56 protein-coding genes, 1 other RNA gene and 1 pseudogene (2 of these 58 running past the window's edge) are annotated in these 55,047 nt (G+C 68.2%); 29 read left to right on the top strand and 29 right to left on the bottom strand.

Going from position 1 to position 55,047, the window contains the following annotated elements:
• The 5 genes and pseudogenes from JCM7685_RS05555 to JCM7685_RS20205 all read left to right on the top strand — a co-directional run.
• Positions 1-144: the 3' end of an ABC transporter substrate-binding protein gene (locus tag JCM7685_RS05555; RefSeq protein WP_074965898.1), read on the top strand. The gene continues 900 nt to the left of window position 1, outside the view; the window shows 144 of its 1,044 coding nt (coding positions 901-1,044); the start codon falls outside the window, past its left edge; its stop codon occupies positions 142-144.
• Between the two features lie 173 nt (positions 145-317).
• Positions 318-672: a transfer-messenger RNA gene (gene ssrA / locus JCM7685_RS05550) on the top strand.
• Positions 673-737: 65 nt separating this feature from the next.
• Positions 738-2,009 (top strand): glutamate-5-semialdehyde dehydrogenase, encoded by a 1,272-nt coding sequence (locus JCM7685_RS05545; protein WP_074965897.1) that lies wholly within the window; start codon positions 738-740, stop codon positions 2,007-2,009.
• On the top strand, positions 2,009-2,953 hold the full coding sequence (locus JCM7685_RS05540) for a hypothetical protein (protein ID WP_074965896.1): 945 nt from the start codon (positions 2,009-2,011) through the stop codon (positions 2,951-2,953). The genes JCM7685_RS05545 and JCM7685_RS05540 overlap by 1 nt, the downstream gene beginning before the upstream one ends.
• Positions 2,954-2,996: 43 nt before the next feature.
• Positions 2,997-3,156: pseudogene (locus JCM7685_RS20205) on the top strand (IS481 family transposase); the annotation flags it as partial.
• A gap of 75 nt (positions 3,157-3,231) precedes the next feature.
• Here the strand turns inward: JCM7685_RS20205 and JCM7685_RS05535 are convergent.
• Positions 3,232-3,888 carry a histidine phosphotransferase family protein gene (locus JCM7685_RS05535; RefSeq protein ID WP_074965895.1) on the bottom strand — a complete coding sequence of 219 codons (657 nt, stop codon included), beginning with the start codon at positions 3,886-3,888 and terminating at the stop codon, positions 3,232-3,234.
• 40 nt (positions 3,889-3,928) lie between these two features.
• Here JCM7685_RS05535 and JCM7685_RS05530 point away from each other — a divergent pair, with 40 nt between their 5' ends.
• The 3 genes from JCM7685_RS05530 (at position 3,929) to JCM7685_RS05520 (ending at position 5,874) form a co-directional block, all read left to right on the top strand.
• A complete protein-coding gene (locus tag JCM7685_RS05530) occupies positions 3,929-4,108 on the top strand; it encodes a DUF3553 domain-containing protein (protein WP_074965894.1) in 180 nt (59 codons plus the stop codon).
• A 156-nt stretch (positions 4,109-4,264) separates the two neighbouring features.
• Entirely contained in the window at positions 4,265-5,044 is a 780-nt protein-coding gene (locus JCM7685_RS05525; RefSeq protein ID WP_074965893.1) for a GNAT family N-acetyltransferase, read from the top strand.
• Positions 5,041-5,874: a lysophospholipid acyltransferase family protein gene (locus JCM7685_RS05520; protein ID WP_074965892.1), complete on the top strand. Its 834-nt coding sequence runs from the start codon at positions 5,041-5,043 to the stop codon at positions 5,872-5,874. Before JCM7685_RS05525 ends, JCM7685_RS05520 begins: the two co-directional genes overlap by 4 nt.
• Before the next feature lie 116 nt (positions 5,875-5,990).
• Here JCM7685_RS05520 and JCM7685_RS05515 read toward each other — a convergent pair whose 3' ends face one another.
• The 4 genes from JCM7685_RS05515 to ubiE form a co-directional block, all read right to left on the bottom strand.
• Positions 5,991-7,769, bottom strand: a complete 1,779-nt coding sequence (locus JCM7685_RS05515) for an SLC13 family permease (RefSeq protein ID WP_074965891.1) — start codon at positions 7,767-7,769, stop codon at positions 5,991-5,993.
• A gap of 100 nt (positions 7,770-7,869) precedes the next feature.
• Positions 7,870-8,688 (bottom strand): TIGR00282 family metallophosphoesterase, encoded by an 819-nt coding sequence (locus JCM7685_RS05510; RefSeq protein ID WP_074965890.1) that lies wholly within the window; start codon positions 8,686-8,688, stop codon positions 7,870-7,872.
• Between the two features lie 53 nt (positions 8,689-8,741).
• The gene (gene ubiB / locus JCM7685_RS05505; protein ID WP_074965889.1) at positions 8,742-10,277 is read right to left on the bottom strand and encodes a 2-polyprenylphenol 6-hydroxylase; all 1,536 of its coding nucleotides are present in this window, start codon (positions 10,275-10,277) and stop codon (positions 8,742-8,744) included.
• Between the two features lie 2 nt (positions 10,278-10,279).
• Positions 10,280-11,044, bottom strand: a complete 765-nt coding sequence (ubiE, locus tag JCM7685_RS05500) for a bifunctional demethylmenaquinone methyltransferase/2-methoxy-6-polyprenyl-1,4-benzoquinol methylase UbiE (RefSeq protein ID WP_074965888.1) — start codon at positions 11,042-11,044, stop codon at positions 10,280-10,282.
• Between the two features lie 96 nt (positions 11,045-11,140).
• Between ubiE and mutM the strand changes: the two genes are divergently transcribed.
• The 6 genes from mutM (at position 11,141) to recF (ending at position 17,468) form a co-directional block, all read left to right on the top strand.
• Positions 11,141-11,983, top strand: a complete 843-nt coding sequence (gene mutM, locus JCM7685_RS05495) for a bifunctional DNA-formamidopyrimidine glycosylase/DNA-(apurinic or apyrimidinic site) lyase (protein ID WP_074965887.1) — start codon at positions 11,141-11,143, stop codon at positions 11,981-11,983.
• A 114-nt stretch (positions 11,984-12,097) separates the two neighbouring features.
• Positions 12,098-12,874, top strand: a complete 777-nt coding sequence (locus tag JCM7685_RS05490; protein WP_074965886.1) for an enoyl-CoA hydratase — start codon at positions 12,098-12,100, stop codon at positions 12,872-12,874.
• Positions 12,875-13,021: 147 nt separating this feature from the next.
• Positions 13,022-13,291: a 30S ribosomal protein S20 gene (rpsT, locus tag JCM7685_RS05485; protein WP_074965885.1), complete on the top strand. Its 270-nt coding sequence runs from the start codon at positions 13,022-13,024 to the stop codon at positions 13,289-13,291.
• A 534-nt stretch (positions 13,292-13,825) separates the two neighbouring features.
• Positions 13,826-15,172 (top strand): chromosomal replication initiator protein DnaA, encoded by a 1,347-nt coding sequence (gene dnaA, locus JCM7685_RS05480; protein WP_074965884.1) that lies wholly within the window; start codon positions 13,826-13,828, stop codon positions 15,170-15,172.
• A 101-nt stretch (positions 15,173-15,273) separates the two neighbouring features.
• On the top strand, positions 15,274-16,392 hold the full coding sequence (gene dnaN, locus JCM7685_RS05475) for a DNA polymerase III subunit beta (protein ID WP_074965883.1): 1,119 nt from the start codon (positions 15,274-15,276) through the stop codon (positions 16,390-16,392).
• On the top strand, positions 16,389-17,468 hold the full coding sequence (gene recF, locus JCM7685_RS05470; RefSeq protein WP_074965882.1) for a DNA replication/repair protein RecF: 1,080 nt from the start codon (positions 16,389-16,391) through the stop codon (positions 17,466-17,468). Before dnaN ends, recF begins: the two co-directional genes overlap by 4 nt.
• Positions 17,469-17,521: 53 nt before the next feature.
• On the opposite strand, the gene ade is transcribed toward recF, so the two are convergent.
• Positions 17,522-19,303, bottom strand: coding sequence for an adenine deaminase (gene ade, locus JCM7685_RS05465; protein ID WP_074965881.1), 1,782 nt, complete (start codon positions 19,301-19,303; stop codon positions 17,522-17,524).
• An 84-nt stretch (positions 19,304-19,387) separates the two neighbouring features.
• On the opposite strand from ade, the gene recO reads away from it, so the two are divergent.
• Complete coding sequence (recO, locus tag JCM7685_RS05460; protein WP_074965880.1) at positions 19,388-20,116, top strand: DNA repair protein RecO; 729 nt, start codon at positions 19,388-19,390, stop codon at positions 20,114-20,116.
• Here the strand turns inward: recO and JCM7685_RS05455 are convergent.
• From JCM7685_RS05455 to JCM7685_RS05445, 3 genes are all read right to left on the bottom strand, one after another.
• Positions 20,085-20,468, bottom strand: coding sequence for an META domain-containing protein (locus JCM7685_RS05455; RefSeq protein ID WP_074965879.1), 384 nt, complete (start codon positions 20,466-20,468; stop codon positions 20,085-20,087). The genes recO and JCM7685_RS05455 overlap by 32 nt on opposite strands.
• A gap of 48 nt (positions 20,469-20,516) precedes the next feature.
• Positions 20,517-20,939, bottom strand: coding sequence for an META domain-containing protein (locus JCM7685_RS05450; protein ID WP_074965878.1), 423 nt, complete (start codon positions 20,937-20,939; stop codon positions 20,517-20,519).
• Between the two features lie 77 nt (positions 20,940-21,016).
• A complete protein-coding gene (locus JCM7685_RS05445; protein ID WP_074965877.1) occupies positions 21,017-22,672 on the bottom strand; it encodes an acyl-CoA dehydrogenase family protein in 1,656 nt (551 codons plus the stop codon).
• Between the two features lie 211 nt (positions 22,673-22,883).
• Here JCM7685_RS05445 and JCM7685_RS05440 point away from each other — a divergent pair, with 211 nt between their 5' ends.
• From JCM7685_RS05440 to JCM7685_RS05420, 5 genes are read left to right on the top strand one after another with little or no spacing between them, the layout of a single operon-like run.
• Positions 22,884-23,657 (top strand): sulfite exporter TauE/SafE family protein, encoded by a 774-nt coding sequence (locus tag JCM7685_RS05440; protein ID WP_074965876.1) that lies wholly within the window; start codon positions 22,884-22,886, stop codon positions 23,655-23,657.
• A 27-nt stretch (positions 23,658-23,684) separates the two neighbouring features.
• Complete coding sequence (dapE, locus tag JCM7685_RS05435; protein WP_074965875.1) at positions 23,685-24,821, top strand: succinyl-diaminopimelate desuccinylase; 1,137 nt, start codon at positions 23,685-23,687, stop codon at positions 24,819-24,821.
• Positions 24,818-25,234, top strand: coding sequence for a GNAT family N-acetyltransferase (locus JCM7685_RS05430; RefSeq protein WP_074965874.1), 417 nt, complete (start codon positions 24,818-24,820; stop codon positions 25,232-25,234). Before dapE ends, JCM7685_RS05430 begins: the two co-directional genes overlap by 4 nt.
• Complete coding sequence (locus tag JCM7685_RS05425; RefSeq protein ID WP_074965873.1) at positions 25,234-25,749, top strand: hypothetical protein; 516 nt, start codon at positions 25,234-25,236, stop codon at positions 25,747-25,749. The genes JCM7685_RS05430 and JCM7685_RS05425 overlap by 1 nt, the downstream gene beginning before the upstream one ends.
• Positions 25,750-25,798: 49 nt before the next feature.
• Complete coding sequence (locus tag JCM7685_RS05420; RefSeq protein ID WP_074965872.1) at positions 25,799-27,178, top strand: glutamate--cysteine ligase; 1,380 nt, start codon at positions 25,799-25,801, stop codon at positions 27,176-27,178.
• A gap of 41 nt (positions 27,179-27,219) precedes the next feature.
• On the opposite strand, the gene JCM7685_RS05415 is transcribed toward JCM7685_RS05420, so the two are convergent.
• From JCM7685_RS05415 to JCM7685_RS05390, 6 genes are all read right to left on the bottom strand, one after another.
• Positions 27,220-27,639 carry a DUF2852 domain-containing protein gene (locus tag JCM7685_RS05415; protein ID WP_074965871.1) on the bottom strand — a complete coding sequence of 140 codons (420 nt, stop codon included), beginning with the start codon at positions 27,637-27,639 and terminating at the stop codon, positions 27,220-27,222.
• Positions 27,640-27,738: 99 nt separating this feature from the next.
• Positions 27,739-28,347: a TetR/AcrR family transcriptional regulator gene (locus JCM7685_RS05410; RefSeq protein WP_074965870.1), complete on the bottom strand. Its 609-nt coding sequence runs from the start codon at positions 28,345-28,347 to the stop codon at positions 27,739-27,741.
• A gap of 9 nt (positions 28,348-28,356) precedes the next feature.
• A complete protein-coding gene (locus JCM7685_RS05405; RefSeq protein WP_074965869.1) occupies positions 28,357-28,647 on the bottom strand; it encodes an HPr family phosphocarrier protein in 291 nt (96 codons plus the stop codon).
• A complete protein-coding gene (locus tag JCM7685_RS05400) occupies positions 28,644-29,069 on the bottom strand; it encodes a PTS sugar transporter subunit IIA (RefSeq protein WP_074965868.1) in 426 nt (141 codons plus the stop codon). The genes JCM7685_RS05405 and JCM7685_RS05400 overlap by 4 nt, the downstream gene beginning before the upstream one ends.
• Before the next feature lie 16 nt (positions 29,070-29,085).
• Positions 29,086-30,066 (bottom strand): RNase adapter RapZ, encoded by a 981-nt coding sequence (gene rapZ / locus JCM7685_RS05395; protein WP_074965867.1) that lies wholly within the window; start codon positions 30,064-30,066, stop codon positions 29,086-29,088.
• A 6-nt stretch (positions 30,067-30,072) separates the two neighbouring features.
• Positions 30,073-30,501, bottom strand: a complete 429-nt coding sequence (locus JCM7685_RS05390; RefSeq protein WP_074965866.1) for an HPr kinase/phosphorylase — start codon at positions 30,499-30,501, stop codon at positions 30,073-30,075.
• Positions 30,502-30,750: 249 nt separating this feature from the next.
• Here JCM7685_RS05390 and JCM7685_RS05385 point away from each other — a divergent pair, with 249 nt between their 5' ends.
• The gene (locus tag JCM7685_RS05385) at positions 30,751-32,349 is read left to right on the top strand and encodes a phosphoenolpyruvate carboxykinase (RefSeq protein WP_074965865.1); all 1,599 of its coding nucleotides are present in this window, start codon (positions 30,751-30,753) and stop codon (positions 32,347-32,349) included.
• A 90-nt stretch (positions 32,350-32,439) separates the two neighbouring features.
• On the opposite strand, the gene JCM7685_RS05380 is transcribed toward JCM7685_RS05385, so the two are convergent.
• The 10 genes from JCM7685_RS05380 to purC all read right to left on the bottom strand — a co-directional run bounded on the left by JCM7685_RS05380 (position 32,440) and on the right by purC (position 43,443).
• The gene (locus tag JCM7685_RS05380; protein WP_231964689.1) at positions 32,440-33,012 is read right to left on the bottom strand and encodes a DUF2585 domain-containing protein; all 573 of its coding nucleotides are present in this window, start codon (positions 33,010-33,012) and stop codon (positions 32,440-32,442) included.
• A gap of 10 nt (positions 33,013-33,022) precedes the next feature.
• The gene (gene rnr, locus JCM7685_RS05375; protein WP_074965864.1) at positions 33,023-35,284 is read right to left on the bottom strand and encodes a ribonuclease R; all 2,262 of its coding nucleotides are present in this window, start codon (positions 35,282-35,284) and stop codon (positions 33,023-33,025) included.
• A gap of 103 nt (positions 35,285-35,387) precedes the next feature.
• The gene (locus JCM7685_RS05370; protein WP_074965863.1) at positions 35,388-35,612 is read right to left on the bottom strand and encodes a formate dehydrogenase subunit delta; all 225 of its coding nucleotides are present in this window, start codon (positions 35,610-35,612) and stop codon (positions 35,388-35,390) included.
• 2 nt (positions 35,613-35,614) lie between these two features.
• On the bottom strand, positions 35,615-36,418 hold the full coding sequence (gene fdhD, locus JCM7685_RS05365; RefSeq protein ID WP_100526033.1) for a formate dehydrogenase accessory sulfurtransferase FdhD: 804 nt from the start codon (positions 36,416-36,418) through the stop codon (positions 35,615-35,617).
• Between the two features lie 4 nt (positions 36,419-36,422).
• Positions 36,423-39,302: a formate dehydrogenase subunit alpha gene (fdhF, locus tag JCM7685_RS05360; protein ID WP_074965861.1), complete on the bottom strand. Its 2,880-nt coding sequence runs from the start codon at positions 39,300-39,302 to the stop codon at positions 36,423-36,425.
• Entirely contained in the window at positions 39,299-40,843 is a 1,545-nt protein-coding gene (locus JCM7685_RS05355; RefSeq protein WP_074965860.1) for an NADH-ubiquinone oxidoreductase-F iron-sulfur binding region domain-containing protein, read from the bottom strand. The genes fdhF and JCM7685_RS05355 overlap by 4 nt, the downstream gene beginning before the upstream one ends.
• Entirely contained in the window at positions 40,840-41,319 is a 480-nt protein-coding gene (locus tag JCM7685_RS05350; RefSeq protein WP_074965859.1) for a formate dehydrogenase subunit gamma, read from the bottom strand. The genes JCM7685_RS05355 and JCM7685_RS05350 overlap by 4 nt, the downstream gene beginning before the upstream one ends.
• Before the next feature lie 92 nt (positions 41,320-41,411).
• Positions 41,412-42,317 (bottom strand): LysR family transcriptional regulator, encoded by a 906-nt coding sequence (locus JCM7685_RS05345; RefSeq protein WP_074965994.1) that lies wholly within the window; start codon positions 42,315-42,317, stop codon positions 41,412-41,414.
• Between the two features lie 88 nt (positions 42,318-42,405).
• A complete protein-coding gene (purS, locus tag JCM7685_RS05340; protein ID WP_074965993.1) occupies positions 42,406-42,654 on the bottom strand; it encodes a phosphoribosylformylglycinamidine synthase subunit PurS in 249 nt (82 codons plus the stop codon).
• 24 nt (positions 42,655-42,678) lie between these two features.
• The gene (purC, locus tag JCM7685_RS05335) at positions 42,679-43,443 is read right to left on the bottom strand and encodes a phosphoribosylaminoimidazolesuccinocarboxamide synthase (protein WP_074965858.1); all 765 of its coding nucleotides are present in this window, start codon (positions 43,441-43,443) and stop codon (positions 42,679-42,681) included.
• Positions 43,444-43,576: 133 nt separating this feature from the next.
• Here purC and JCM7685_RS05330 point away from each other — a divergent pair, with 133 nt between their 5' ends.
• On the top strand, positions 43,577-43,891 hold the full coding sequence (locus tag JCM7685_RS05330) for a DUF1476 domain-containing protein (protein ID WP_074965857.1): 315 nt from the start codon (positions 43,577-43,579) through the stop codon (positions 43,889-43,891).
• A gap of 119 nt (positions 43,892-44,010) precedes the next feature.
• Here the strand turns inward: JCM7685_RS05330 and fdhA are convergent, their stop codons facing one another.
• From fdhA to JCM7685_RS05315, 3 genes are all read right to left on the bottom strand, one after another.
• Complete coding sequence (gene fdhA, locus JCM7685_RS05325; protein ID WP_074965856.1) at positions 44,011-45,192, bottom strand: formaldehyde dehydrogenase, glutathione-independent; 1,182 nt, start codon at positions 45,190-45,192, stop codon at positions 44,011-44,013.
• Positions 45,193-45,398: 206 nt separating this feature from the next.
• Positions 45,399-45,902 (bottom strand): PaaI family thioesterase, encoded by a 504-nt coding sequence (locus JCM7685_RS05320; protein ID WP_074965855.1) that lies wholly within the window; start codon positions 45,900-45,902, stop codon positions 45,399-45,401.
• Between the two features lies 1 nt (position 45,903).
• Positions 45,904-46,347, bottom strand: a complete 444-nt coding sequence (locus tag JCM7685_RS05315; RefSeq protein ID WP_170848877.1) for a PaaI family thioesterase — start codon at positions 46,345-46,347, stop codon at positions 45,904-45,906.
• Between the two features lie 138 nt (positions 46,348-46,485).
• Here JCM7685_RS05315 and JCM7685_RS05310 point away from each other — a divergent pair, with 138 nt between their 5' ends.
• From JCM7685_RS05310 to JCM7685_RS05280, 7 genes are all read left to right on the top strand, one after another.
• The gene (locus JCM7685_RS05310) at positions 46,486-46,902 is read left to right on the top strand and encodes a MerR family transcriptional regulator (protein ID WP_074965854.1); all 417 of its coding nucleotides are present in this window, start codon (positions 46,486-46,488) and stop codon (positions 46,900-46,902) included.
• A 102-nt stretch (positions 46,903-47,004) separates the two neighbouring features.
• Complete coding sequence (locus tag JCM7685_RS05305; RefSeq protein ID WP_074965853.1) at positions 47,005-47,394, top strand: MerR family transcriptional regulator; 390 nt, start codon at positions 47,005-47,007, stop codon at positions 47,392-47,394.
• Between the two features lie 25 nt (positions 47,395-47,419).
• Entirely contained in the window at positions 47,420-49,198 is a 1,779-nt protein-coding gene (locus JCM7685_RS05300) for an acyl-CoA dehydrogenase C-terminal domain-containing protein (RefSeq protein WP_074965852.1), read from the top strand.
• Positions 49,199-49,471: 273 nt separating this feature from the next.
• The gene (locus JCM7685_RS05295) at positions 49,472-50,113 is read left to right on the top strand and encodes a glutathione S-transferase family protein (RefSeq protein ID WP_074965851.1); all 642 of its coding nucleotides are present in this window, start codon (positions 49,472-49,474) and stop codon (positions 50,111-50,113) included.
• Positions 50,110-51,321: an acetyl-CoA C-acetyltransferase gene (locus tag JCM7685_RS05290; RefSeq protein ID WP_074965850.1), complete on the top strand. Its 1,212-nt coding sequence runs from the start codon at positions 50,110-50,112 to the stop codon at positions 51,319-51,321. Before JCM7685_RS05295 ends, JCM7685_RS05290 begins: the two co-directional genes overlap by 4 nt.
• Positions 51,321-51,791, top strand: coding sequence for a cupin domain-containing protein (locus JCM7685_RS05285; protein ID WP_074965849.1), 471 nt, complete (start codon positions 51,321-51,323; stop codon positions 51,789-51,791). The genes JCM7685_RS05290 and JCM7685_RS05285 overlap by 1 nt, the downstream gene beginning before the upstream one ends.
• Positions 51,788-53,965, top strand: coding sequence for a 3-hydroxyacyl-CoA dehydrogenase NAD-binding domain-containing protein (locus tag JCM7685_RS05280; protein WP_074965848.1), 2,178 nt, complete (start codon positions 51,788-51,790; stop codon positions 53,963-53,965). The genes JCM7685_RS05285 and JCM7685_RS05280 overlap by 4 nt, the downstream gene beginning before the upstream one ends.
• 133 nt (positions 53,966-54,098) lie before the next feature.
• Here JCM7685_RS05280 and JCM7685_RS05275 read toward each other — a convergent pair whose 3' ends face one another.
• Positions 54,099-55,047: the 3' portion of an adenosine kinase gene (locus JCM7685_RS05275; protein WP_074965847.1), read on the bottom strand. It continues 59 nt past the right edge of the window; only the last 949 of its 1,008 coding nucleotides appear in the window; its start codon lies beyond the right edge, outside the window — the gene reads right to left on this strand; it ends in the stop codon at positions 54,099-54,101.

The following is a 55,047-nucleotide window of genomic DNA, read 5'->3' as shown; positions in this document are numbered from 1 at the left end:
GCCATGAAGACGATCGAAAACGAGCCGGCGGTGAAGGAAGGCCTGTCGCCGATCAACGCCCCGATCCTGGCCCAGACGCCGAACGATCCGGCGCAGCGCGAAAAGCAGCTGGCCGAGTTCGAGAAGATCAAGGCCGGTTTCTGATCCCCTGGCGATGCGCACGCCCGCCAGCAAGGCGCATCGCCGATGGCACTGCCGCAGGGGTATTTGGAAAACGGAAAGAACAGGCCCTGCCGCGCCCTGGCTTTTCCGTTTCTGAAATACCCCAAGGGGTGAATTGGCCCGCGGAGCGGGACAAGAGGGGAACGGCGTTCCCCTCTCTTGCGTGTGGGCGAGGCGGCGCCTATATTCCGACTGTCCGGGTTCGCCCGGACTATGGACATAAACGCGCAGGTAATAAGCGGATCGGACCCGGGGGCGGTACCCGGCGGCTCCACCATCAGTCCCTCGTTGGGGGCGCATGGGGCCGAAACAGGATCGACGAACGTCTAAAGCTGTTTGCTTTGTCTCGGTGAGCTACCACCGTCATCGGTGCAAAATGTACAGTTGCCAACGACAACCGTGCTCCGGTCGCTCTGGCTGCGTAAGCAGCTCGGGTAACCGAAACTTAAGCCCTTGCGCCTAGCAGCGTAAGGCGGGGCCCGCAGGAGCCTGGCAACAGAATCCTGCACCTTCCCTTTCTTCTGGAAATTCCGGCCCTGCCGCCTTATCTCGGGCGGATGCAAGGGAACGCCGCCATGAAAGACCTGTCCTCTTCCGACGCCGACGCGCTGATCGCGGACCTGGGCCGCAAGGCGCGCGACGCCGCCGCCGTGCTGACCGAGACCTCGGCCGAGCGCAAGCATGCCGCCCTGACCGGCGCCGCCGAGGCGATCCTTCGGTCCGAGGACGCGATCCTCGACGCCAATGTCCTCGACATGCACCACGCCGAGGAAAAGGGGCTGAGCGCCGCGATGCTGGACCGGCTGAAGCTGGACGGCGCCCGCCTGCGCGCCATGGCCGAGGGGCTGCGCTCGGTTGCGGCGCAACCCGATCCCGTGGGCCGCGTGCTGGCCGAATGGGACCGGCCGAACGGGTTGCATATCCAGCGCGTGGCGACGCCGCTGGGGGTCATCGGCGTGATCTACGAAAGCCGGCCGAACGTCACCGCCGATGCCGCCGCCTTGGCGCTGAAGGCCGGCAATGCGGTGATCCTGCGCGGCGGCTCGGAAAGCCTGGAGAGTTCCACCGCCATCCACGAGGCGCTGGTCGCCGGGTTGAAACAGGCCGGCCTGCCCGAGACCGCGATCCAGATGGTGCCGACTCGCGACCGCGCGGCCGTCGCCGCGATGCTGCGAGCGCAGGAATACATCGACGTGATCGTGCCGCGCGGCGGCAAGGGCCTGGTCGGGCTGGTTCAGCAAGAGGCGCGCGTGCCGGTCTTTGCCCATCTGGAAGGCATCTGCCACGTGTATGCCGACCGCGACGCCGATCTGGACAAGGCGCGGCGCGTGGTGCTGAACGCCAAGACCCGGCGCACCGGCGTCTGCGGCGCCGCCGAATGCCTGCTGATCGACTGGCAGTTCTACACCAAGCACGGCCCCGTGCTGGTCCAGGACCTGCTGGACGCCGGCGTCGAGGTCCGCGCCGAGGGCGAGTTGGCGAAGATTCCCGGCACCCTGCGCGCCGAGCCGTTGGATTTCGGGCAGGAGTTCCTGGACAAGATCATCGCCGTGAAGCTGGTCGACGGCGTCGAGGAAGCGATCGCGCATATCCGCCGCTACGGCTCGGGCCATACCGAATCGATCCTGACCCAGAACGACGCCACCGCCGAGCGCTTCTTCAAGGCGCTGGACAGCGCCATCCTGATGCGCAACGCCTCGACCCAGTTCGCCGACGGCGGCGAGTTCGGCATGGGCGGCGAGATCGGCATCGCCACCGGCAAGATGCATGCCCGCGGCCCGGTCGGCGCCGAGCAGCTGACCAGCTTCAAATACCTGGTCACCGGCGACGGAACGATCCGCCCCTGATGCGGGCAGAATGCCTGCACCAGGACCAGCGCCACCGCATCATGCTGTTTCGCGGCACGGGCGACGGCCAGCGCGCGGTGGTCAGTTTCGAACATGGCCGCGACCAGCACATGAGCGGGTTCGAGCCCGCGTCCTGCCCGCGCTTCGCCCGGCGGCTGGGCGTGGACGCGCTGATGGTGCAGACGGCGCGGCGCGACTGGTTCGTCTCGGACCGCAGCGCGGCGCTGGCCGAGGCCCTGGCCCGCGCCACCGCCGGCTATGCCGAGGTCATCGCCATCGGTTTTTCCATGGGCGGCTATGCGGCGCTGCTGTATTCGGCCGCCTGCCATGCGCGGCGGGTGATGGCGGTGTCGCCGCAATATTGCATCGATCCGCAGGTGGCGCCCTTCGATCCCGGCCGGCACGCGAAATTCGCCCGCATCGGCCGGCCGATGCCGCTGCCGCAATCGCAGGGAGACATCGGCGTCGATGGGCTGCTGCTCTACGACCCGGCCATCGCGGCCGACCGCGCCCATGCGGCGCTGATCCGGGTGGGCTTTCCCCGCCTCACCGCCGTCGCCCTGCCCCATGGCGGCCATCCGGCGACGGGCGTGATAGCCGGCGCCGGCGGCGTGGGGCAACTGGCCGAGATGGTGATCGTGAACCGCATCGACCCCGCCCGGGTCCGGCAGGCGCATCGCGCGGCCCGGCGCGACAGCGCGCTTTACCGGCTGCACCTGGCTAAGGCCGCCCTGGCCCGCCATCCCGACCGCGCAAAGCGCGAATTGCGGGCGCTGGCCGCGGGCGCCGCCCCGCGCCAGGCGTTCGAGGCGGCGCTGCTGCTGCTGGAACAGCGCGACGACCAGGCCGAGGCGCTGCTTTCCAGGGTTCTGGAGGCCGAGCCCCAGATCCCGCCCGGCCTGCTGCGGCGGCTGGACCGGGCCCTGCGGGACGGCGGGATCTAGCTGCTTGATCCCCCGGTTTGCTGGTTCGATCCTTTCTGCGGACTGGACGGCTGGTCAGGTCGAGCGGATGAACCGCGCCGTCAAGGACGCTTTCAAACGGTTCCATTGCGACAGCGGCGATCCGCTGCGATCCCACCCCGCGGACGTCACGGCCGCCTGCAACCCGCCGACTGAAGATGCTCGGCGGGCTCACGCCCTGCGAATAGATCTGCAAGGTCTGGACCTGCGCCGGATCGATTGCTCCCAGACCAGATCCGACAGAGGCCGGGACTGAACTGCTAGAAGGCGATCTCGCCGCCGGTCTCGTCCAGTTCCCAGGACAGCGCCCGGCCGGCGGCGCGGGCAAAGCCCGAGAGCAGCAGGAAATGCACCTCCGAGGAATTCGGCTCGGGCCGCTCGCGTCCCGGGGCCAGGTCCAGCCAGGACCACAGCGCCGGGTCGGGCTTGGTGCGGCTGGCCTCGGCGACCAGACGCCAGCCCGCGGCACCGCGGCAGACCAGCACCCGACCGCCCCAGGGCAGCGCCGTTTCCAGACACATCAGCGCCAGCAGGATCATCCGCGCCTCGGTCCGCGGCAGGTCGCCCTCGGCTTCCAGCCGCAGCTTGATGCGGCCGCCCTTCTCGACATCGGCGAACAGCGCCGCAAGCTCGGCCGGGCTCAGCCGCTGGTCGGGCGCGGCATGGCCGAAGGCCAAGCGGAACCAGCGCAGCCGCGCCCGCGCCGCCTCGACGCTTTCGGCGATCAACTGCATCTCGGGACTGCGGGCGATGCCGGGAAACTCGCCCGACAGCTCCAGCAGTTCCAGCCCGTTGCCGATGGCGCCCAGGGGCGAGACGATGTCGTGGCACAGCCGCGAACTGACCAGCGCCGCAAGCCGCTCGGGCTCGGGACCGGTCGGAAGACGGGGGTCGCGGTAGATTGTCAGATCGTCCATGGGGGTCTAGCCTGCAAATTGCCGCAAGGAAGGGCATGAGATGAATGAAATCCTGGAGCCGGGCATGATCGTGCGCCACCCCGGCGCCCCGGAATGGGGCGTCGGGCAGGTCCAGTCGCGGATCGGCGATCGCATCACCGTCAACTTCACCCATGCGGGAAAACAGGTGGTCGATGGCAGACATGTCAGTCTTGAACTGGTCACGAACGATCCTTTCTGATGCCGATGCAGATTAATTCAACTTTTAGGCGAGTCAATCTTGCTTAACGCAACGTCGCATGCCGCGGCGGGCCGGGCGCGCGTTGCGGTTGCAATATGGGACTGCCGCGCCTAGACACGGGGCCAGATCGCAACAGGCAGGGTGCCAGGCCGGACGATGACGCCCGAGACTTCCTTCTTCGAGACCCGCCTCGCCACCGACGACGCCGATCTTCTCGCCGCGCAGCGCCTGCGCTACCGGGTCTTCGTCGAGGAGCTGGGCGGCGACGGGCCGCTGGTCGATCATGCCGAACGGCTGGAGCGGGACGAGTTCGACCCGGTGCTCGATCATCTGGTGCTGGTGGACAACCGCCGCTCGCGCGCGGCGCTGGATCATGTCGTCGGCGTCTATCGCCTGCTGCCGGGGGACCGGGCCGAGGCGTTCGGCCGCTTCTATTGCGACAGCGAATACGACCTGACGCCGCTGCGCCATTCCGGCCGGTCGCTGCTGGAACTGGGCCGGTCCTGCGTCGATCCGGCGTTCCGGGGCGGCTCGGGCATGTTCCTGCTGTGGAACGCGCTGGCCGAATATGTGCTGGCGCGCGACATCGAGATCCTGTTCGGGGTGGCCTCGTTCCACGGGCTCGACGCGCAGGCGCTGGCGCAGCCGCTGAGCTGGCTGCATCACCACCACCTGGCGCCGCCGGCGATCCGGCCCCGTGCCCGGCCCGACGGCTACCAGCGGATGGACCTGATCCCCGAGGCGCAGCTGGACCGCCGTGCCGCCATGGCGGGGATGCCGGCGCTGATCAAGGCCTATCTGCGGCTGGGCGGGCAGGTTGGCGAAGGCGCCTGGCTGGACCGGCCCTTCAACACCACCGACGTCTTCCTGATGGTCGACACCAAGGCCATGTCGGAAAAGCACCGCAAGTTCTACGAGACCCGGCAGGGGCAATGAGCGAATCCTCCCCGGGCACCTGGCACGGCGAGGCCACGCCGCCCGCCATCCCCCGCCCCTCGGCCCTGGGCTGGCTGCTGGTGGCGACGCGGGGCCTGGGCATCGTCTCGGTGCTGCTGATCGGCGTGATCCTGATCCTGCCGATGCGTGGGGTCGAGCGGCTCTTTGCCGGGCCGCGCCGACCGGTTACCGGGCCGCATGTCCAGTTGGTCTGCCGGCTCTGCCTGTGGATCCTGGGCCTGCGCTGGCGCTGCGAGGGCACGCCGCTGCGCGGCCCCGGCGCGGTGGTCGCGAACCATTCGAGCTGGCTCGACATCTTCGTGCTGAACGCGGCGATGCCCGTCTTCTTCGTTTCCAAGGCCGAGGTGGCCGGCTGGCCCGGCATCAACATCCTGACCCGTGTGACCGACACGCATTTCGTCGCCCGCGATCCGCGCCTGGCGCGCCGGCAGGCCGATGAATTCGCCGCCCGCACCCGCGCCGGCCACCGGCTGCTGTTCTTTCCCGAAGGCACCAGCAGCGACGGGCGCCGCGTGCTGCCCTTCAAGCCGACGCTGTTCCAGGGCTTCCTCGACCCCGCCCTGCCCCTGGGCCTCGCGATCCAGCCGATGAGCGCGCATTACCACGCCCCCCCGGGTCGCGACCCGCGCTTCTATGGCTGGTGGGGCAGCATGGCGCTGGGTCCGCATCTGCTGGCGGTCCTGGCAGAGCCGCGCCAAGGTTCGGTCACGGTGCGGCTGCTGCCGCCGATCCCGGTGGCGGAGGAGACCCGCAAGACGCTTTCCGCCAAGGCGGAGGCAGCGGTGCTTCACGGCTTTTCCCGGAACTGAAGCGGAACCTCCAACGGCTCCGTCGGGCGGGTATTTGAAAAACGGAAAGCGGCATCAGGCTCTTTCCGTTTTCTAAATACCCAAGCAAGCGTGACGCGGCGATGACCGGACCCCTTTCAAAGCGGCCAGAACAGCGGGATGGTCAGGCAGGCGACGATGCCGCAGATGATGTCCAGCGGAATGCCGACCTTGACGAAATCGCTGAACTTGTAGCCGCCGGGGCCGTAGACCATCAGGTGGGTCTGGTAGCCGATGGGCGTGGCGAAGGCGACCGTGGCCGAGAACATCACCGCCACGACATAGGCGCGCGGATCGTGGCCCAGCGATTTCGCCAGCGCGATGGCCACCGGCGTCAGCAGCACGGCCACGGCGTTGTTCGACAGTACCTCGGTCATCACCAAGCCCAGGAAATAGACCGCGATCAGCGTGGCGAAGGGCGGCAGGCCCCGCAGCCAGGGCGCGACGAAATCCACCACCAGGGTCACGGTGCCGGTGTATTCCAGCGCCTCGCCCACCGCGAGCATGGCGAAGATCATCGCCATCAGCCGGGCATCGACGAATTCGAACGCCTCCTCGGCATCGACGCAGCGGGTGATCAGCACCACCGCCGCCGCGATGAAGGAAAGGGCCATGATCGGGGCCACCTCCAGCGCCGCCAGCGACACCACCGACAGCAGGCACAGGATGGCGATGGGCGCCTTCTTGCGGCGGAACGGCCGCGCCGAGGGGCGCGAGACATCGACCAGCTCCATGTCGGCGGCCAGCCGGGCGATATCCTCGGGCGCGCCTTCCAGCAGCAGGGTATCGCCCACCTGCACCACCAGGTCGTCCAACTGGCGGCCGATGTTCTGGCTGCGGCGATGCGCGGCCAGGACGTAGACGCCGTAGCGCCGGCGCAGGCGCATGTCGCTGAGCCGCCGCCCGATCAGCCGCGCGCCGGGCGATATCAACACCTCGACCGTCTCGGTCGCGACCGAACTGAGCTTGTCGACCATCTGGAAATTCTTGTTTTCCTGCATCTCCAGCAGTTCGGCCATCTCCGAGCGCAGCACCACCCGGTCGCCGGGCTCCAGCACCGCCTCGGCCAGGTTGCGGCGCAGCGAGGCGTCGCCGCGCAGCACGTCGATCACCCGGACCGCATCGCGCTTGAACAGCGGCACCTCGTTCACGTTCTGGCCGACGAGGCTGGAATCCTCGGGCACCGCGACCTCGGTGAAATATTTCATCTCGCGCCGGGCGCCGAAGAAGCCGGCCAGCGTGGTGCGGTCGGGCAGCAGCCGCCAGCCGACGGTGGCGAAATAGGCGATGCCGGCGATGGTGACGGCGATGCCCACCGGCGCGATCTCGAAGATGGTGAAGGGCTTCATGCCCTGTTCGCGCGCCACGCCGTCCACCAGCAGGTTGGTCGAGGTCCCGATCAGCGTGATCATGCCCGACAGGATGGTCATGTAGCTGAGCGGGATCAGCAGCTTCGAGGGCGCCACATTGGCCTTGAGGCCGAGCTGGATCAGGATCGGGATCATCACCGCGACCACCGGCGTGTTGTTCATCACCGTCGAGGCGACGATGATGAAGGCGAAGGTCATGCAGATGGTCAGGATCGGCCGATCGGCCGCGCGCCTGGTCACCACGGCGGTGACCATTTCCAGCGCGCCGGTGCGCAAGAGCCCGCCCATGATGATGAACATGAAGGCGATGGTCCAGGGCGCGGCGTTCGACAGCACCCCGGCCGCGTCCTTGATCGGCAGCAGGCCCATCACCATCATCACCGCGGCGGTGCCGATGGCGACGACCTCGGGCGGGTTCTTCTCGCGGATGAACTCGATGAACATGATCGTGATGATGACCAGCATCGCGATGGCCGCGTTGGTCCCGGTCAGTTGGAAACCCAGCATGCAAATCCTGTCCAGAGGCGGCGCAAAACACGCCGCATTCGATGGGGTATTAGAATTAAATCCTCGGGCCTCGCAAGCGAAAGCGCGAGGTCCGCCGGCATCAGGCGGAAACCGGCGAGGGATCCAGCCTGCCGCCCGCGCGCACCGCCTGCACGGCGGTGGCCTTGCCGGTGCGGTCGTCGGTGGTGACCAGCACGCCCGCCAGCGTCGCCTCGCCCTCGGCCGGGGTGAAGCGTTCCGAGGCCATGCCGGTCAGGAAGCGGCGCAGCGGCTCAGTCTTTTCCATGCCGATGACGCTGTCGTAGTCGCCGCACATGCCGGCATCGGACTGATAGGCGGTGCCGCGGTTCAGGATCATGGTGTCGGCGGTCGGCACATGGGTATGGGTGCCGACGACCAGGCTGGCGCGGCCGTCGCAGAAATGGCCGACCGCCATCTTCTCGCTGGTGGCCTCGGCATGGATGTCCACCACCGCCGCCTGCACCAGCCCGCCCAGCGGATGCGCCCTCAGCACCGTGTCGATGGCCGAGAACGGGTCGTCGAAGGGCCGCTTCATGAACACCTGGCCCAGCACCTGCGCCACCAGCACCTTGCGGCCGCGCGTCGCCTCGAACACGCGCGCGCCGCGGCCGGGCGCGACCTTGGAATAGTTCAGCGGCCGGATGATGCGCGGCTCGGTCTCGATGAAGGACAGCATGTCCTTCTGGTCGAAGGCATGGTCGCCCAGTGTCACGCAATCTGCACCCGAATCGAGTATGAGCTTGGCGTGCCCCCCCGTCAGGCCCATGCCGCCGCTGGCGTTCTCGCCGTTCACGATGGTGAAATCGACCCCCAGTCGCGCCTTCAGCGGCCCGAGACCTTCCGAAATGGCGCGCCGACCCGCGCGCCCCATCACATCGCCAAGATAGAGGATTCGCATGCGCCAGCGTTAGGGCAAAGCCGGGGCGCGCTCAAGCCCCCGGCTGCGACCGTTCAGCCCAGCCAGGCCCCCAGCGCCGCGCCGGCAAGGGCCAGCACGCCGCCCAGCACCATGCCCATCGCCAGCCCCCGGCCCCGGCGGGGCGGCGGCGGCAGGGGTTTCTCGCGCAGCAGTTCGGGCATGCGGCGTTCCAGGAATTCCGGCAGCAGCGGCGCGAAACGCCCCAGCACCTGCACCGCCCGGCCCAGGTCGCGCGCCGCGGCGCGGGGTCCCAGGTTGGCGCGGATGTAGCTTTCGACCACCGGGCGCGCCACCTGCCACATGTTGATCTGCGGGTCCAGCGAGCGCGCCACGCCCTCGACCACCACCATGGTGCGCTGCAAGAGGATCAGCTCGGTCCGCGTCGCCATGCCGAAGCGTTCGGTGACCTCGAAGAGATAGGCCAGCAGGTTCGCCATCGAGATCTGGCTGGCGTCGGCGCCGAAGATCGGCTCGCCCACGGCCCGCAGCGCGCGGGCGAATTCCTTGATGTCGCGGTCGCGGGGGACGTAGCCCGCCTCGAAATGCACCCGCGCCACCCGCTCGTAGTCGCGGCGGATGAAGCCCATCAGGATCTCGGCATAGACCCGGCGGGTGTATTCGTCGATCTCGCCCATGATGCCGAAATCGTAGATGACGATGTCGCCGTCCCGCGTCACCTTCAGGTTGCCCTGGTGCATGTCGGCGTGGAAATAGCCGTCGCGCAGCGCGTGGCGCAGGAACAGCTGCAGCACCCGCGCGCCGATGGCCGGCAGGTCGTGGCCGGCGGCGCGCAGGGCGGCGACGTCGCCCATGGCGATGCCCTCGGCCCAGTCGGTGGTCAGCACCCGGCGCGCGCTGAGATGCCAATGCGGCTTCGGCACCTGCATGCCGGCGTCGCCCGCGGTGTTCTCGGCGAATTCCGAGGCCGAGGCCGCTTCCAGCCGCAGGTCCAGTTCCCCGGTCACCACCGATTCGAAATGCGCCACCACGTCGCGCGGCCGCAGCCGGCGGGTGGCGGGGGACAGCCGCTCGATCATGCCGGCGGCGAAGTGGAAGGCGTCGATGTCGCGGCGGAAGGCGCTCTCGATGCCGGGGCGCAGGACCTTGACCGCGATCTCGGCCCCGTTGTCGATGCGGCGGGCGCGATGGACCTGGGCGATCGAGGCGGCGGCCACGGGATCGCCGAATTCGCTGAACAGCGCGTCCACCGGCCGGCCCAGGTCGGCCTCGATCACGCGGCGGGCCTGGTCCTGCGGAAAGGGCGGCAACCGGTCCTGCAGCATGGACAGCTGGTCGGCCAGGTCCGGCCCCACCACGTCGGGCCGGGTCGAGAGGATCTGGCCGAACTTGATATAGGCCGGACCCAGCGCGGTGATGGCGCGGGTGACCGGCGGCAGCGCCGGGTCGCCCTTGTAGCCCAGCCAGGCAAAGGGCCAGCCCAGGATGCGGGCCGCGACGCGGATGCGGGCCGGCGCCTCGGCCGCGTCCAGGGCCACCTTCATGGCGCCGGTGCGCTCGAAGGTGGCGCCGGTGCGGACCAGCCGCCAGATGTTGTGCGGACCGCGCATCGTTACAGCTTCCAGCCGGAATGCAGCGCGGCGATGCCCATGGACAGGTTGCGCCATTGCACCCGGCCGAAGCCGGCGGCGCGGATCATTTCGGCGAATGTCTCCTGGTCGGGGAAGTTGCGGATCGATTCGACCAGGTATTGATAGCTGTCGCGGTCATTGGCGACGATCTGGCCCATGACCGGGATGACGTTGAAGCTGTAGCGGTCGTAGAGCCATTGCAGCATCGGCACCGGCATCTGGCTGAATTCCAGCACCATCAGCCGGCCGCCGGGCTTGAGCACGCGCCGCGCCTCGGCCAGGGCCTGGGGGATGCGGGTGACGTTGCGGATGCCGAAGCTGATCGTGTAGCGGTCGAAGCTATCGTCGGCGAAGGGCAGCGCCATGGCATCGCCGGTGACCCAAGCCAGGCGGTCGGCCAGCTTGCCGGCCTCGCCGCGCTTGCGGCCCTCGACGAGCATCGACTCGGTCATGTCGCAGACGGTGACGCGGGCGCCCCGGGCGCGTTCCAGGAAGCGGAAGGCGATGTCGCCGGTGCCGCCGGCCACGTCCAACAGGTGCTGGCCGTCGCGCGGCGCCAGCCAGTCCATCATCGCCGTCTTCCAGACCCGGTGGATGCCGACGCTCATCAGGTCGTTCATCACGTCGTAGCGCGAAGCGACGCGGGAGAACACGCCGTGGACCAGCCCGGCCTTGTCCTTCTCGGCCACGGTGCGAAAGCCGAAATGGGTCTCGCCGTTGCTGTTGCCGCGCTGATCCTGGGTCATGTCGCTTGTCCATCCGTCGTTTCGCGCCCAGATAGACCGGATGCGCGGCGCGCGCCAGTTTCGGCGCGGGCGCACCATGCGACGAACGGGAAGAAAATGCCAGAACTGCCAGAAGTCGAAACCGTCCGCCGTGGCCTTCAGCCGCATCTGGAAGGGCGGGTGATCGCCCGGGCCGAGGCCCGCCGCCCGGACCTGCGCTGGCCGCTGCCGCCCGACCTGGTGCAGGTGCTGACCGGAGCGCGGGTCGTCGCCCTGCACCGGCGCTCGAAATACATCCTGGCCGAGCTGGAGGACCGGGGCAGCCTGCTGCTGCATCTGGGCATGTCCGGGCGGATGCTGATCGAGGCGGAGCCGCAGGGCGATTTCCACCGCGACGCGGCGATCCTGCCGCGCCACGACCATGTCGTGTTCTGGAACGATCTGGGCACGCGCATCACCTTCAACGACGCCCGGCGATTCGGCATGGTGGACCTGGTGGCGCCGGGGGCCACGCATCCGCTGCTGGCACATCTGGGGCCCGAGCCGCTGGGCGAAGGTTTCACCGCCGAGGTGCTGGCGCGGGCCCTGGCCGGGCGGCGCAGCCCGGTCAAGGCAGCGCTGCTGGACCAGCGAATCGTCGCGGGCCTGGGCAATATCTATGTCTCGGAGGCGCTGTTCCGGGCCGGCATCGACCCGCGCCGGCCGGCCGGACAGGTGACGGCGGCCGAGATCGCGGGGCTGGTCGGCCGGATCCGCGCCGTGCTGGAGGAGGCCATCGCGGCGGGCGGCTCGTCCCTGCGCGACCACCGCCAGGCGACGGGCGAGCTGGGCTATTTCCAGCATTCGTTCCGGGTCTATGACCGCGAGGGGGCGCCCTGCCCCAACGGCTGCGGCGGCGTGGTGGCGCGGATCGTGCAATCGGGACGGTCGAGCTATTTCTGCCCGCTCTGCCAGAGGTAGAAGCGCCGGCGGCCTCCGGCGGGGATATTTGGACACAAAAGAAGCGCGCTGGCCTTGGGCTCGCGCATTTGTTACGAGTCGCGGTCAGCTTGGTTGCGAAAAGGCGAAAAGACGATGGCTTTCCAGACCCTGACCGTCGAGATCGACGACTATGTGGCCCTGATCCGGCTGAACCGTCCCGAGGCGCTGAACGCGCTGAATTCGCAATTGATGGGCGAGCTGGCGGATGCGGTCACCGAGGCCGACCGCAACGAAAAGGTGCGCTGCATCGTGCTGACCGGCAGCGAAAAGGCCTTTGCCGCCGGCGCCGACATCAAGGAAATGTCGGAAAAGAGCTTCGTCGACGTCTATACCGGCAATATCTTCGGCGAGGAGATCGACCGCATCACCGCCGTGCGCAAGCCGATCATCGCCGCCGTCGCGGGCTATGCGCTGGGGGGCGGCTGCGAGCTGGCCATGGCCTGCGACTTCATCCTCTGCGCCGACAATGCCAAGTTCGGCCAGCCCGAGATCAACCTGGGCGTCATCGCCGGCATCGGCGGCACCCAGCGCCTGACCCGGTTCGTCGGCAAGTCGAAGTCGATGGAGATGCACCTGACCGGCCGCTTCATGGATGCCGCCGAGGCCGAGCGCGCCGGCCTGGTCAGCCGGGTGGTGCCGGCCGCGAAGCTGATCCCCGAGGCCCTCGCCGCCGCGAAGAAGATCGCCGAGAAGAGCCAGATCGCCGTCGCCGCCGCCAAGGAGGCCGTCAACCGCGCCTATGAGACCACGCTGCGCGAAGGCGTGCTGTTCGAGCGTCGCAGCTTCCAGGCGCTCTTTGCCACCGAGGACCAGAAGGAGGGCATGGCCGCCTTCCTGGAAAAGCGCGAGCCGCAGTTCCGCGACCGCTGATTCCGGCTTGGCTTTCGGCCCGGGGCGCTGTATAGGCCCGGGCTTACATGCGCGTGGGCCCGCTTAAGGCAAGAATCATGACCGTTCCCCGGGAACGGCGCCGTGGGGCTTTTGCGTAATCGAGATACGAGAAAAGAGACAGGACCCATGGCCAATACGCCCCAATCCAAGAAACGCGCCCGCCAGATCGAGCGGGTCACCGCCGTCAACAAGGCTCGCCGCTCGCGCATCCGCACCTATCTGCGCAAGGTCGAAGAGGCGCTGGCCTCGGGCGATGCCGCCGCCGCCCGCGCGGCGCTGCAGGCCGCCCAGCCGGAGCTGATGCGCGGCGTCACCAAGGGCGTGGTCCACAAGAACACCGCCGCCCGCAAGATCTCGCGCCTGTCGTCGCGGGTGAAGGCGCTGGCCACGGCCTGAGCACCCGCCGGCCGCCGGCCCAGGGGCTGCGGCATTTGCGCAACTATCGGCTGCACCATTTGGGGCGCGTTCCACCGGAGCGCGCCCGATTTCGTGGGCAGCGTTCAGTTTTTCAGCGATTTTTCAATACTTTGATCTGACGGTGCGGAATGCCGCCGGGTCGCGAGATTCGAAAAGGCAAAGTGACTGTCAAGCGCGAAGATCGGTTGCTGGCCGGCGGCTGTTCTTGCTAGCTTGTTCCCTGCGATTCACTGTCGCGCCTGGGGGACATGCTCAAGCGGTCAGCACGACTGCCAAACCGCAAGAGCGGCAGCAGGGTCAATCAATGATCCGCTACCGAGGATGCACCGGCCGGCTGCCACCGGCCCGCGTGTCATGTCTGGACGTTTCGGCCGCAGGACGGCCCGCGCACCGCCCCCTGGGCGGCGCCGGGTCGCCTGTTGCCGAATTTCGTTCGTCGGGCCGATGTCGAATTGCCCCCTTGCCGGAAGCACCCGGCGGGGATCGGGGACAAGAGACGGACTTGGGCGAGACATGGACAAACTTTGGGGGCAGGCGCGTGAAGAACTTCAGAAAATCGTCGGAGCCGACAGTTTCTCGACCTGGATCGAGCCGCTGCGCCTGACCGGCGTCTCGGACGGCACCGCCACCATCGCCTGCCCCACCCGCTTCCTGTCGGACTGGGTTTCGCGCCATTACAGCGACGACATCCTCAAGGTGCTGGATCGCATGGGCGGCCCGGTGCAGCGGCTGAGCTTCGAGACCCGCAGCCCGACCGCCCGCCAGACCGCCGCGCCCGCCGCCAGGCGCCCCGCCCCTCCGCGTCCCGCCGGCGAGGAGGAGCTGGCCGCGCCGCTGGACAGCCGCTTCACCTTCGAGAATTTCGTCGTCGGCAAGCCGAACGAGCTGGCCCATGCCGCCGCCCGCCGGGTGGCCGAGGGCGGGCCGGTGACCTTCAACCCGCTGTTCCTCTATGGCGGCGTCGGCTTGGGCAAAACCCACCTGATGCATGCCATCGCCCGCGAAATCCAGGCCCGCCAGCCCGAGGCGCGGGTGCTGTATCTGTCGGCCGAGCAGTTCATGTACCGCTTCGTCCAGGCGCTGCGCGACCGCACCGTGATGGATTTCAAGGAACTGTTCCGCACCGTCTCGGTGCTGATGGTCGACGACGTGCAGTTCATCGCCGGCAAGGACAGCACGCAGGAGGAATTCTTCCACACCTTCAACACCCTGGTCGATCAGGGCAAGCAGATCGTCATCTCGGCCGACCGCGCGCCGGGCGAGATCAAGGACATGGAAGAGCGCATCAAGTCCCGCCTGCAATGCGGGTTGGTCGTGGACCTGCACCCGACCGATTACGAGCTGCGCCTGGGCATCCTGCAAAGCAAGACCGACAGCTTCCGCACCCAATATCCCGGGCTGCAGATCGCGCCGGGCGTGCTGGAATTCCTGGCGCATCGCATCACCTCGAATGTCCGGGTGCTGGAGGGCGCGCTGCAGCGGCTCTTCGCCTTCGCCAGCCTGATGGGCCGCGAGATCACCCTGGACATGACCCAGGAATGCCTGGCCGACATCCTGCGCGCCAACGACCGCAAGGTTTCGATCGAGGAGATCCAGAGGAAGGTCGCCGAGCATTACAACATCCGGCTGGCGGACATGATCGGCCCAAAGCGTGTGCGCACCGTCGCCAGACCCCGCCAGATCGCGATGTATCTGGCCAAGCAGATGACCTCTCGTAGCCTGCCCGAGATCGGTCGTCGCTTCGGCGGTCGCGATCACACGACGATCATGCACGGCGTGAAGAAGATCGAGGAACTGCGCGGCGCAGACCGCAGCCTGGCGGAAGACATCGACCTGCTGCGCCGGCTGCTGGAAGCCTGATCATGTGCTTGACCTTGCGCGGGATTGTGCCACATTGGCGCCCCGCGCCGGGGACGCCCGGACAGGTGCGCGCGGCAAGGCCAGAGGAATGAGGGTCGACCATGAAATTTTCGATTGAACGCGCCGATCTGGTGAAGGCGGTGTCCCAGGCCCAGTCCGTCGTCGAGCGCCGCAACACCATCCCGATCCTGGCCAACGTGCTGATCGAGGCCACGCCCGAGGGCGTCAGCCTGCGCGCCACCGACCTAGACACCGAGATCGTGGACCGCGCCAATGCGCAGGTCGAGCGGCCGGGCGCGACCACCGTTTCGGCCTCGATGCTGAACGACATCGCCCGCAAGCTGCCGGACGGGTCGCTGGTGCAGCTCAGCCTCGACGCCGCCTCGCAGCGGCTGGCGGTGCAGGCCGGACGCTCGAACTTCAGCCTGGCGACGCTGCCGCGCGAGGATTTCCCGGTCATGTCCTCGTCGGAATATTCGGCGAATTTCTCGGCCCCGGCGGCAGTGCTGCGGCGGCTGTTCGACAAGTCGAAGTTCGCGATTTCCAACGAGGAAACCCGCTATTACCTGAACGGCGTCTATATGCATGTCGCCCAGGGCGAGGACGGCCCCAGCCTGCGCTGCGTCGCCACCGACGGCCACCGGCTGGCGCGGATCGACGCGCCGCTGCCAGCGGGCGCCGAAGAGATGCCGGGCGTGATCGTGCCGCGCAAGACCGTGGCCGAGCTGCGCAAGCTTCTGGACGACGACGAGGCCGAGATCGCGGTTTCGGTCAGCGAGACCAAGGTGCGTTTCGCCACGCCGACCATCACCCTGACCTCGAAGGTGATCGACGGCACCTTCCCGGATTACAGCCGCGTAATTCCTTCGGGCAACACCCGCAAGCTGGAGGTCGATGCCGGCGATTTCGCCAAGGCGGTGGACCGGGTGGCGACGGTCAGCAGCGAACGCTCGCGCGCCGTCAAGCTGTCGCTCGACGAGGACCGGCTGGTGCTGTCGGTGAACGCCCCCGACGCCGGCGCGGCCGACGAGGAACTGCCCGTGGCCTATGCCGACGAGCCGCTGGAGATCGGCTTCAACGCCAAATACCTGCACGAGATCGCCAGCCAGATCGAGCGCGAGAACGCGGTCTTCCTGTTCAACGGCTCGGGTGACGCAGCGCTGATCCGCGAGGGCGGCGACACCAGCGCGGTCTATGTCGTGATGCCGATGCGCGTGTGACGCTTTTCCGGCTGCACCTGGCCCAGTTCCGCAGCTGGGCCCGGCTCGACATCGACCTGGACCGCCGGCCCGTCGCCATCCACGGGCCGAACGGCGCGGGCAAGACCAATATCCTGGAAGCGATCTCGATGCTGTCGCCCGGGCGCGGAATGCGCGGCGCCGCGCCCGGCGACCAGGCCCGCAAGGGGCCGGAGGTCGGCTGGCAGATCCGCGCCCGGATCGGCGAGCACGAGGTCGCGACCCGCGCCCTGCCCGGCCAGCCGCGCGAGGTGGCGATCGACGACAAGGTCTCGACCCAGATCGCGCTTGGCCGGCTGATGCGGGTGATCTGGCTGGTGCCGGCCATGGACCGGCTGTGGACCGACCCGCCCGAGGCGCGGCGGCGCTTCCTCGACCGGGTGACGCTGAGCTTCGCCCCCGGCCATGCCGAGGACGCGCTGGGTTACGAAAAGGCCATGCGCGAGCGCAACCGGCTGCTCAAGGACGAGATCCGCGACCCCGGCTGGTTTCGCGCGTTGGAAGCGCAGATGGCCGAGATGGGCGCCGCCGTCACCCGCAACCGGCTGGAGGCCATCGCCCGCATCACGGCGGCGCAGGACGGGGCCGGGACCGCCTTCCCCTCGGCCAGCCTAGCGCTGCTGCCGGGCGAGGGGTTCGCGGACGATCCCGACCCCGCGCGCATCGCCGCCCGGCTGGCCGAGGGCCGCCCCCGCGACATGGCCGCCGGCCGCACGCTGACCGGCCCGCATCGCGCCGACCTGGGCGCGCATTGGGGGCCGCAGGCGATGCCCGCCGCACTGTCCTCGACCGGCGAGCAGAAGGCGCTGCTGCTGTCGCTGATCCTCGCCAATGCGCGCGCACTGGCGGGGGAAAGCGTGGTGCTGCTGCTCGATGAGGTGGCGGCGCATCTGGATGCCGACCGCCGAGCCGCGCTTTACGACGAGATCTGCGGCCTGGGCGCGCAGAGCCTGCTGACCGGCACCGGGCCCGAGCTGTTCGAGGCGCTGCGGGACCGGGCGCAGTTCCTGGCGGTCGAGCGGCGGGGCGAGACTTCGACCGTCGCCATGGGTATTTGAGGAGCAAAGCAGCCGGTGGCGCGTCGATCCGGGTCTTTGGGAAACGGTGAAGCTCAGGGATCGAGCATCAGGTCCACCAGTTCGAAGCGGGTGACGTCGACCAGGCCCAGGTCCGAGATGCGCAGTTCCGGGATCACCACCAGCGCCAGCAGCGAGTGCTGCATATAGGCGTTGTTGAGCGTGCAGCCGCAATCCTGCATCGCCTGGACGATGGCCTGGGCGGCCTCGGCAACCTCCTCGGCCGGGCGGTCGGACATCAGCCCGGCGATGGGCAGGGCGACGCTGGCGAGCTCTTCCCCGTCCCGGAAGACGGTGACGCCGCCACCGAGCGCACCAAGGTGGTTCGCGGCCGCGGCCATGGTCTGGCGGTCGGTGCCGACGACGATCATGTGATGGCTGTCATGCGCGACGGTCGAGGCGACCGCGACCCGGCCGCGATAGCCGAAGCCCGAGACGAAGCCGTTGACCACGCCGCCCGTGCCGCGGTGGCGTTCGACCAGCGCGATCTGGCAGGTCTCGCCCTGGCCCTCGATCACGCCGTCGCGGATCGGCAGGGTGGCCTCCAGCGCCCGGGTCGGGGCCTGGTTCTCGACCACGCCGATGACGCGGACGCGGGCGCTGTCGCCGGTGGCGCGGATTTCGAAGTCGCCGGCGGTGAGGGTCTTGCCCAAATGCACCGAGTTGCGGGCCGTCTTTGGCCAGTCGATGCGCGGGCAGTCGGCCAGCAGGCGGCCGTTCTCGGCCACGACCGCGCCTTGCGCGATCACCGTTTCGATGGGCAGGGTCGTGAGGTCGCTGGTCAGGATCAGGTCGGCCCGGCGGCCGGGGGTGATGCTGCCGAGTTCGCGTTCCAGGCCGAAGTGGCTCGCTGTATTGATCGTCGCCATCTGGATCGCCACCAGCGGGTCGCAACCGCAATCGATGGCGTGGCGCACCACCCGGTTCATGTGGCCGTCATGGACCAGCGTGCCGGAATGGCTGTCGTCGGTGCAGAGGATGAAGAAGCGCGGGTCGAGCCCCTTTTCGGTGATTGCGGTGATCTGGCTTGCGACGTCGTACCAGGCCGAGCCCAGCCGCATCATGCAGCCCATGCCCTGGCGGACGCGGGCAATGCCCTGCTCTTCCGAGGTGGTCTCGTGGTCGTCGTTGGCGCCGCCGGCGACATAGGCGTGGAAGGGCCGGCCGAGGTCGGGGCTGGCGTAATGGCCGCCGACGGTCTTGCCCGCCGCGCGGGTCGCGGCGATCTCGGCCAGCATCTGGCGGTCGCCCGCGGCGACGCCGGGGAAATTCATCATCTCGCCCAAGGCCACGATGCCCTCCCAGCCCATGGCCTGGGCCACCTCGCCCTCGGTGATCGGCGCGCCGGTGGTTTCCAGGCCGGGGGCCGAAGGCGCGCAGCTGGGCATCTGGGTGAACATGCTGATGGGCTGGATCAGCGATTCGTCGCGCATCAGCCGCACGCCTTCGAGCCCCAGCACGTTCGCGATCTCGTGCGGGTCGTGGAAGATCGTCGTGGTGCCATGCGGGATCACCGCCGCCGCGAAGCCCGCCGGCGTCAGCATCCCCGATTCGACATGCATATGCGCGTCGATCAGGCCCGGGACCATGAAGCGGCCCGCCGCCTCGATCACCTGCGTATCCGGGCCGATCGCGGGTCCGGCATCGGGGCCGACATAGGCCACGCGACCGTCCGCCACCGCAACGTCGATGCCGGGGATCACCTCGCGCGTGTGGACGTTCACCCATTGCCCGCCCCGGATCACCAGATCGGCCTGGGCGCGACCGGCCGCGACCTCGACCAGGCGGGGCTGGGATTCCGTCCATTGCTTCAGCATCGCTGTCTCCTTGTTCCTGGCCCCCAGATTGCGGCAGGGTAGCGCGGAAGGAAAGGCGGCGCGACGAAGGGGACGGCGAAGCCGATGGAATGGAACGGCGAGGCCAGCGTGATGACCGGCCAGAGGCATGGCGAGAACGCCGTGATCCTGACCGTGCTGACGCGCGAGGCGGGACTGATGCGCGGGCTGGTGCCGGGCGGCGCCAGCGCCAGGCGCGCGGCCATGCTGCAACCGGGCAACCGGGTCAGCCTGCGCTGGCGGGCGCGGTTGGAGGACCAGCTGGGCACCTTTGCGGTCGAGCCGGGCCGGGCGCGGCCGGGGCTGATCGCCGGGGCGAATGCGCTGGCCGGGGTCAATGCGGTGACGGCGCTGCTGGCCTGGGCCCTGCCCGAGCGCGACCCGCATCCGCGGCTGACGGATGCGACCGAGGCGCTGCTGGACCTGATGGATGCCGGCGCCGATTGGTCCGAGGATTATCTGCGCTGGGAAATGCGGCTGCTCGATGAGCTGGGTTTCGGCCTGGACCTGACCCGCTGCGCCGTTACCGGCACGCGCGAGGGGCTGGCCTATGTCAGCCCGCGCTCGGGCCGGGCGGTATCGGCACAGGCGGCGGGCGACTGGGCGCCGCGGCTGTTGCCGCTGCCGGCGATGCTGGGCGGACGCGGCAATGGCGGGCTGACGGATGCCCTGGCGCTGACCGGGCATTTCCTGCACGCCCGGCTGGCCGAGATCCATGCCGGCAGGCCGCTGCCCGCCGCCCGTGCCCGGCTGGTGGCGCGGCTTATGGGGTCACAGCCTTCCAGCGAATGGTGACATCGGGTCCGGTCATGACCAGCGCGTCGCCGTCGCGCCGCGCCTCGCGCACCGCGGCGAGCGCCTGGAAAAAGGCGTGCTCGCCGCCCTCTTGCAGGCAGGCGCGCCGCGTGGTCGCCAGCGCGCCCAGGTCAAGCGCCGGCAGCGTGGCCCGGTTGCGGCCGGTGAAGCTGTTGCAGGGGCCCTGCCCCGAAACCGCGCCGTCCTCGGCGATGCGCAGCGTCGGCACGCCCGAGACCGCGACCCCCTCGACCGCGACCAGCGCGTAATCGCCGGGGATGGCCGCACCGGTCTCGGCTTCCATCACGCAGGCCGCCAAGGCCAGCGGCAGGGCGAGCAGGATTGTCCGCATCGTCCGCTCCTTTGCGAGGGCGCGCGCCCCGCAGGGCGCGCCGCCGGGTCACTTCTCCTTGCGATAGCCCGGCTCGTAGGTCAGGTAGGTCGGGCCCCTGATGGTCAGCACCCCGCCCTCGAAGGCGATGCCGTTGGCGCCCGAGAGCGCCTGGAAGTAGCGCGATTCCAGCTGGCCGGCCTTGCCGGAGCAGGCCATTTCCGTGGTGGTCAGCGCGCCCAGCGCAAAGCCCGGCGGCTCGGCGGTCTGCGGCGCGGAATAATGGTTGCAGGGCGCCTGGCCCGAGATCGAGCCGTCGGCCTCGATGGTCATGCCGACATTGCGCTGCGGCACGGTGTCCGAGCCGATGCCGACAAGCACATAGGGGCCGGTCGGCACGTTCGAGCCGGGGGTCGAGGGCGCGGTCGGCTCGCAGGCGGCAAGGCCGAGCGTGGCGACAATCGCCGCGGAAATCAGGGGGATGCGGGTCATTGGCAGCTCCGTTCTGTTCTGTTGCCGCCATAATGCCTGAACGGCCCCCGCTGTCCAGCAGGGGCCGGAATTTCGTCCTAGTCCAGTAGCCTGCGTGCAATAACCTGGGCTTGGATCTCGGCCGCGCCCTCGAAGATGTTCAGGATGCGGGCGTCGCAAAGCACGCGGCTGATGGTGTATTCCAGCGCGAAGCCGTTGCCGCCGTGGATCTGCAGCGCGTTGTCGGCCGAGGCCCAGGCGACACGTGCGCCCAAGAGCTTGGCCATGCCGGCCTCAAGGTCGCAGCGCCGCCCGTGATCCTTTTCCCAGGCGCTGAAATAGGTCAGCTGACGGGCGATCATGATCTCGACCGCCATCATGGCGAGCTTGTCGGCGACGCGGGGGAACTCGATCAGCGACTTGCCGAACTGCTTGCGGTCGATGGCATAGCGCATGCCGATCTCGGCCGCGCATTGCGCCACGCCGACGGCACGGGCGGCAGTCTGAATCCGTGCCGATTCAAAGGTTTCCATCAGCTGCTTGAAGCCGCGCCCCGGCTCGCCGCCCAGGATGTTCTCGCCCTTCACGCGGAAGCCGTCGAAGCCCAGCTCGTATTCCTTCATGCCGCGATAGCCCAGGACCTCGATCTCGCCGCCGGTCATGCCGGGGGTCGGGAAGGGGTCGTCGTCGGCGCCCGGGGTCTTTTCGGCCAGAAACATCGACAGCCCGCGCCAGTCGGTGCTGTTCGGGTCGGTGCGCGCCAGCAGCGTCATCACATGGGTGCGCTGCGCATGGGTGATCCAGGTCTTGTTGCCGGTGACAACCCAGTCGTCGCCGTCCTTCACCGCGCGGGTGCGCAGGGACCCGAGGTCGCTGCCGGTGTTCGGCTCGGTAAAGACCGCCGTCGACAGAATTTCTCCCGAGGCCAGCGCCGGCAGCCATTTCGCCTTCTGCGCATCGGTGCCGCCGCAGAGAATCAGTTCGGCCGCGATCTCGGAACGGGTACCCAGCGAGCCGACGCCGATATAGCCGCGCGACAGCTCTTCGGTCACCACCACCATCGAGGCCTTGGACAGGCCGAGCCCGCCGTATTCCTCGGGAATGGTCAGGCCGAAGACGCCGAGTTCCGCCAGCTCCTCGATGATCTCCATCGGGATCAGTTCATCCTTCAGGTGCCACTCATGCGCATTCGGGATGACGCGATCCTCGGCATAGCGGCGGAACTGGTCGCGGATCATCTCCAGATCCTCGTCCAGGCCCGAGGCGCCGAAGGTGGCGCGGCCGTGGTTGTCCTGCATCAGCCGCACCAGCTCGGCCCGGGCGGCAGGGGTGTTGCCGCGCATCAGCGCCCGCGCCTCGTCCCCCGGTGTCCAGTCGAGGCCGAGATCCGAAAGCCGGGCGAATTCGGTCTGGCTCATCGGGATGCCGCCGGCGATCTGGGTCAGGTATTCGCCCAGGCCGATCTGCAGGATCAGCGCCTCGGCCCGGCCGAGGGTGCCGGCCTCGGACAGGCGGCTGGCCCAGGCGGCCAGCTGGCGGATCGATTCGACATAGGTGGTCAGCCAGGACAGGGCATGGGCGGCGTGCTGGTGTTCCTCCAGCAGGTCCGCCTGCGGCTTGCCGGCGGGGGCGACCAACGCGCGCAGGGCCTCGGTCGCGCGGGATTGCAGGGCCTGAAGCTCGGTCACGGTCTTGGCGGCAAGCTCCAGCAGGGCGGCGGGCGTGTCGGCTGGCATCGCGGGCATGTCCTTCATGGCGGAATCCTTTTGCGGCGTCGCGGCATGACTAGCCGTTTCGCAACCGCAGCGCAACTATCATGCGCACCGCAGCACCGCAACGAACGAAAATGACCCGCCCGCCTCGGACCTTCTTTGCTGGCCCAAGACCCCGGGGGGAACGCCGCAGGCGTGGGGGCAGAGGCCCCGACCCGCTTGCATCCGCCGCCCCCTGCATTATGGCTGCCTCATGTTCGGACTGGACCCTTTCCACCTGGCGCTTGCCATCGCCATCACGCTGTTTTCCGGCTTTGTGAAGGGCGCCATCGGCTTTGCCATGCCGATGATCATGCTTTCCGCGCTGGGATCGTTCCTGCCGGCGCAGCAGGCGGTGGCGGCGGTGATCCTGCCGGTGCTGCTGACCAACATCCGCCAGGCGCTGCGCCAGGGCTGGCGGCCGGCGGCGCAGGCGACCTGGGCCTATCGCTGGCATATCGGCATGGTGGTGCTGTTCATCCCGGTCAGCGCCTTTTTCGCGACCCGGGTGCCGCAATGGCTGATGTACGCGCTGATCGGCGTGCCGATCACGCTTTACGCGGGCTGGCAGCTGGCCGGCCGCAGCCTGGCACTGCCGATCCACCACCGCCGCCGGGCCGAGATCGTCACCGGCATCATCGGCGGACTGGTCGGCGGCATCTCGGGGATCTGGGGGCCGCCGCTGATCGTGCTGCTGCTGTCGCTGCATGCGCCCAAGGCCGAACAGATGCGGGTGCAGGGCGTGGTGTTCTTCATCGGCGCCGTGGTGCTGACGGCGGCGCATCTGCAATCGGGGCTGCTGAACGCGCAGACGCTGCCGTTTTCGGCCGCGCTGGTGGTCCCGGCGATCGTCGGCATGGGGCTGGGCTATCTGGCACATGACCGGCTGGACGTGACACAGTTCCGGCGCTGGACGCTGGTCCTGCTGGTGCTGACCGGGCTGAACCTGGTCCGCCGGGCGCTGGAACTGCTGGGGCTGCCGGTGTAACCCTGCCGCCAAGACAGGAGAGTGCCGATGCCAGACCCCGCCCGACTGACCGCCGACCTGATCCGCTGCCCCTCGGTCACGCCCGAGGAGGGCGGCGCGCTGGAGCTGCTGGCGCGCGTGCTGGGCGAGGCCGGTTTCGAATGCCGCCGCGTCGACCGCAACGGCGTGCCGAACCTGTTTGCCCGCTGGGGGGCCAGGGGCGTGCGGACCTTCGGCTTCAACGGCCATACCGACGTGGTGCCGCCGGGCGACCCGGCCAGCTGGACGCACCCGCCGTTTTCCGGGGCCGAGATCGACGGCTGGATCTGGGGCCGGGGGGCCACCGACATGAAATCCGGCGTCGCGGCCTTCGTCGCCGCCGCCATCGGCTTCGTGACCGAGACCCCGCCGGACGGCGCCGTGATCCTGGCCATCACCGGCGACGAAGAGGGGCCCGGCCGCGACGGCACGCTGGCGCTCTTGGACTGGATGGCCGCCAATGGCGAGCGCATGGACGTCTGCATCGTCGGCGAGCCCTCGAACCCCGACCGCATGGGCGAGATGATCAAGATCGGCCGCCGCGGCTCGATGACCCTTCACATCGAGGCGCATGGCAAGCAGGGCCATGCCGCCTATCCGCATCGCGCCAGGAACCCGGTCCACGCCCTGCTCGGGCTGCTGCACGACCTGACCAGCCAGCCGCTGGACCGGGGCACGGCGCATTTCGACCCCTCGGGCCTGCAGGTCACGACCGTCGACGTCGGCAACCCGGCCTCGAACGTGATCCCGGAAAAGGCGCGGGCGGTGGTGAATATCCGCTTCAACGACGCGCATAGCGCGGCCAGCCTCGATGCGATGATCCGCACCAAGGCCGAGGCGATCACCCAAGCGACCGGTGTCGGCTTCGGCATCGCGACCGATGTCTCGGGCGAAAGCTTCCTGACCGCGCCCGGCCCCTTCGTCGAGCTGGTCGCAGGCGTGGTGCGCGCGGAAACCGGGCTCGACCCGGTGCTCTCGACCTCGGGCGGCACCTCGGATGCGCGTTTCGTCAAGGATCACTGCCCGGTGCTTGAATTCGGCCTGGTCGGCCATTTCATGCATCAGGTGGACGAGCGCGTCCCGGCCGAGCAGGTGCGCCAGCTGTCGCGCATCTATCGCCGCATCCTGGAGCAGTATTTCGCATGATCGAGGAAACCGCTGACCTGGACACCTGCCGCGCCATCCGCCGCGCGGTCTTCATCGTCGAACAGGCCGTGCCCGAGGCCGAGGAATGGGACGGCCGCGACGGCGACGCGATCCACCTGCTGGCCCGCGACGCAACCGGCGCGGCCATCGGCACCGCCCGCATCCTGACCGAAGGGCAGACCGGCAAGATCGGCCGCGTCGCCGTGCTGGCATCGGCGCGCGGCACCGGGGCGGGCGCGGCGCTGATCCGCGCGGCGCTGGACCGGCTGCGCGCCATGCCCGGCATCAGCCGCGCCAAGCTGGGCGCGCAGACCCATGCCATCGGGTTCTACGAAAAGCTGGGCTTTGCCGCCTATGGCCCGGAATATGACGATGCCGGCATCCCGCATCGCGACATGGCGCTGGAATTCTGATGATCCGCCCGGAGCTGGCCGAAAAGCTGCGCCCCTGGGCCGAGACCGGCGCGGCGCTGGCGGCGACAGGCTTCGGGCTCTGGGTCTTCTGGCTGGGCGGCTGGGTGTTCTGGCCGCTGGGCGGGCTGATCGCCGCCGCCTCGGCCGCCTGGGCGCTGGATGCGCGCCGGCGGATGCGCTTTCTCCATGACGGCCTGGGCCCCGGCATGGTCGAACTGGACGAGGGCGCGATTCGCTACCTGTCGCCGAACCGGCTGCTGGGCGGCGAGATCGGCCTGCGCGAGCTGACCGAGATCCGGCTGATGCGCCTGAACGGCCGCAGCCACTGGCGGCTGAAAAGCGGCGCGGGCGAGGCGCTGCTGATTCCCGTCGATGCGCGCGGCGCGGAATTCCTGGCCGGCGCCTTCGCCACCCTGCCCGGCATCGACATGGGCCGCGTGGCCGCCGCGCTTGCGCCCGAGGCCCCGACGATTCAGACCGTTTGGACCAGGCCCGCGCGCGCCCGCTTGACTTGAGCCGCCTGCCTTGCCACCTGTGACGGGCAAGGCAGAAGAAAGGCCACCGATGTCCATTCCCCAACAGGGCGGCGGCCCGATCGAGCGTCCCGAACAGCTGGCCGAATACCTCGCCTCGGGCGAGAAGCCGCGCGAGGCGTGGCGCATCGGCACCGAGCACGAGAAATTCGGCTATCGCCATGCCGACCTGATGCCCCTGCCCTATGAGGCGCCCGCCGGTCAGCCCTCGGTCAAGGCCATGCTGGAAGGCCTGCGCGACCGCTTCGGCTGGACCCCGGTGCTGGAGGCCGGCCATATCATCGGGCTGGAGCGCGACGGCGCCAATGTCAGCCTGGAGCCGGGCGGGCAGCTTGAACTCTCGGGCGCGCCGCTTGAGACCATCCACCAGACCTGCGACGAGGTGAACAGCCACCTTTCCGAGGTGCGCGAGATCGCCGACAAGCTGGGCGCCGGCTTCATCGGCCTGGGCGCGGCGCCGATCTGGACGCAGGACCAGATGCCGATGATGCCGAAGGGCCGCTATCGGCTGATGACCGACTACATGGGCCGCGTCGGCACGCTGGGCACGCAGATGATGTATCGCACCTGCACCGTGCAGGTGAACCTGGACTTCGCCAGCGAAGCCGACATGGTGAAGAAGCTGCGCGTCGCGCTGGCCCTGCAGCCGGTTGCCAATGCGCTGTTCGCGAATTCGCCCTTCCTGGACGGCAAGCCGAACGGCTGGAAAAGCTGGCGCGCGCATATCTGGCAGAACCTCGACGCGGCGCGGACCGGCATGCTGCCCTTCGCCTTCGAGGACGGCATGGGCTATGAGCGTTGGGTCGACTACGTGCTCGATGTGCCGATGTATTTCGTCTATCGCGACGGCAAATACATCGACGCGCTGGGACAGAGCTTCCGCGATTTCCTGAAGGGCAAGCTGCCGGCGCTGCCGGGCGAGGTGCCGACGCTGTCCGACTGGGCCGACCACCTGACCACGGTCTTCCCCGAGGCGCGGGTCAAGAAATTCATCGAGATGCGCGGCGCCGACGGCGGGCCTTGGCGGCGGCTCTGCGCCCTGCCCGCCTTCTGGGTCGGGCTGGTCTATGACGACGCGGCGCTGGACGCGGCCTGGGATCTGGTCAAGGGCTGGGACGCCGAGACCCGCGAAAGCTGGCGGCGCGAGGCCGGGCTCAAGGCGCTGGACGGCGTGGTCGGCGGCACCCGGATGCGTGACCTGGCGCGCGAGGTGCTGGCGATTTCCGAAGCCGGGCTCAAGGCCCGCGCGCGGCCCGGCGCCGGCGGGCTGGTCCCGGACGAGACACATTTCCTGAACGCGCTCAAGGAAAGCGTCGACACCGGCAAGGTGCCGGCCGACGAGATGCTGGAGAAATATCACGGCGAATGGCAGGGCGACCTGTCGCGGATCTACGCCGAATATTCCTATTGAAACGCAAAGGGCCGGAGCGATCCCCGGCCCTTTTCCCGATGTCAGTTCTGGGTGGCGGGCGGCTGGTTGCGGCCGGCCATGAACTGGTCGAACTCGGCCTTGTCCTTGGCCTCGCGCAGCTTCTGCAGGAAGTCCAGGAACTCCCGGTGCTCGTCCTCGAGCCGCTTCAGCGTTTCCTCGCGATAGGCGTCGAAGGCGTAGTTGCCGGTCGGCTGCGCGAAATCGCGCCCGAAGCCGCGGCGGTGCTGATGATGATGGCGGTGGCGGCAGGAAAACATGCGTTTGCTCCAGATCATGTAGCCGAGGATGGCCAGGCCCAGCGGCCAGCAGGCGACGAAGCCCAGGATCATGGCGACGATCCAGGCCCCTTTTCCGCGCTCGTCCAGCCAGTCCCGGATGCCGGCCAGTGCCGCGCCGATCCGGTCGAAGGCGGAGGGGCGCGGGGCGATGTCAGTGTTCATTGCGGTCCCTTTCCGATGTGAATGTTAATCACATTTACATAAATGGCACCGCTGTCGCCAGGTTCAAGATCCGCAGGGCGAAAAATTCGTGCGAAAGAATCAGTCGGGGATGACGCCCAGCCCGCGCAGATAGATCAGCGCGCCGCTTTCCAGCATGTCCGCGGGGGCGATGGGCGAGCGCGCGCCCGGCTTGCCGCGGCCGAAAAGCTCGACCACGCCATGGCTCAGGGCCCAGATGTGGTCCGCGATCATGCCGGCCGGCGGCTGCGGCCCCGGGCGGTTGACGAAAAGCGAGGCGGCGCCGCGCACCAGCACGCCGCGCGCGCGTTCCGAGGCCAGCTGCAGCCCGGAATTGCCGGCGATCGAGATGCCGGATTCGAACATGGCGATGTAAAAGCCGCGCCGCTCGGCGGCAAAGATCAGATATTCCTGGCCCATGCGCAGGAAGGCGGTCAGCGGCTGCGGGCGCCCTTCGTCGAAGGCGGCTTCCAGCCGGTCGGCGAATTCCTGGAACCCCTGGCGCGCGACCTCCTCCAGTAATTCCTCGCGGCCGGCGAAATGGCGATAGGGCGCGGCGGCGCTGACGCCGGCCAGCCGCGCGGCCTCGGCCAGGGTAAAGGCCTGCGGGCCGCTGTCCTCGATCAGCTTGACCGTGGCCTCGACCAGCGCCTGGCGCAGGTTGCCGTGATGATAGGAGGAACGGGCCATGACCGGCCCTTACATGCCTTCGCCGAAGTAGTCTCCGACAAGGGCGGTCAGGGCCTCGGCCAGTTCGCTGGCCTCGGCGCCGCGCGTGGTGACGCGGATGGTGCTGCCGCGCGGCGCGGTCAGCATCAGAAGCCCCATGATCGAATCGCCCGACACGCTCATCCCGTCCTTTTCGACGGTGGCCTTGGCATCGAAACGCTCGACCGTCTCGACGAATTTGGCGCTGGCCCGCGCATGCAGACCCTTTTCGTTGATGATCGCCAGTTCGCGGGTGACGGCCCCGTTGGTCATCTCATTCATGAAGCGGCACGGTTCGGGATGGGAAGCACATCGGCGGGCAGGACATCATAGCTGTTGATGTACTTGCGGCCGGCGTCCTTGGCCAGCGTTACCGCATCGGCGACCGGCAATTTGCGCGACTTGGCCAGCTTGACCAGCATCGGCAGGTTCGCCCCGTAGAGAATCGAGCGGTTGCGGGCCGAACAGGCCATCAGCGACAGGTTCGAGGGCGAGCCGCCGAACAGGTCCGTCACCACCACCACGCCGTCGCCCGTATCCACCGAATCGGCGGCGGAACAGATTTCGGCCTGTTTCTGGCCGCGATCGTGGTTCTCCTCGATCGTTACGGCACGGATGCCGGTCTGAGGCCCGACCACATGTTCGACGGCCGAGAGATATTCCCGGGCCAGCCCGCCATGTGCCACGATGACAATCCCGATCAATTCGCTTCACCACGCATCAGCCGCCGAAACCCGCGCCGGTGCTGTGAGAGAGGCCGTGGGGGCCATCATCGCCAGGTGCCGGCGCCTTTTCGCGGCGTTCAAGTTCCCGATGTCTAATTGACACTTGCCAACCTGCTTTCGCAAGCGCATCCGCCATTTTTTCCGCCATTGTGACAGAACGGTGTTGCCCTCCGGTACAGCCGAAGCCGATCGCCAGATGCGCTTTCCCTTCCTCCAGATGGGCAGGCAGGGCAAAAAGCACAAGATCCCGGACCCGGGCGAAGAACTCGGCGAATCGGGGATCGGACGCGACGTAATCCTGCACCGCGGCATCGCGGCCGTCCAGCGGACGCAGCGCCGGCTCCCAATGCGGGTTGGCCAGGAAGCGGCAGTCGAACATCATGTCGACGCCCCGCGGCACCCCGCGCTTATAGGAAAACGACTGCACCGAGACCGCCAGCCGCCGCCCGGGCTCGGCATCGAACCAGCGGCCCAGCTCGGCCTTCAGGTCGTGCGGCGACAGCTCCGAGGTATCGACCAGCACGTCGGCGCGGGCGCGGATCGGCGCCAGCATGTCGCGTTCGGCCCGGATGGCGTCCAGCGGCGAGGCCTCGCCCCGCAAGGGATGGCGGCGCCGGGTTTCGTTGAACCGTCGCAAAAGCTGCTCGGTGGTGCAGTCCAGGAACAGCAGTTCCGGCGCATAGGCCGGCAGCCGGGTCAGCTTGTCGATCAGTTCGGTCAGGTTCGCGACCGAGAAATCGCGGTTGCGCACGTCCAGCCCCAGGGCCAGCGGCACCGGCCGCGGCGGCCCGTCCAAGAGCCGCGGGATCAGCGACAGCGGCAGGTTGTCGATGGCCTCATAGCCCAGATCCTCAAGCACGTTGATCGCGGTCGAACGCCCGGCGCCCGACGGGCCGGTGACCAGCACCAGCCGCTGCACCTGATCTTCCGGATCGTCTTCCTTCCGCCGGTCCGGGGAAGGTATCGCCTGTGGCATCCCGACTCACCTTTCGTGCAAATCCGTGTCCGCGCGACCGGCGTCAAGATATTGCAACAGCATTGACGCAAGATGAACGCGGCCGGCGCCAAGGACAAGGGGCAAGCCCCTGTCGAAAAGATCAAGCCGGCGGTCGGGCGGCAGCCGTTCGGGCTCGGCCCGGTCCAGGTCCACCGCCAGCGCCAGATCGACCGGACCATGGGCCCGGGCGCGCAGGATGCCGATGCCCCGCGCCTCGATCAGCCCGCGCAGCGCCTCGGGCGCATCGGCCACGATCCGGCCGCCTTCGTCGCGCAAGAGGGTGCGGTCGTCGGCCACCAGCATCGCGCCGAAGGCCATCATCTGGAAGGCCAGCGCCGACTTGCCGCTGCCCGAGGCCCCAAGGATCAGCAGCCCCCGCCCCCGGTGGGCGACGCAGGACGCATGCAGGATCATCCTCGCCCTTCCCTTCTCGCAGCGGAAATCCCTCCCGCCGGCGGTGGATCCGCGCTATCATCCTTGTGTCGAAAACGCATCGTCAAGCCCATGCCCCAAAATTGTGTTTGCGTTAACATCCGCTGATTGCGCTAACCCGTCCTGGTAGCGCTAAACTTGACGATAAGTGCGCTTTCGCCGGGAATTTGGCGTGTTATAGGACGCGCAACGGCCGGTTGTCGGCCGCAATCTTGCAGGAGCGAACTTGTCATGAGCGAACCGCGCGTCAATCCGAATTGCCGTCTCGAAGACCAGGGAATCACGGGGCTCGGCAATGTTCACTACAACCTGCTCGAACCGGCGCTGATCGAGGCCGCCATCCAGCGCGGCGAAGGCAAGCTGGGCCTGGGCGGCACCTTCCTGACCACCACCGGCGCCCATACCGGCCGCTCGCCCAAGGACAAGCACGTGGTGCGGACCCCCGGCGTCGAAGACAGCATCTGGTGGGAAAACAACCGCCCGATGACGCCCGAGGCCTTCGATCGGCTGCACGCCGACATGCTGGAGCACATGAAGGGCCGCGACTACTTCGTTCAGGACCTCTACGGCGGCGCGGATCCTGCCCTGCGCCTGGACGTGCGGGTCGTGACCGAGCTGGCCTGGCACGGGCTGTTCATCCGCAACCTGCTGCGCCGCCCCGAGGCCGCCGAACTGGCCGCCTTCGCGCCCGAGTTCACCATCATCAACTGCCCCAGCTTCAAGGCCGACCCGGAACGCCACGGCTGCCGTTCGGAAACGGTGATCGCGCTCAACTTCGACAAGAAGCTGATCCTGATCGGCAATACCGCCTATGCCGGCGAGAACAAGAAGTCGGTCTTCACGCTGTTGAACTACATCCTGCCGGAAAAGGGCGTGATGCCGATGCATTGCTCGGCCAACCACGCGCTCGGCAACCCGGACGACAGCGCCATCTTCTTCGGCCTGTCGGGCACCGGCAAGACCACGCTTTCGGCGGATCCCTCGCGCACGCTGGTCGGCGATGACGAGCACGGCTGGTCCGACAACGGCATCTTCAACTTCGAGGGCGGCTGCTACGCCAAGACCATCAACCTGTCGGCCGAGGCCGAGCCGGAAATCCACGCCACCTGCTACAAGTTCGGCACCGTGATCGAGAACATGGTCTTCGATCCCGACACGCTGGAGCTGGATTTCGAGGACAACTCGATCACCGACAACATGCGCTGCGCCTATCCGCTGGAGCAGATCTCGAACGCCGCCGAGACCTCGCTGGGCGGCCAGCCCCGCAACGTGATCATGCTGACCTGCGACGCCTATGGCGTGCTGCCGCCGATCGCGCGGCTGACCCCGGCGCAGGCGATGTATCACTTCCTGTCGGGCTTCACCTCGAAGACCCCGGGCACCGAGGTCGGCGTGACCGAGCCGACGCCCACCTTCTCGACCTGCTTCGGCGCCCCGTTCATGCCGCGCCGGCCGGAGGTCTATGGCAAGCTGCTGCAGGAAAAGATCGCCAAGACCGGCGCGGCCTGCTGGCTGGTCAACACCGGCTGGACCGGCGGCGCCTTCGGCACCGGCAAGCGCATGCCGATCAAGGCGACCCGCGCCCTGCTGACCGCGGCGCTGGACGGTTCGCTGAACCAGGTGCAGTTCCGCAAGGACCCGAATTTCGGCTTCGAGGTCCCGGTCTCGGTTCCCGGCGTCGACGACAAGCTGCTGGACCCGCGCCAGACCTGGACGGACGGCGCCGCCTATGACGCCCAGGCGAAGAAACTGGTCGCCATGTTCAGCGACAATTTCGCGCAATATGCCGACAAGATCGACGACGACGTGCGGGCGGCCGCCATCGGCTGATTTTCGGGGGCTCTGCCCCCGCCCCTGCGGGGCTCCCCCGGAGTATTTCCAGAACAAAGAAGTACGGGCGGTCTGCGGGCCGCCCGTCTTTCATAGCGCGGCTTGCCAGTCGCGGACGGCTTGCAGCGGCCAGATCAGCATCAGCACGTTCAGCGCCAGCCCATCGCGGATCAGCCAGGTGGTCAGGATTTCGAACCCCAGGGCGAGGATGATCGAGGCCCAGACCGGCAGGCGGCTGGCCAGGGCGAAGCCCAGGATCATCGCCAGGATGTCGCTGACCGAATTCAGCACGCTGTCGCCATAATAGTCGAGCGAGATGGTCACGGCGCGGTAACGCTCGATGATGGCGTCGGAGTTTTCGACGATTTCCCAAAGCGATTCGACCAGGGTGGCGATGGCCAGACGCCAGCCGAAGGAAAGGCGCCGCGCGACCAGCCAGAGCGCCGCGTAGAACAGCAGACCGTGGATGAGATGCGAGGGCGTGTACCAGTCGGCGATGTGCTGCGAGTTCTCGGCGCTCATGGTCTGGCCGTGCCAGAGCTTGATATGGCCGCATTTGCAGATCGGCTCGCGGTCGATCCACAGCAGCCGGGCCGCGGCCAGGATCACGATCAGCGCCGTCAGCGCATAGGGCAGCAACCGACGCATCCCGGGGTTCGGCATCGCGGCGGTCCTATTTCTGGCGCAGGCGCTTGCGCTTGCGGGCACGCTTGACCTCGGCCAGCCGGGCCTGGGTCGCGCGCTTGCGCATCGGACCCTTGCCGCGCCCGCGCCCGTCGCCCTGCGGCAGCGGCCGGCCTTCGAGCTCCAGCAGTTCCAGCAGCAGCCCGCCGGTCAGCGGCACCGCCTCGGACAGGCGCACGGTGACGCGCTGACCGATGCCGATCTCGATCCCGGTCTCGGCGCCCATCAGCACCTGCGCCGCGGGGTCGTAGTGGAAATACTCGCGGCCGATCTCGCGGATCGGCAGCAGGCCGTCGGCGCCGGTCTCGTCCAGGCGCACGAAGGCGCCGAATTTCTGCACGCCCGAGATGCGGCCGCTGAACTCGGCCCCCACCCGGTCGGCCAGATAGGCGGCCAGGTAGCGGTCGGTGGTGTCGCGCTCGGCCGCCATCGAGCGGCGCTCGGTCTCGGAGACTTGCTTCGCAGTCTCGGACAGGTTCTCGATGTCCCAGTCCGACAGCCCGTCCTTGCCCCATTTGTGGCCCAGGATCAGCGCGCGATGCACGATCAGGTCGGAATAGCGCCGGATCGGCGAGGTGAAATGCGCATAGGAACGCAGCGCCAGCCCGAAATGGCCGAAATTCTCGGGGTTGTAATAGGCCTGCTGCATCGACCGCAGCGCGGTCATGTTGATCAACTCGTCGAACTCCGAGCCGACCGCCTGTTCCAGCAGCCGGTTCAGGTGCCGGGTCTGCAGCACCTGCCCCTTGGCCAGGGTAAAGCCCGAGGCCTCGGCCACCTCGCGCAGCGCATCCAGCTTTTCGACCGTCGGCTCTTCGTGCACGCGATAGAGCAGCGGCCGGCGCAGGCGTTCCAGTTCCTCGGCGGCGGCGACATTGGCCAGCACCATGAATTCCTCGATCAGCCGGTGGGCGTCGAAGCGTTCGCGGAAATTGACCGATTTCACCCTGCCGTCGGGGGTCAGCACGATCCGGCGCTCGGGCAGGTCCAGCTCCAGCGGCTGGCGGCGGTCGCGGGCGGATTTCAGCAGGCCGTAGGCGTGCCAGAGCGGCTTGATCACGCTTTCGACCAGGGGCGCGGTCTGGTCGTCGGGATTGCCGTCCGCGGCGGCCTGGGCCTGTTCATAGGCCAGGCTGGCGGCGGAATGGATCATGGCGCGGTGGAAGCTGTGCCCGGTCTTGTTGCCCTGGGCGTCCAGCCGCATCCTGACCGCGATCACCGGCCGGTCCACGCCCTGGTGCAGCGAACAGAGGTCGCCGGACAGGATGTCCGGCAGCATCGGCACCACGCGGTCGGGGAAATAGGTGGAATTGCCGCGCCGCCGCGCCTCGCGGTCCAGGGCCGAGCCGGGGCGGACGTAATGGGCGACATCGGCGATGGCGACCCAGATCTCGGCGCCGCCGTCGTCGAGGATCGCCGCCGCCACCGCATCGTCGCGGTCGCGGGCGTCCGAGGGGTCGATGGTCACCAGCGGCAGGTGGCGCAGGTCCTCGCGCCCCGCCGGGGCCGCCGGTCGGGCCGCATCGGCCTCGGCCATGGCGTCGTCGGGGAAATCGTCGGGGATGCCGTGCTGGTGGATGGCGATCAGGCTGACCGCCCGGGGCGCCGAGGGATCGCCCAGCCGCTCGACCACCCGGGCCACGGGCAGGCCGATGCGGCCGCGCGGGCCGATCTGTTCAGCCTCGACCAACTCGCCGTTCTGGGCGCCATGCGCCTCGCGGGCGGGCACCTGCCATTCCTTGTCCTGGCCCTTGTCGATGGGCAGGATGCGGCCGCCGGCCTCGGGCCCGCCGGTGCTGGCGCGATAGATGCCGACGATCTTGTGGCTGACGGTGCCGATGCGGCGGATCAGCCGGGCCTGATAGTCGTGATCCTCGCCCCGGGTCTCGATCAGCCGGGCCAGGATGCGCTCGCCCGGGCCCAGGGCCGGATCGGATTTCAGCGCCGCGTAGAGGATGCGCGGCATCGGCGCCTCGCCCTGCCACTCCAGCGGGCGGGCAAAGACGTCGCCGTCGCGGTCGGGCGGCAGCAGCTGCAGCACCGTCACCGGCGGCAGCCGCTCGGCATCGTGGTAATGGCGGCGCCGGCGTTCCAGCAGGCCCTCGCCCTCCAGTTCCTTGAGAAGGCGTTTCAGCTCGATCCGGGCGGCGCCCTTGATGCCGAAAGCCTTGGCGATGTCGCGCTTGGCGGTGGCATCGGGATGGGCGTTGACCCAGTCGAGAATCTCTTGTCGGGAAGGAAGCTGTGACATGGCGCCACGCTAGCACGGCGCCCGGACGCAAGGCAGGGGCAAAACGCCGGCCTTGGGCAGAAGCCCGCGCCGCCCGCGGCAGCCGCGCGCCCCTGCAGCAGCGTCAGGCGGCCGCGGTCAGCCGCACCAGGTCGGCGGCGTCGCGCACGATGGGGTCCGCCTCGGCGCCCGAGCGGATCAGGGCCACGAAATCGCTGCGCATCTGCGGCGACCAGTTGTCGTTGATATGGGCCGCCACCGCCTCGGCCGCCGGCCGGTCGGGCTGGTTGCGAAAGAAATCGGCCATCTGCTTGGCCATGTGGATCAGCTTCATCGTGTCGTAATGCATGTTCAGGTTCCGGCGATGCGACGTGGGTGGGTGTAAAGGTCGAAACTGTCGCCGCGCGCGCGGGCGATCAGGGTGATGCCGGCGCGCGCGGCCCATTGCAGCGCCAGGCCGGTCGGGGCCGAGGCGCCGATCAGCACCGGGGCGCCGATGCGGGCGCATTTCTGCACCAGGTCGACGGACAGGCGCGAGGACATGACGATGGCGCCCTGCCCGGCGTCGCGGCCCTGCGCCGACAGCGCCCCGGCAAGCTTGTCCAGCGCATTGTGCCGGCCGACATCCTCGCGCACCAGCGCCGCGCCGCCGTCCCAGAAGGCGGCGCCGTGGATCGCGGGCGTGTCGCGGCGCAGGTGCTGGCCGGCAGCCAGAGCGGCCATGGCCCGGCCCACATCGGCGGGCGGCATGGTCCATTCGGAGGCGACCGCGACGACCTGCGGCAGCGCGGCGGCGATGCTGTCCACGCCGCAAAGCCCGCAGCCGACCGGGCCGACCATCGAGCGCCGACGCTCGGCCAGACCGGCGGCAAGGCCGGGACGCAGCCAAAGCCGCGCCTCGCGCGCCGCGAAACCGCCGGCTTCGACCTCGGCCTCCTCGAAACCCTCGATATCCTCGGGGGCGGCGATCAGCCCTTCGGTCAGCGCGAAGCCCAGGGCGAAGTCGCGCAGGTCGTGCGGCGTCGCCATCAGCACGGCCTGGGACATGCCGTCGATGACGATGGCGACCGGCATTTCCTGCGGCGCAGGCGCGGGCGCCACGTGCTGCCACGTCCCGTCCTGCCAGCGCATCACGCCGGTCCTGCCGTCGCGCATGGCCTCACTCGGCGGCGTGCGGCAGGATGCGGCGCGACAGTTCGGAGTGGGTGCGATACTCCTCCTGCCAATCCGACGGGCCGTTCGAGGGGCTGACCTGCACGGCCGTCACCTTGAATTCCGGACAGTTGGTCGCCCAGTCGGAATTGTCGGTGGTCACCACGTTGGCTTGCGTCGTCGGGTGGTGGAAGGTGGTATAGACCACCCCCGGCGCCACCCGTTCGGTGATATGCGCGCGCAAACTGGTATCGCCCGAGCGCGAGGCCACCCGCACCCAGTCGCCCTCGCGCACGCCGCGGTTTTCGGCATCCGAGGGATGGATCTCCAGGATATCCTCGGGGTGCCAGGCGACGTTGTCGGTGCGCCGGGTTTGCGCGCCCACGTTGTATTGCGACAGGATCCGCCCGGTGGTCAGCAGCAGCGGGAAGCGGGCGCCGGTGCGTTCCTCGGTGGCGACATATTCGGTGTGGATGAACTTGCCCTTGCCGCGCACGAAGCCGTCGATATGCATCACCGGCGTGCCCAGCGGCGCCTTTTCGTTGCAGGGCCATTGCACCGAACCCTCGCGTTCGAGCAGCTCGAACGAGACGCCGGCGAAGCTGGGCGTGGTCAGGGCGATCTCGGCCATGATCTCGCGCGGGTGCCGATAGCTCCAGTTGCCGCCCATGCGGTTGGCCAGCATCTGGGTGATTTCCCAGTCCTCGTAGCCGTTCTTCGGCGTCATCGCCCGGTTCACCAGGTTGATGCGGCGCTCGGCATTGGTGAAGGTGCCGTCCTTTTCCAGGAAGGAAGAGCCCGGCAGGAAGACATGGGCGTAGTTGGCGGTCTCGTTCAGGAACAGGTCGTGGACGATGACGATGTCCATGGCCGACAGCGCGCTGGTGACATGGCGGGTGTCGGGGTCGGACTGCACGATGTCCTCGCCCTGGCAGTAGAGACCGCGGAAGCGGCCGGCCAGCGCCTCGTCAAACATGTTCGGGATGCGCAGGCCCGGTTCGGGCGAAAGTTCCACCCCCCAGACCTTTTCATAGATCGCCCGCGCCTCGGGGTCCGAGACATGACGATAGCCCGGGTATTCGTTCGGGAACGAGCCCATGTCGCAGGAGCCCTGGACGTTGTTCTGGCCGCGCAGCGGGTTCACGCCGGTGCCGGGCTTGCCGATATTGCCGCACATCATCGCCAGGTTGGCGATGGCCATGACCGTGGTCGAGCCCTGCGAATGTTCGGTCACGCCCAGCCCGTAATAGATGCTGGCGCGGGGCGCGGCGGCATAGGCGCGTGCAGCGCGGCGGATCAGATCGGCCGGAACCTTGCTGAGCTTCTCGACCTCTTCCGGCGAATGTTTGGGGTCCAGCACGAATTCCGCATAGTCCAGGAATTCGTCCCAGTCGCAGCGCTCGCGGATGAAGGCCTCGTCGTAAAGCTTCTCGGCCACGATCACATGCGCCAGCGCGGTGACCACGGCGACGTTGGTGCCCGGGCGCAGCGGCAGGTGCAGGCTGTCGCCCATATGCGGGGTCTTCAGCAGGTCGATCTCGCGCGGGTCGACGACGATCAGCGACGCCCCCTCGCGCAGCCGCTTGCGCAGCCGCGAACCGAAGACCGGATGCGCGTCGGTCGGGTTGGCGCCGATGACCAGCGCCAGGTCGGTGTCATCGACCGAATCGAAGTCATGCGTGCCGGCCGAGGTGCCGAAGGCGGTCTTCAGCCCATAGCCGGTCGGCGAATGGCAGACCCGGGCGCAGGTGTCGGTGTTGTTGTTGTGGAACACCGCCCGCGCCAGCTTCTGCACCAGATAGGTTTCCTCGTTGGTGCAGCGCGACGAGGTGATGACGCCGATGGAATCGCGCCCGTGATCGGCCTGGGTGGCGCGCAGCCGGTTGGCGGCAAAGTCCAGCGCCTCGTCCCAGCTGACCACCTGCCAGGGATCGGTGATCTTCTCGCGGATCATCGGCTCCAGCTTGCGTTCCTGGTGCGTGGCATAGCCCCAGGCGAAGCGGCCCTTGACGCAGCTGTGGCCGTGGTTCGCCTTGCCGTCCTTGGAGGGCACCATGCGCACCACTTCCTCGCCGCGCATATGCACGTCGAAGGAGCAGCCGACGCCGCAATAGGCGCAGGTGGTCTTGACAATATGCTCGGGGGTGCCGATCTCGATCACCTTGTTCTCGATCAGCGTCGCGGTCGGGCAGACCTGCACGCAGGCGCCGCAGCTGACGCAATCCGAGCTGAGGAAGCTGTCCGAGGCCAGGCCCGCCGAAACCCGGCTGTCGAAGCCACGGCTCTCGATGGTCAGGGCGAAGGTGCCCTGCACCTCTTCGCAGGCCCGCACGCAGCGCGAGCAGACGATGCATTTCGCCGGGTCGAAGGTGAAATAGGGGTTCGACTGGTCCTTGGGCCGGTATTCCGGGTTCGGCCCCTCGGCCGTGCGCTTGGCGAAATGGTTCGCGCCCGGATCGAAGCGCACCTCGCGCAGGCCGACGGCGCCGGCCATGTCCTGCAATTCGCAATCGCCGTTGGCGGCGCAGGTCAGGCAGTCCAGCGGGTGGTCCGAGATGTAAAGCTCCATCACCCCCTTGCGGATCTGCGCCACTTCCTCGGTCTGGGTATGGACCACCATGCCCTCGAAGACCGGGGTGGTGCAGGAGGCGGGGGTGCCGCGCATGCCCTCGATCTGCACGACGCACAGCCGGCAGGACCCGAAGGCGCTGACGTGGTCGGTGGCGCAAAGCTTCGGCACCGAGATCCCGGCCACGGCGGCGGCGCGCATGACGCTGGTGCCGGCCGGCACGCTGACCGGGATGCCGTCCACCAGCAGGTTCACGGTCACGTCGGACTTGACCGCGGGGGTTCCCATGTCGCGGTCGGGGATGATGAAGTCTTTCATTCTGCGGCCTCCCGATATTTAGTGCCGGGGCGCTGGTCGCCGCGCCCGCTGAAATCGTCAGGGAAATGGGTCAGCGCCGACATCACCGGGAAGGGCGCAAAGCCCCCCAGCGCGCAAAGCGAGCCCCATTTCATGGTGTTGCACAGGTCCTTCAGGATGGGGATGCCATCCGCGTCGTCGCCGGCGGCGATACGGTCGATGGTCTCGACGCCCCGGATCGAACCGATGCGGCAGGGCGTGCACTTGCCGCAGCTTTCGACGGCGCAGAACTCCATGGCGAAGCGCGCCAGCTTCAGCATGTCGGCGGTGTCGTCAAAGACGGTGATGCCGGCATGGCCCAGAAGCGCGTCCTTGTTGCCCAGCTCCTCGTAGCCGAAGGGCACGTCGAAGTTCCAATGCGGCACATAGGCGCCCAGCGGCCCGCCGACCTGCGCCGCCTTGACCGGCCGGCCCGAGGCGGTGCCGCCGCCGATGTCCTCGATGATCTCGCGCAGGCTCATGCCGAAGGCAGCTTCGTAGAGCCCGCCGTATTTCACGTTCCCGGCGATCTGGATCGGGATCGTGCCCTTGGAGCGGCCGATGCCGAGCTTGGCATACTCCGCGCCGCCATGGGTCAGGATCCACGGCACCGAAGCCAGCGAGATCACGTTGTTCACCACCGTCGGCCGGCCCAGGAAACCCTCCAGCGCCGGGATCGGCGGCTTGGCGCGCACCACCCCGCGCTTGCCCTCCAGGCTGTTCAGCAGGCTGGTTTCCTCGCCGCAGACATAGGCGCCGGCACCGGTCCGCACCTCCATGTCATAGGCATGGCCCGAGCCCAGAACGGAATCGCCCAGGATGCCGGCCCGCCGCGCACGCTCGATCGCGATCTCCATGTTGCGGATCGAATCGGGATATTCGCTGCGGATATAGACATAGCCCTGCACGGCGCCGACGCCGATGCCGGCGATGGCCATGCCCTCGATCAGGGTCAGCGGATCGCCTTCCATCAGCATGCGGTCGGCGAAACTGCCCGAGTCGCCCTCGTCGGCGTTGCAGACGATGTATTTGCGCACGGCCTTGGCGCCCGCCACCGTCTTCCACTTGATGCCGGTCGGAAAACCGGCGCCGCCGCGGCCGCGCAGGCCCGATTCGGTGACTTCCTCGACGATCTTCTCGGGACCCATCTCGATGGCGCGGCGCAAACCGGCCAAACCGCCATGCGCCTCGTATTCCTCGACCGAGAACGGGTCGATGACGCCGACGCGGGCAAAGGTCAGCCGCATCTGCCCCTTCATCCAGGGCAGTTCCTCGACCGGCCCCAAGGCCAGCGGATGATCGGCGCGGCTGCGGATCGCCTCGACCAGCCCGGCCACGTCGCCCGGCTCGACCGGGCCGTAACCGTAACGCACGCCGTCGCGCTCGACCTCGACCAGAGGCTCAAGCCAGACCATGCCGCGGGTGCCGTTGCGGGTGACGGTGAAATCGCGCGCCAGCGCCTCGGCCACCGCGTCGGCGCCCAAAGCCTTCGCGGCCGCGTCCAAAGGAACCCAGACCCTCATGCGCCCGCCTCCGCGACCAGTTTCTGCACCTTGTCCAGCGTCACCCGGCCGACCAGCGTCTCGCCCATCTGCGCCGAGGGCGCGCAGGCGCAAAGCCCCAGGCAGAACACCGGCTCCAGCGTCAGCCGCCCGTCGGGCGTGGTCTCGTGCCAGTCCAGCCCCAGCGCGGCGCGGACCTTGTCGGCCAGTTCGTCGGCCCCCATCGACTGGCAGGCCTCGGCCCGGCACAGCCGCAGCACGTGCCGGCCATGGGGATGGTCGCGGAAATCGTGATAGAAGCTGACGACGCCATGCACCTCGGCCCGGGTCAGGCCCAGGGCGGCCGCGATCACCGGTTCGGCGGCCTCGGGCACATGACCCCATTCCGCCTGCAGGTCGTGCAGGATGGGCAGCAGCGGCCCCTCCCGCCCCTTGTGTGCGGCGATGATCTCATCAAGGCGCAGAAGAAGATCAGCATCGGTGGCTGGTAAGGTCATGGCTAGGTCGATCCGGGCTCTCATGTTTTGACCAGATTACGGCCCGTCGATAGCCAAGGCAATCGTGATATGTCGTCCGTTGATTGAAAACATCAATCGATGGCCGGCGCATTTCCCGCTTCGCGACCGCCCGCTCCGGGCTGGTTCCGGCCCACCAGCCGCAGCAGCGCCTCGACCAGCGGCGGATGCGGTTCGCGTCCGGCGACGACCAGCCCGACCATATGGCCATCGCCCTCCAGGTCGCGCGCCTGCACACCTTCGGGCAGCGGCAGGCCGCGCGCCAGCGCCCGCGGCAGGATCGCGGCCCAGTCGCCGGTCGCGACATGCGCCAGGATCGCCAGCATCGAGGTCGACTCGACTCGCGGCATCGCATCCGCGCCCGCCTCCAGCAGGTGGCGGGTGACGATGCGGCGGTTCTGCATGTCCGGGGTCAGCAGGCACAGCGGCCGGGTCGCGGCCTCGGCCCAGTCGGCCGGCTCGGCCTGTTCGGTGCGGTCGATCAGGCAATAGGTCTCGCGGTACAGCGGCACGCTCTGCACCCGGCCCAGCGGCTCGCTGTCCAGATAGGTGACGCCCACGTCCAGCTCCAGCGCCTCGATCTGGTCACGGATCTCGTCCGAGCTGCGCGACAGGATCGAGACCCCGGCACTGGGATGGCGCTTCAGGAACGGCCCGGTCAGCTCGGCGATGCGCGGCATGGCGGTCGGGATCACCCCCAGGCGCAGCCGGCCCGAGACGCCCTTGCGGCTGGCCTGCATCTCGGCCTGCATGGCGCGGGCATCGCCGACGATGCGCCGGGCCCAGCCCAGCACCCGCTCGCCCTCGGGCGTCAGCCCCTGGAAGCGCGAGCCGCGGCGCACCAGCTGCACCCCCAATTGCTCCTCCAGCGAGCGCATGGCCGAGGACAGCGTCGGCTGGGTGATGCCCAGCGATTCGGCGGCGCGGCCGAAATGCCGCTCGCGCGCCAGGGCCATGAACATCTCAAGCTTGTCGATCACCGGCATGTCCTCCCGACAGCGCCCGGCTTTCTTCGTTCTTCCAATACTCCGCGGGGGTCCGGGGGCGCGAAGCCCCCGGCGCGGCGGATCAGAGGATCTCGACCGCGTATTTCTCGATCACGGTATTGGCGAGCAGCCCCTCGCACATGCGCGCGACCTCGGCCTTCGCCGCCTCGGCATCGCCCGACAGCTCCGGCGCCAGGTCCAGCTCGATCACCTTGCCCTGCCGCACGCCCGAGACGCCGGCAAAGCCCAGCCCCCCCAGCGCATGCCGGATCGCCTCGCCCTGCGGGTCCAGGACCCCGTCCTTCAGCATGATGGTGACACGGGCTTTCAGCGGGGCGGTCATGGGGGCGGTCCTTCAGTTGATCAGCGTGGGCTTGGAAAGCGAGGTGGTGTTGGCGGGCATCAGCCCCAGCCGGCGCGCCACCTCGGTATAGGCGTCGGTCAGGCTGCCCAGGTCGCGGCGGAACACGTCCTTGTCCAGCTTCTGGCCGGTCTTGACGTCCCACAGCCGGCAGCTGTCCGGGCTGATCTCGTCGGCGACGATCAGGCGCATGAAATCGCCGTCCCAGATCCGGCCGATCTCGATCTTGAAGTCGATCAGCTTGATGCCGACGCCGAAGAACACCCCCGACAGGAAATCGTTCACCCGCAGCGCCAGGCTGACGATGTCGTCCAGGTCCTGCTGGCTGGCCCAGCCGAAGGCGATGACGTATTCCTCGCTGACGAAGGGGTCGCCCAGCTCGTCGTTCTTGAAGCTGTATTCGACGATCGGGCGCGGCAGGGGCGTGCCCTCCTCCATGCCTAGCCGCTTGGCGATGGAACCGGCGGCGAAGTTGCGCACGATCACTTCCAGCGGAATGATCTCGACCTGGCGCACCAGCTGCTCGCGCATGTTGATGCGGCGGATGAAGTGGTTCGGCACGCCGATATTGGTCAGCCCCGACATGAAGAACTCGGACAGGCGGTTGTTCAACACGCCCTTGCCCTCGATGGTCGCCTTCTTCTGGGCGTTGAAGGCGGTGGCGTCGTCCTTGAAATACTGGATCAGCGTGCCCGGCTCGGTGCCCTCGTACAGGATCTTGGCCTTGCCTTCGTAGATTTTCTTGCGCCTTGGTGCCATGCTGCGCTTCTCCCGTCCGCAAGGTGACAAACTTTAACGCGCTATAGGCCAGAAACGGGGCCGGGGGCAATACGGGCTTGCGATGCGGCCGGTTCCGCATCATACCCTTTGGAAAACCCAAGCAGAGGCCGCCATGACGACTTTTGACGACCGCGAACGCGCTTACGAGGCGAAATTCGCCCATGACGAAGAGCTGAACTTCAAGGCCGAGGCGCGACGCAACCGCCTGCTGGGCGAATGGGCGGCGGCGCTGCTGGGCAAGACCGGCGACGACGCCCGCGCCTATGCGCTGACCATCGTCAGTTCCGATTTCGACGAGCCGGGCGACGAGGACGTGTTCCGCAAGCTCTCGGCCGATCTGTCGGGCAAGGTCGAGGCCGAGGCGATCCGCGCCAAGATGATCGAACTGCGCGGCATCGCCCGCGAGCAGATCGTCAACGAAAGCTGATCGCGGGCCGCGGCCCGGCGCCGCACCGGCCCCCGCCGCACCGACGATCACGATCCGCAAAAAGCAAACTCCCCGCCTTGGCGGGGAGTTCTTCGTTTCGGCCAATGCCGGTGCGGCGATCAGGCCGCCAGGCTGCCATGCGGGTCCAGCACGAACTTCTTGGCGACGCCGTGGTCGAAGCTTTCGTAGCCGGCGACGGCCTCGTCCAGCGGGATGATGGTCGCGTTCACGATGTCGGCGATCGGCAGCCGGTCGTGCAGGATCGCCTGCATGAGCTGGCGGTTGTACTTCAGCACCGGCGTCTGGCCGGTGTGCAGCGACTGCGCCTTGGCCCAGCCCAGGCCGAAGCGCATCGACAGGCTGCCCTGCTTGGCGGCACTGTCGACCGCGCCCGGATCCTCGGTGACGTAAAGCCCGGGGATGCCGATCTGGCCGGCGGCGCGGGTGATCTCCATCATCTGGTTCAGCACGATGGCCGGCTGTTCGCCGCCGGAATGGCCGCGCGCCTCGAAGCCCACGGCGTCGATGGCCGAATCGACCTCGGGCGTGCCGGTGATCTCGGCGATCATGTCGCCCAGACGGTCGGATTTCGACAGATCCACCGGCTCGAAGCCGACCTTGCGGGCGTGCTCAAGGCGTTCCTTGTTGAAGTCGCCGATCATCACCACGGCCGCGCCCAGGATGCGGGCCGAGGCGGCAGCCGCCAAGCCCACCGGGCCGGCCCCCGCGACATAGACGGTCGAGCCGACGCCGACGCCGGCCTTGACCGCACCGTGGAAGCCGGTGGGCAGGATGTCCGACAGCATGGTCAGGTCGCGGATCTTGGACAGGGCGCGGTCGCGGTCCGGGAATTTCAGCAGGTTGAAATCGGCATAGGGCACCATGACGTAGCGCGCCTGACCGCCGATCCAGCCGCCCATGTCGACATAGCCATAGGCGCCGCCGGCGCGGGCCGGGTTCACCGTCAGGCAGACGCCGGTATCGCCTTCACGGCAGCAGCGGCAGCGGCCGCAGGCGACGTTGAACGGAACCGAGACGATGTCGCCGATGTCCAGCATCTCGACATCGGCGCCCTTCTCGATCACCTCGCCGGTGATCTCATGGCCCAGCACCAGGCCCGGTTCGGCGGTGGTGCGGCCGCGCACCATGTGCTGGTCCGAGCCGCAGATGTTGGTCGAGACCACCTTCAGGATCACGCCATGCTCGATCTTGCGCCCGTCGGGGGATTGCAGCTTCGGGTCCGCGATGTTCTGGACCTCGACCTTGCCAGGGCCGATGTAGACGACGCCTCTGTTGCTCATGCGATCTCTCCTCCTTGATGATCTGGAACGCGCGGTTGCGCCCGCGCGCCTCAACCCCCGCCAAAACCGTGGGCCGCAGGCCCGATCCTAGTCCAGGAAACGGCGTATCATGCTTCAATTGCGACACCCCCGGTGACGATTAAGACATCCGGCGCCCGATCCGTCCCCTCGGATCGCATCGCCCGCACCCCCCTGCCCCGGCCGGCTCAGCCCTCCTGCGGCATCATGAAATGCCCGGTGGCCTGGGCGAAAAGCCGTTGCCGCTGGTCCTGCCAGGCCTCGACCTGCACGCTGGCATAGCGCCGCCCCGAGCGCACCACCCGCGCCCGCGCATAAGCGTCCCGCGGCAGGCCCGAGCGCAGGTAATCCACGGTGAAGTCGATGGTCTTGGGCAGCCGCGGCATGCTGTCGGGCACCGCGGCGTCCGGGGCGATGCGGCCCTGCTCCATGTCCTCCCAGATCGCGGTCCAGGTCAGCTCGACGATGGCGGTCACCTCCAGGAAGGCGGCGGTGACGCCGCCGTGGATCGCCGGCAGCATCGGATTGCCAATCAGCTTCTCGTCGAAGGGCAGCACGGCGGTCAGCTCGTCTCCGCGGCGGTCGAAGGAAATGCCCAGCCAGCGGACATAGGGCACGCCGGCGACCAGGGCGTTCAAGGCGTTGTTGCGGCGCGACTTGATCGCGGCCACCGGTTCGTTGCGGCCGGCCATCTCAGCGCTCTATGGTGAAGGCGCCGGTGGCGGTGGCCACGGGGCGGGTTTCGTCGTCGTCCATCGCCATCGCCCGCACGAAGGCGACCGAGCGGGTGACGTGATAGCAGCTGGCCCGGGCGCGGATCGCCTGGCCGGGCGTCGCCGGGCGCATGTAGTCGATGCGCAGGTCGATGGTCGCGGTCGAGCGCGCGCCCGCCGGATGCGCCATCACCGCCGCTCCGCAGCAGGTATCCATCAGCGCCGAGATCACGCCGCCGTGGATCACCCCGCTGCGCGGGTCGCCCACCAGGTCCTCGCGCCAGGGCAGGGAAATCTCGGTCGCCTCTTCGGAAAGCGTCAGAAAGCGCATCCCCAGCGCGCGGGCATGCGGGATCACCTCGATGAACTGGCGCGCGATGCGCTGGCGCTGCTCGGCCAGTTCTTGCGGCGATGGTTCGGTCATGGGCACTGGCTGTCCTCTGCTGGCTGGCAGGGATGGTAGCAGCGCCTGCCGGCCTGGCAAGCCCGGCGACCAAAGGTTGAGTTTGCACGGGCGGCGCGATAGGCTCTTCCTGCCGGCCAAAGCATCGGGGCCCCTCGCATGACCGATAACGAATACATTGGCTTCAAGGAAATGTGCGCGCGTTTCGACGTGACCCCGCGCACGCTGCGCTATTATGAGTATATCGAGCTGCTGAGCCCGCGCAAGGAAGGCCGCTCGCGCTTCTACGGCCCGCGCGAGATCGCCCGGATGAAGCTGATCCTGCGCGGCCGCCGCTTCGGCTTCTCGCTCGAGGACATCCGGCAATGGCTGCTGATCTACGGCGAGAAGGGCACGCGCGAGCAATACCGGGTCTGGATCGGCCTGGCCGACCGCCAGCTCGAGGTCCTGGCCCAGCAGCGCGAGGAACTGGACACGGCGATGAACGACCTGCTGGCGCTGCGCAACGACACCGAGTCGCTGCTGGCCCGGATGGAGGCGGCGGGCGAGACCGGGGCCGAGCCGCAGCGGGACTGACCCGGCGGCAGCCGGGGCGCTGACGCCACGTCCCGCCTTACGTGCGCGTCAACCGGCGCCTATATACCCCGAAGGCGACCGGCTTGGCAAAGGAGGATCGGCATGGGCGACGACTTGATGACCATCCGCCAGATGTGCGACGCCTTCGAGGTGACGCCCCGCACGCTGCGCTTCTACGAGGCGCGCGAACTGCTGTTTCCCCTGCGCCGCGGTCAGCACCGGCTCTATGGCCGCACGGATCGCGCCCGGCTGAAGCTGATCCTGCGCGGCAAGCGCTTCGGCTTCTCGCTGGAACAGATCCGGCAGCTGCTGGAACTCTACGATCCGGCCGAACGCAACATCACCCAGACCGAAGCCACGATCAGCACCGCCCGCGAGCGGCTGGCCGACATGGAACGCCAGCACCAGGAGCTGGGCACCGCCATCGCCGAATTGCGGGAACAGATCGCCGACGGCGAGGCCTGGCTGCAGACACTGAAATCCGGCGCCTGAGCCCGCGCCAACCTTGGGAGGACCGATGACCACCTACGCCGCCCCCGTCCGCGACATGCAATTCGTCCTGCACGACGTGCTGGAGATCTCGAAGCAGGACCTTCCCGGCCATGGCGATCTGGACCGCGCATTCACCGAAGCCGTGCTGGACGCCGCCGGCAAGCTGGCCGCCGAGGTGCTGGCGCCGCTGAACCCGGTCGGCGACCGCCAGGGCTGCCGGCTGGAGAACGGCGTCGTCCGCACGCCCGACGGTTTCCGCGCCGGTTTCGAGCAGATGCGCGAGGGCGGCTGGACCGCGCTCGACTGCGATCCGGAATATGGCGGCCAGGGCATGCCCTATGTGATCGGCCTCGCGGCGGGCGAGATGTTCTCGGCTGCGAACATGGCCTTCACCATGTATCAGGGCCTGACCCATGGCGCCTATTCGGCGATCCACGCCCATGGCAGCGACGACCAGAAGGCCACCTATCTGCCGAAGATGGTCAGCTGCGAATGGACCGGCACCATGAACCTGACCGAGCCCCATGCCGGCACCGACCTCGGGCTTTTGCGCACCAAGGCCGAGCCGCAGGAGGACGGCAGCTACCGCATCACCGGGCAGAAGATCTTCATCTCGGCCGGCGACCACGACATGGCGGAAAACGTCGTCCACCTGGTCCTCGCCAAGGCGCCCGGCGGCGGCGAGGGCACGCGCGGCATCTCGCTTTTCATCGTGCCGAAGTTCCTGGTGAACGCGGACGGGACCCTGGGCGAGCGCAACGCCGTCTCGGTCGGCAACATCGAAGAGAAGATGGGCATCCACGGCAACGCGACCTGCGTGATGAACTACGACGGCGCCCAGGGCTGGCTGCTGGGCGAGCTGCACAAGGGCATGCGCGCCATGTTCACCATGATGAACGAGGCCCGCATCGGCGTCGGCCTGCAAGGCTATTCCGTCGCCGAGGCCGCCTATCAGAACGCCGCCGCCTATGCCCGCGACCGGCTGCAGGGCCGGGCGGTGACCGGGGACGAGAACCCGTCGGGCCCGGCCGACCCGCTGATCGTGCATCCCGACATCCGCCGCAACCTGATGGACCAGAAGAGCTTTCTCGAAGGCGCCCGGGCGCTGGCCTTCTGGGGCGCGCATCTGATCGACCGCGCGAAGCTGGCCGACGACCGGCAGGCCCACGACCTCGTGTCGCTGCTGACGCCGGTGATCAAGGGCTTCCTGACCGACAAGGGCTTCGACTCGGCGGTGCAGGCGCAGCAGGTCTTCGGCGGTCACGGCTACATCGAGGAACAGGGCATGTCGCAATTCGTCCGCGACGCGCGCATCACCATGATCTACGAGGGCGCGAACGGCGTGCAGGCGCTCGACCTGGTCGGCCGCAAGCTGGCGGCCGAGGGCGGCAAGCCGATCATGGCCTTCTTCGAGATGGTGAAATCCGAGATCAAGGTGCAGGAAGCCGACGAGTTGCTGCAGGCCCGGTTCTGCGAGCCGTTGAAGGCAGCCTCGAAGGACCTGCAATCGGCGGCGATGTTCTTCATGGAGCAAGGCATGAAGAACCCGAACGCGGCGCTGGCCGGCTCCTACGACTTCATGCATCTGTTCGGCCATGTGGCGCTGGGACTGATGTGGCTGCGCATGGCCGCCGCCGCGCGCAAGGCGCTGGGGGAAGGCACGCAGGACGCCACGTTCCACGAGACCAAGCTGGCGACGGGGCGCTATTACATGGCGCGGCAGCTGCCGGCGACCGCGATGCATCTCGCCCGCATCCGTTCGGGCGCCGAGCCGGTGATGGCGCTGGATGCGGCGCGGTTCTGAAATCGGTGGCGGTAGCGCCAGGAGGCAAGGCTGCATGGGTATTTGAAAAACGGAAAGATCGATGCGGCGCCCCGCACCCCGGGTCGTGCCGAGGGACAGGCAGGACCGGGAGTCCGGGGCGCTCTTTCCGTTTGCGGTCATCGGCTCCCCAGCCTGTACCGCGAAATCAGGAATAGCGCAGGAAGATTAAGAACCAGCTAACGCGCTTTCCGTTTCAGAAATACCCATTCCCAACTGTCCAACAGCCGGTCCCGCGCAGAAAAGGAAGCCCAGATGACCGCCCAGCTTCATTGTTTCGGAGAATCCGGCCACTCCTACAAGGTGGCGCTCATGATGCAGCTGACCGGCTATCGCTGGCAGCCGGTCTTCGTGGATTTCTTCGGCGGCGCCACGCGCAGCCCGGAATATCAGGCGCTGAACGAGATGGCTGAGGCGCCTGTCTTCGTCGAGGACGGCCGCAGGCTGACGCAATCCGGCGTCATTCTGCTGCACCTGGCCGAGAAGACCGGCCGCTTCGCCGAGGGCGAACGGGACGAGATTCTGCGTTGGCTGTTCTGGGACAATCACAAGGGCTCGGCGCAATTCGGCGCCTTGCGTTTCCTGATGAACTTCCTGCCGCCCGACAAGCGCCCGGCCGAGGTGATCGGCTGGATGCAGGGACGCTGCAAGGCGGCGCTGAATACCCTGGAGAATCAGCTTGCCGGCCGCGACTGGCTGGCGGCCGACACGCCCAGCATCGCCGATCTGTCCTGTTGCAGCTACCTGTTCTACCCCGAGCCTTTCGGTTTCGACCGCGCCGGATGGCCCCATATCGACGCCTGGCTCGCGCGCATCGCGGCGCTGCCCGGCTGGAAACACCCCTATGACCTGATGCCCGGCAATCCCGCGGACCGGGCCGCGAAGGAGGACGCATGACCGAAGCCTATATCTACGACGCCGCCCGCACCCCGCGCGGCAAGGGCCGCCCGGACGGCAGCCTGCACGAGGTCACGTCGGTCGCGCTGTCCGCCCGGCTGCTGAATGCCGTCAAGGAGCGCAACGGGCTCGAAGGTCATGCCGTCGAGGACGTGATCTGGGGCAACGTCACCCAGGTCAAGGAACAGGGCGGCTGCCTCGCCCGCTCGGCGGTGCTGGAATCCGACCTGGACGAGTCGATCCCCGGCCTGGCCATCAACCGCTTCTGCGCCTCGGGCATGGAGGCGGTGAACCTGGCCGCGAACCAAGTCAAGGGCGGCGCCGGCCAGGCCTATATCGCCGGCGGCGTCGAGATGATGGGCCGCGTCGCCATGGGCAGCGACGGCGCCGCCATCGCCGTGGACCCCAGCCTGACCTTCAAGACCTATTTCGTGCCGCAAGGCATCAGCGCCGACATCATCGCCACCGAATACGGCTTTTCGCGCGAAGAGGCCGACAGCCTGGCCGTCGAGAGCCAGCGCCGCGCCGCCGCCGCCTGGGCCGAGAACCGCTTCGCCCGATCCATCGTGCCGGTCCGGGACCAGAACGGCCTGACCATCCTCGACCGCGACGAATACATGCGGCCGGGCACCACGCTGGAGGATCTTGCCAAGCTGAAGGCCAGCTTCAAGGAAATGGGCGAAAGCATGCCCGGCTTCGACAAGGTGGCGATGCTGAAATACCCGCATCTGGAGCGCATCGAGCACATCCACCACGCCGGCAACAGCTCGGGCATCGTCGACGGCGCCGCCGCGGTGCTGATCGGCAATGCGGAATTCGGCAAGGCGCATGGGCTGAAGCCCCGCGCCCGCATCCGCGCCACCGCCAAGATCGGCACCGATCCGACCATCATGCTGACCGGCCCGGTGCCGGTGACGGAAAAGATCCTGCGCGAGGCCGGGATGGCGATCGGCGACATCGACCTCTTCGAGGTGAACGAGGCCTTCGCCGCGGTCGTCCTGCGCTTCATGCAGGCGTTCCAGGTCGATCCCGCCGTGGTCAACGTGAACGGCGGCGCCATCGCGCTGGGCCATCCGCTGGGCGCGACGGGCGCCATCATCATCGGCACCCTGCTCGACGAATTGGAACGGCAGGACAAGACCGTGGGCCTCGCCACGCTCTGCATCGCCTCGGGCATGGGCGCGGCCACCATCATCGAGCGGGTGTGATGGCGATCCTGCGCAAGGACAGCGTCGCCGAAACCGATGCCGTCTCGACCTATCCGGCGCCCTACAACCTCGGCGCCGGCAACCTGTCCTATCGCCACCTGACCGAGGCCGGCGGGCTGACGCAATTCGGCGCCGCGCTGGAAACCCTGCATCCCGGCGGCCAGTCCAGCCAGCCGCATTGGGAAGAGCACGAGGACGAGTTCCTCTATATGCTCTCGGGCGAGATCACCGTGCATGAGGACGGGACGGCCACCATCATCGGTCCCGGCGACGCCTGCTGCTGGAAGGCCGGCACGCCCGTCGCCCATTGCCTGACCAACCACACCGACCGACCCGCGACCTATCTGATCGTGGGCAGCCGGAATCCCGACAATATCTGCCATTATCCGGGCCTCGACCTGCTGGCGACGCCCAAGGGGTATACCCGTCTCGACGGCACCCCCTACCCGAAACAGGGAGACGCGGAATGACCGATTTCACCATGCGGAAGGACGCCGACGGCGTCGCCATCATCACCTGGGACGTGCCGGGCAAATCGATGAACGTGCTGTCGCTGGACGGCGCGGCCGAACTGGGCGCGCTGATCGACGACGCGCTCGCCGACGAGGCGGTGAAGGGTATCGTCGTCACCAGCGGCAAAAAGGACTTCGCCGCCGGCATGGACCTGAACGTCATCGCGGCGATGAAGGACGGCGGCACCCAGGCCGTGTTCGACGGCATCATGTCGCTGCACCATCTGCTGCGCAAGATCGAGCTGGCGGGCATGGACCCCAAGACCAAAAAGGGCGGCAAGCCCATCGCGAGCGCCCTGCCCGGCACCGCGCTGGGGATCGGGCTGGAGCTGCCTCTGGCCACGCATCGCATCTTTGCCGCCGAGAACCCCAAGGCCAGGATCGGCCTGCCCGAGATCATGGTCGGCATCTTTCCCGGCGGCGGCGGCACCACGCGGCTGGTGCGCAAGCTGGGCGCCATGGGCGCCGCGCCCTTCCTGCTGGAGGGCAAGCTGAGCGACCCGGCCAAGGCCAAGGCGGCCGGGCTGGTCGACGAGGTCGCCGCCGATCCGGTCGCCGCGGCCCGCGACTGGGTGCTGAAGGCATCGGATTCGGATCTGGTGAAGCCCTGGGACGCCAAGGGCTACAAGATGCCCGGGGGCGAGCCCTATCATCCCGCGGGCTTCATGACCTTCGTCGGCGCCTCGGCCATGGTGCATGGCAAGACGCTGGGCGTCTATCCGGCGGCCAAGGCGCTGCTAGCGGCGGTCTATGAGGGCGCGATGGTGCCCTTCGACACCGCCCTGAGGATCGAGGCGCGCTGGTTCACCAACGTGCTGATGAACCCGTCCTCGACCGCGATGATCCGCAGCCTGTTCATCAACAAGGAAGCGCTGGAGAAAGGCGCGAACCGCCCCGAAGCGCCGGACCAGACGGTGAAAAAGCTGGGTATCCTCGGCGCCGGGATGATGGGCGCGGGCATCGCCTATGTCTCGGCCATGGCCGGGATCGAGGTGGTGCTGATCGACGCCGCCCAGGATTCGGCCGACCGCGGCAAGGCGCATTCCGCCGAACTGCTGGACAAGGCCATCTCGCGCCGCAAGGCGACCGAGGAGAAGAAGGCCGAGGTGCTTTCCCGCATCACCGCCACCACCGATTACGCCGCCCTCGCCGGTTGCGACCTGGTGGTCGAGGCGGTGTTCGAGGATCCGAAGGTCAAGGCCGAGGTCACCGCCAAGGCCGAGGCGGTGATCCCGCCGGACGCGATCTTCGCGACCAACACCTCGACCCTGCCGATCAGCGATCTGGCCAAGGCCAGCGCCCGGCCCGACCAGTTCATCGGCATCCATTTCTTCAGCCCCGTGGACAAGATGCTGCTGGTCGAGATCATCAAGGGCCACGAGACCGGACCGCGCGCCGTCGCCAAGGCGCTGGATTTCGTGCGCCAGATCCGCAAGACCCCCATCGTGGTCAACGACGCGCGCTTCTTCTACGCCAACCGCTGCATCATCCCCTATATCAACGAGGGCATCCGCATGGTGGCCGAAGGCGTCAGCCCGGTGCTGATCGAAAACGCCGCCAAGATGATGGGCATGCCGCTGGGGCCGCTGCAGCTGGTGGACGAAACCTCGATCGACCTGGGGGTCAAGATCGCCAAGGCGACCAAGGCGGCCATGGGCGACGCCTATCCGGACGGCGCCGTGGACGCGGTGATCTTCAAGTTCGCCGAACTGGGCCGGCTGGGCCGCAAGACCAAGGCCGGCTTCTACGACTATAACGAGGCCGGCAAGCGCCAGGGCTTCTGGTCGGGCCTCGCCACCGAATGGCCCGAAGCCGACAGCCAGCCCGAACTGACCGAGATCCAGCGCCGGCTGATGTTCGCCCAATCGCTGGAAGCCGTCCGCGCCCTGCAGGACGGCGTGCTGGAGGACATCCGCGAAGGCGATGTGGGTGCTATCCTGGGCTGGGGTTTCGCGCCCTGGTCGGGTGGTCCCTTCGGCTGGCTCGACATGCTGGGCGCCCCCCGCGCGGTCGAGATCGCCGAAGACCTCGCAGCAAAATTCGGTCCGCGCTTCGCCGCGCCGCAACTGCTCAGGGACATGGCCGCCAAGGGGGAAAGCTTCTACGGCAAGACCGCGCGCAAGGCCGCCTGAAACCGATGGGCGGACAGGGCCAGCCCGGCCTTGTCCGCCCTGTCGCATGGGTATTTGGAAAACGGAAAGCCGCTCGCGTCGCCCAAGATTTCTTTCCGTTTCTTAAATACCCATGCGGCAGGGCAACCGGCGCCTAGATCAGCCCCTCGGCGCGGAACGCCGCACGCAGGTCGCTCTCGGGTCGGGCGCCGACATGCGAGATCACCTCGGCCGCTGCGATGCACCCCATCCGCCCCGCAACCGCCAGAGGCAACCCGCGCGCCAGGCCGTAGATCAGCCCGGCCGCGAACTGGTCCCCCGCCCCGGTCGCATCCACCGGCACGATAAGATGCACCGGCGCCGTCACCCGTTCCTCGCCGCGGATCAGGATCGCATCCTCGCCCGAGCGGGTGCAGACCACGGTGCCGCAATCGGCGCGGGCAAGCCGCAGCGCCTCCTCCAGGTCCTCGACCTGGTAGAGCGCGCACCATTCGTGGACATTGCCGATCACGTAATCCATCGGACCGGCGACAAGCCGGCGGAAACCCTCGCGGTGGCGGTCGACGCAGAACGGGTCCGACAGCGCGATCCCCGCCTGTCCGCCCGCCGCGTGGCAGGCCTCGGCCGCCTTCAGGAAGGCCGCCTTGCCGTCGGGCCTGTCGAAGAGATAGCCTTCGAGGAACAGCCAGCCCGCGCCGCTGAAGGTGGCGGGGTTCACGTCCGCCTCGCCCAGTTCGGCCGAAATGCCCAGATAGGTGTTCATCGAGCGCTCGCCGTCCGGCGTCACGAAAATGATCGAGCGCGAGGTCGGCGCCACCTCCCCCGCGACCGGCGGATTGACGAAGACCGTGCCCTGCGACTCGGTCTGCTCGGCATAACTCAGCCCCAGCGGATCGCCGGCCACCTTGCCGATGAAGGCCGTCCTCAGCCCCAGCATCCCCAGCCCGGCCAGTGTGTTGGCGACCGACCCGCCCGGCACCAGCCGCGCCTTCCCGGCCTGCGGATCGGCCGATTGCGCCGCCATCAGGAATTCGGAGCGCTCGCGGTCGATCAGCTGCATGATGCCCTTTTCCACCCCCAGCCGCGCCAGCGTCTCGTCCGAG

Origin of the sequence: Paracoccus aminovorans, from assembly GCF_900005615.1 — a bacterium.
Lineage (GTDB): Bacteria > Pseudomonadota > Alphaproteobacteria > Rhodobacterales > Rhodobacteraceae > Paracoccus > Paracoccus aminovorans.
Note: the sequence above shows the minus strand (reverse complement) of the source record. Positions and strands in the feature narration are given on the sequence as shown.

Coding starts and splice junctions, on each gene's coding strand:
- JCM7685_RS05545 (WP_074965897.1), top strand. CDS start 738: ATGAAAGACCTGTCCTCTTCCGACGCCGACGCGCTGATCGCGGACCTG.
- JCM7685_RS05540 (WP_074965896.1), top strand. CDS start 2,009: ATGCGGGCAGAATGCCTGCACCAGGACCAGCGCCACCGCATCATGCTG.
- JCM7685_RS05535 (WP_074965895.1), bottom strand. CDS start 3,888: ATGGACGATCTGACAATCTACCGCGACCCCCGTCTTCCGACCGGTCCC.
- JCM7685_RS05530 (WP_074965894.1), top strand. CDS start 3,929: ATGAATGAAATCCTGGAGCCGGGCATGATCGTGCGCCACCCCGGCGCC.
- JCM7685_RS05525 (WP_074965893.1), top strand. CDS start 4,265: ATGACGCCCGAGACTTCCTTCTTCGAGACCCGCCTCGCCACCGACGAC.
- JCM7685_RS05520 (WP_074965892.1), top strand. CDS start 5,041: ATGAGCGAATCCTCCCCGGGCACCTGGCACGGCGAGGCCACGCCGCCC.
- JCM7685_RS05515 (WP_074965891.1), bottom strand. CDS start 7,769: ATGCTGGGTTTCCAACTGACCGGGACCAACGCGGCCATCGCGATGCTG.
- JCM7685_RS05510 (WP_074965890.1), bottom strand. CDS start 8,688: ATGCGAATCCTCTATCTTGGCGATGTGATGGGGCGCGCGGGTCGGCGC.
- ubiB (WP_074965889.1), bottom strand. CDS start 10,277: ATGCGCGGTCCGCACAACATCTGGCGGCTGGTCCGCACCGGCGCCACC.
- ubiE (WP_074965888.1), bottom strand. CDS start 11,044: ATGACCCAGGATCAGCGCGGCAACAGCAACGGCGAGACCCATTTCGGC.
- mutM (WP_074965887.1), top strand. CDS start 11,141: ATGCCAGAACTGCCAGAAGTCGAAACCGTCCGCCGTGGCCTTCAGCCG.
- JCM7685_RS05490 (WP_074965886.1), top strand. CDS start 12,098: ATGGCTTTCCAGACCCTGACCGTCGAGATCGACGACTATGTGGCCCTG.
- rpsT (WP_074965885.1), top strand. CDS start 13,022: ATGGCCAATACGCCCCAATCCAAGAAACGCGCCCGCCAGATCGAGCGG.
- dnaA (WP_074965884.1), top strand. CDS start 13,826: ATGGACAAACTTTGGGGGCAGGCGCGTGAAGAACTTCAGAAAATCGTC.
- dnaN (WP_074965883.1), top strand. CDS start 15,274: ATGAAATTTTCGATTGAACGCGCCGATCTGGTGAAGGCGGTGTCCCAG.
- ade (WP_074965881.1), bottom strand. CDS start 19,303: ATGCTGAAGCAATGGACGGAATCCCAGCCCCGCCTGGTCGAGGTCGCG.
- recO (WP_074965880.1), top strand. CDS start 19,388: ATGGAATGGAACGGCGAGGCCAGCGTGATGACCGGCCAGAGGCATGGC.
- JCM7685_RS05455 (WP_074965879.1), bottom strand. CDS start 20,468: ATGCGGACAATCCTGCTCGCCCTGCCGCTGGCCTTGGCGGCCTGCGTG.
- JCM7685_RS05450 (WP_074965878.1), bottom strand. CDS start 20,939: ATGACCCGCATCCCCCTGATTTCCGCGGCGATTGTCGCCACGCTCGGC.
- JCM7685_RS05445 (WP_074965877.1), bottom strand. CDS start 22,672: ATGAAGGACATGCCCGCGATGCCAGCCGACACGCCCGCCGCCCTGCTG.
- JCM7685_RS05440 (WP_074965876.1), top strand. CDS start 22,884: ATGTTCGGACTGGACCCTTTCCACCTGGCGCTTGCCATCGCCATCACG.
- dapE (WP_074965875.1), top strand. CDS start 23,685: ATGCCAGACCCCGCCCGACTGACCGCCGACCTGATCCGCTGCCCCTCG.
- JCM7685_RS05430 (WP_074965874.1), top strand. CDS start 24,818: ATGATCGAGGAAACCGCTGACCTGGACACCTGCCGCGCCATCCGCCGC.
- JCM7685_RS05425 (WP_074965873.1), top strand. CDS start 25,234: ATGATCCGCCCGGAGCTGGCCGAAAAGCTGCGCCCCTGGGCCGAGACC.
- JCM7685_RS05420 (WP_074965872.1), top strand. CDS start 25,799: ATGTCCATTCCCCAACAGGGCGGCGGCCCGATCGAGCGTCCCGAACAG.
- JCM7685_RS05415 (WP_074965871.1), bottom strand. CDS start 27,639: ATGAACACTGACATCGCCCCGCGCCCCTCCGCCTTCGACCGGATCGGC.
- JCM7685_RS05410 (WP_074965870.1), bottom strand. CDS start 28,347: ATGGCCCGTTCCTCCTATCATCACGGCAACCTGCGCCAGGCGCTGGTC.
- JCM7685_RS05405 (WP_074965869.1), bottom strand. CDS start 28,647: ATGAATGAGATGACCAACGGGGCCGTCACCCGCGAACTGGCGATCATC.
- rapZ (WP_074965867.1), bottom strand. CDS start 30,066: ATGCCACAGGCGATACCTTCCCCGGACCGGCGGAAGGAAGACGATCCG.
- JCM7685_RS05390 (WP_074965866.1), bottom strand. CDS start 30,501: ATGATCCTGCATGCGTCCTGCGTCGCCCACCGGGGGCGGGGGCTGCTG.
- JCM7685_RS05385 (WP_074965865.1), top strand. CDS start 30,751: ATGAGCGAACCGCGCGTCAATCCGAATTGCCGTCTCGAAGACCAGGGA.
- JCM7685_RS05380 (WP_231964689.1), bottom strand. CDS start 33,012: ATGCCGAACCCCGGGATGCGTCGGTTGCTGCCCTATGCGCTGACGGCG.
- rnr (WP_074965864.1), bottom strand. CDS start 35,284: ATGTCACAGCTTCCTTCCCGACAAGAGATTCTCGACTGGGTCAACGCC.
- JCM7685_RS05370 (WP_074965863.1), bottom strand. CDS start 35,612: ATGCATTACGACACGATGAAGCTGATCCACATGGCCAAGCAGATGGCC.
- fdhD (WP_100526033.1), bottom strand. CDS start 36,418: ATGCGCGACGGCAGGACCGGCGTGATGCGCTGGCAGGACGGGACGTGG.
- fdhF (WP_074965861.1), bottom strand. CDS start 39,302: ATGAAAGACTTCATCATCCCCGACCGCGACATGGGAACCCCCGCGGTC.
- JCM7685_RS05355 (WP_074965860.1), bottom strand. CDS start 40,843: ATGAGGGTCTGGGTTCCTTTGGACGCGGCCGCGAAGGCTTTGGGCGCC.
- JCM7685_RS05350 (WP_074965859.1), bottom strand. CDS start 41,319: ATGACCTTACCAGCCACCGATGCTGATCTTCTTCTGCGCCTTGATGAG.
- purC (WP_074965858.1), bottom strand. CDS start 43,443: ATGGCACCAAGGCGCAAGAAAATCTACGAAGGCAAGGCCAAGATCCTG.
- JCM7685_RS05330 (WP_074965857.1), top strand. CDS start 43,577: ATGACGACTTTTGACGACCGCGAACGCGCTTACGAGGCGAAATTCGCC.
- fdhA (WP_074965856.1), bottom strand. CDS start 45,192: ATGAGCAACAGAGGCGTCGTCTACATCGGCCCTGGCAAGGTCGAGGTC.
- JCM7685_RS05320 (WP_074965855.1), bottom strand. CDS start 45,902: ATGGCCGGCCGCAACGAACCGGTGGCCGCGATCAAGTCGCGCCGCAAC.
- JCM7685_RS05315 (WP_170848877.1), bottom strand. CDS start 46,347: ATGACCGAACCATCGCCGCAAGAACTGGCCGAGCAGCGCCAGCGCATC.
- JCM7685_RS05310 (WP_074965854.1), top strand. CDS start 46,486: ATGACCGATAACGAATACATTGGCTTCAAGGAAATGTGCGCGCGTTTC.
- JCM7685_RS05305 (WP_074965853.1), top strand. CDS start 47,005: ATGGGCGACGACTTGATGACCATCCGCCAGATGTGCGACGCCTTCGAG.
- JCM7685_RS05300 (WP_074965852.1), top strand. CDS start 47,420: ATGACCACCTACGCCGCCCCCGTCCGCGACATGCAATTCGTCCTGCAC.
- JCM7685_RS05295 (WP_074965851.1), top strand. CDS start 49,472: ATGACCGCCCAGCTTCATTGTTTCGGAGAATCCGGCCACTCCTACAAG.
- JCM7685_RS05290 (WP_074965850.1), top strand. CDS start 50,110: ATGACCGAAGCCTATATCTACGACGCCGCCCGCACCCCGCGCGGCAAG.
- JCM7685_RS05285 (WP_074965849.1), top strand. CDS start 51,321: ATGGCGATCCTGCGCAAGGACAGCGTCGCCGAAACCGATGCCGTCTCG.
- JCM7685_RS05280 (WP_074965848.1), top strand. CDS start 51,788: ATGACCGATTTCACCATGCGGAAGGACGCCGACGGCGTCGCCATCATC.